We start from the raw sequence: 56,777 nt of genomic DNA on the forward strand, positions 1-56,777 counted from the left end.
AGGTGAGCATCCGGCGCGCGATCAACACCGAGGACTGGACGAAGACGAAGACCACCAAGACCGGCAACGCCCGCGTCATCGACATCGACGCCGCGACCCTCAAAGTGCTCACCGCCTACAAGGTGACCCGCGCGGAAGTGTCCTTCGAGCTGGCGAGGGCCGATGCCTACATCTTCGGCGGCGACGACGGTCAGCCCCGCTCACCCGACGCGATGACCAGCCGCTGGGATCGCCGCCTCAAGTGGGCCGTCAAGGTCAAGAGGTTCGAGCACCTGCCGCGCGTCACCCTCAAAGGGCTTCGGCACACGCACGCGACGATCCTCATGGAACTCGGCGTGCCGCCCAAGGTCGTGCAGGAACGCCTCGGGCACTCCACCATCACCACGACGATGAACATCTACAGCCACGTCACCCCGACGATGCAGAAGAACGCCGTCGAACAGTTCGCCAGCCAAATCGCCGGAGCCTGAACCCCATCAATGGGGCGAACAAGGGCGCTTGCCCCATATCTCGCCCCATGACGACGAAACAGCCCCTCACCCTGGACATAAAATCCCTGGTGAGGGGCTGTTTTCGTTCTGTGCGCGAGGGGGGACTTGAACCCCCACGCCCTATACGGGCACTAGCACCTCAAGCTAGCGCGTCTACCTATTCCGCCACCCGCGCAAGATGGTTTCGGCATTGCAACCGAAGACCGACTTTATCACGCCGACGCTCCTCGCCGTGCGCGAGCGGACGGCCATCCCCGTCGCCGCGCTTGGCGCGCGTGCCGCGTGCCGGCAGCGATGCGAGCGAGACCGCCATCACCGACGCGAGCACGAGCGCGAGGGCGGGAGCCAGCACAGTCCACGGCGCCCGCTCCACATAGCCCATCCCCTCGCCGAGCACGAGTCCCCACTCCGGCGTCGGCTGGTGCGGGCCGAGGCCCAGGAAGCCGAGCGCGGCAAGCGCGAGCGCCGTGCCGGGCAGCCTCAGGACCGCGTGGCGCGACACCGGGCCCACGACCGCTGGCAGCACGTGTCGGAACAGGATGCGGGCGCGCCCCACGCCGAGCACCGGCAACAGCATGACGTGCGGCTGTGCCCTCGCCTCGACGACCAGGGCGGCGGTGTGCGCGGCCAGCGGGGCCCAGCTGACCAGCGCCACCGCGATCGCCGCGCCGCCGATCGACGGCCCGGCGATCGCAGCGACGATGAGGCCAGCGATGATGGGCGGCGCGGCGTTGGTGACCTCGAGTGGCCCCGTGACTGCCCGGGGGAAGCACCCGAGCACGAGCCCGATCGCCAGACACAGCAGCACGACGAACACGGCCGTGCCGAGTGTCGTCACCGCGCCGTGCCCCACTCGGGCCAGCAGATCGCGCCCCAGCGCGTCGGCCCCGAACGGCAGCGCGATGCTTGGCGGAGCCAGACGGCCGTGCGACGCCGCGTACGGGTCGCGACACAGGCCGGCGGCAACGATGAGCAGCAGCATGGCGCCGCTGGCGACGGGTGCGACGAGGTCGCGTCGCCGACGTCGCACCTCGGGGGCGGGCACCGGAAGCGCGCCGAGCCGCAGTGCCGGCCCGAGCAGCATCCACCGCAGGCCGGCCACGACGACGCCGGTGGCCACCGCCAGCAGCAGTAACAACAGGATGCCGGCTTGCAGAGCCGGGATGTCTTGGGATGCCGCCGCGCCCAGGGTCGCGCGCCCGAGACCGGGGATCGCGAACACTTCCTCCACGGCGACGGCTCCGCCGGTCAGGCCGATCAGTGCCAAGCCGATCTGCCCGAGGATGGATGGCAGGGCGCGCCGGGCCACGGCGAGCCCGATCCGCCGGTTGCCGAATCCGGCCAACCGCCATGTGGTGATCCACTTCTCCGCGAACGTCGCGGTGATCGCGTCCACCATCAGGCGCCCGATGAGCCCGCCTGCAGGCAGGCCCAGGGCCAGAGCGGGAAGCACCGCGTACAGCGGGCCGCTCCAGCCGTAGGGAGGAAACCAGCCGAGCCACACCGCCCCGACGACGAGCAGGACCGACGCCAGCAGGAACTCCGGAAGCGCCGTGAGGGCGACTGCCGCCGCTCCGGATCCTCGCGTCGGCGCGCCCCGCAAGCCCGCGCGAAGCGCGGGGACTGCGATGATGAGCGCGACGATGAAGGCGACCGTGATCGCGAACGCCATGAGCGTCAGCGACACGCCGAGCGCCTCGACCATGCCGCCGAGCACCGGCTTGCCGTTGATCCACGACCGCCCCGCGTCGCCGCGTGCCAGACCGCCGAGCCAATCGGCGAACATCGGCCACGGGCCCCGATCGAAGCCGAGTTCCGTGCGCACCGCGGCGAGCGCCTCCGGCGTGGCTTCGAGGTCTGCGTACCGGGCGCGCAGCACGGTGTACTCGGGACTGCGCCCCGACACCCACGGCAGCATCCCGACCAGCACGACCACTCCCGCGATCGCGACGGCGCGCGACGCGCCGACGACTGTCGGCCCGCCGAGCGCCCGCCACGCGCGTGCAGCGCTCATCGCGCGACGACGCTCGCCGCCGTGATGAGCGTGCGCTCGCGAGGATCGCGGTCGACGCCGCTGACACCTGCGGCCTCGCCCTGGATCACTCGCTCGTGGAGCATCGGGATCGCGGCGTTGCGCGACAGAATCGCCGCCTCGGCCGCCATGACCGCCGATCGCCGCTTTTCGCCGGCCTCGGTCTGCGAAGCCTTGGCGATAAGCGCGTCGACTTCGGCGTCGCAGAACTGGGAGATGTTGAACGTCCCGTCGCAGGAGAAGTCGCTCTGCAGGTAGGCGACCGGGTCCCCCGAGTCGATCACCGTCGCGCGCGACAGGATGAAGGCGTCGAACGCCCCGTCGATCGCGTCGGCTTCGATGTACTGGTACTCACGGACATCCTGCTCCACGACGAACCCGGCCGCCTCGAGCTGCTGTTCCAGCAGCACGGCCACTTCGGGCAGTTCGGCGCGGTCGGTGAAGGTGCCGAGCGTGATCTTGACCCCGTCCACGGTCGCCGGTTTGCTGGTGTGGTCGGCCAGTTCCTCCTGGTAGCCGCTGCTGTCGCGCAGGTCTGCAGCCCAGGGAAGCGCGGGGCCGAGCAGTCCGGCGGCGACGTCGGCGCGGCCTTCGTACACCGTGTCCACGATCGTGGCGCGGTTTATCGCGGCGGCCGCTGCAGCGCGCACAGCAGGATCCTTGAACGGGCCCTTCTCGGTGTTCAGGTACAGGGTGTTGGTTCGCGGCATCGGCACCTCGTGGATAAGGTCATCCTCGATCTGGGCGACTTGGCCGACCGGGACCGCCTCCACGACGTCGGCGGTTCCCGTGCGCAGCGCTGCGGCGCGCGCGCCGCCATCCGGCACGAACGTCACGTCGATGCCCGCCGCTGCAGCAGGCTCTCCCCAGTAGTCGTCGTAGCGGTCGAGGGTTGCGCCCGCGGTGCCGTCGACATCAACGAGCACGAAGGGGCCGGTGCCGTGGCCCACCGGGTCGACGACGCCGTCGTCGCCGTACGCAGCCTCGGCGAGGATCGACAGCTGCGGACTGGACAGCCGCTGCGGCACGAGCGGGTCGGGGTTCCCGGTCGTGACAACGAGGGTGTCGCCTTCGGCGGTTGCGCTCAGCTCGACGCCGTTGAGGATGCGGGGAAGCGGAGTCGCCTTCGTTGCCGCCATGAGCGAAGCGGCAGCCTGCTGTGCCGTCAGCGCGGTGCCGTCGTGGAAGGTCACGCCGTCGCGAACGGTGAATCGCCACTCGGTCGGGCTCGTCTGCGTCCACTCGGTGGCGAGGCCGGGGAGGGCGTCGCCGTTCGCGTCGAGCACGACGAGCGTTTCGGCCGTGCTCCAGCGGGAGAGCTTGAACGCGTCGTCGCTCAAGGGGGTCAGGCCGCTGCGCGGAGGTTGCAGCATGGCGAGGCTGATGCGCGCGTCGTCGTCGCCGGTGGATTGCGGGCTGGAGGAGAAGCATCCGGTGAGCGACAGCGCCAGGCTGCCCGAGAGCAGGAGGGCGGCAACGCGTCGGTGGGGTGTGGTGAAGGACATGGTTTCGCTTTCTCGGTGGTGGGTGGGGGTCATGCGGTGCGGTCCGCCTCCGGTCGCGGGGCGCTCGCCGTGCGCAGGCGCGGGCGGGCGTCGACGATCGAGCATGTCGCCTCGTGCCGCGGGTGCGACAGCAGCTCCCACGTCGGGCCGTGCTCGACGATGCGGCCGTCGGCGAGCACGCAGGAGGTGCCGCACAGCAACGACACCGCGTCGAGGTCGTGCGAGACGAAGCCCACGCCCACCCCCTGCTCGCGCACGATCTGGCCGAACACGCGCAGCACCTCGTCGCGCAATGGCCGGTCCAAACCGCTCACCGGCTCGTCCGCGAGGAGGATCCGCGCCCCCGTCGCCAACGCGCGCGCGATCGCGACGCGCTGGGCCTGCCCGCCCGACAGCTCGGCGGGTTTGCGGCTCACCAGCCGCGTCGGCAATCGCACGCTGTCGAGCGCGCTCCCAACGATGGCGCGATGGTTTCCCGGCACGCCGAGGCGGCGCAACGGGTCGGTGACGAGCTGCTCCACGGTCATTCGAGGGTCGAGGCTCGTGGCCGGCTCCTGCGGGATGTACTGCACATGGCGGCGGAAGGCGCGCAGCGCGCGGGATGTGCGGGCGTCGAGGAGCGCGCCGCCGACCCGCACCTCGCCCGCGTCCGGACGCTCCAGGCCGAGCAGGATGCGCAGCATCGTCGACTTCCCCGACCCGGAGCGGCCGACGATGCCGATGGCCGCTCCGGGGGAGATCGTGATGTCAAGTCCAGAGAGCACGTGCACGTGCTCGGCGCGTCGGAGGGGGGAGCCGCCGGCACGCCGGTACCGGTGCTGGAGGCCGACCGCCTCGAGCGCGGCGTCCGGGGCGTATGCGTCGATGGTCACGCCACCGCCTCCGTCGCTCGCCGCGAGAGGAGGTCGAACGTCGGCTGTCGCCGTGCCGTGTCGACGAGCTCGCGGGTGTAGGGATGCTGCGGCTGCTCCACGAGGTCGGCGAACGCGCCCTGCTCCACGACACGCCCGTCCTGCAACACGACCGCGCGATCGCAGATCTGCGAGGCCGCGGCGAGGTCGTGCGTGATGAACAGCAACGCGAGCCCGGCGCGCTCTCGCGCCGCCGCGAGGGTGTCGAGCACCTGTGCCTGACTGACGACATCCAGCGCGGTGGTCGGCTCGTCGGCGACGACGATGCGTGCGCGGCAGGCGAGCGCGAGCGCGATGCACACGCGCTGGCGTTGTCCTCCGGACAGCTCGGCGGGGTACGAGCGCAACACGCGCACGGGGTCGTCGATGCCGCACGCGTCCAGCAGCTCGGCGGCGCGCGCGTGTGCCTCCGCGCCGGAGAGCCCGTGGTTGCGCGCGGGGGTCGCCATCTGCCCGATCACGCGCACGAGCGGATTCAACGCGCTCGAGCTGTCCTGCTGCACGCTCGCGACGCAGCCCGCGGGTCGAAGCGACGACGCGACATCGACGCGCTTGCCGTCCAGTGACAGCTCCCCGGTCGCGTCCAGCAGCCGGGACAGCCCTCCGGTGACGGCGGCCGCGGTAAGCGACTTGCCTGATCCCGAGTGGCCGAGCAGCGCGACGCTCTCACCGGCCGCGACCGACACGGACACGCCGTGAACCAGCGAGGTGGCCCCGACCCGCACGTGGAGGTCTTCAAGGACGATCGCATCCGGCACGGGGTTCCTCATCTCCAGGGGGTCGCGCTCGCAGACGATCGCGAGGCAACTTAATGATAATCATTCTCAATACGAGGTCAAAATCAAGGGCGGTGACGCGTCCGACCCGCGGCCCCCACGCAGCAGGCAGGTAGGTTGGACCGCATGCCTGCGACCGATTCCGACCTCCCCGAGGTCGCCCGAATCGCCCGAGACCTCATCCGCTTCGACACCTCGAACTGGGGCGGCGGGCGATGCAACGGCGAGCGGGAGGCGGCGGAGTACGTCGCGGCGTTTCTGGAGGGGATGGGGCTCAAGCCCGAGTTCCACGAGCCGAGCCCGCGCCGCACGAGCGTTGCCGCGCGGGTGGCCGGGCGCGACCCGGCCAAGCCCGCGCTCGTGCTGCACGGCCACCTCGACGTCGTGCCCGCGATAGCGGAGGACTGGTCGGTCGACCCGTTCGCTGGAGAGGTGCGCGACGGGATGCTGTGGGGCCGCGGCGCTGTCGACATGAAGGACATGGACGCCATGATCCTGACGTCGGTCGCCGACATCCTGCGCTCCGGCGAACAGCCCGAGCGCGACCTCGTGCTCGCCTTCTTCGCCGACGAGGAGGCCGGCGGCATCGAGGGATCGATGAGCGCGGTGCGCGAGCGCCCCGACTGGTTCGCCGGCGCGACCGAGGCGATCAGCGAAGTCGGCGGCTACTCGATCGCCGTCGACGGCCGCCGCGCCTACCTGCTGCAGGTGGGGGAGAAGGCGCTCGTGTGGATCCGGCTCGTCGCGCGCGGCATCGCCGCCCACGGCTCGTCCCGCCACGACGAGAACGCCGTCACCAGGCTGGCGGAGGCCGTGGCCGCCCTCGGGCGCGCGGAGTGGCCGATCGCGCTCACGCCGGCGACCCGGCAGATGCTCGACGACCTGGCCGGGCTGAGCGGCGCCGACGACGCCGATCCGGACGCGATCGTGGCGCGCGCGGGCGCGGCATCCCGATTCCTCGGCGCCACCCTGCGCACGACGGCCAACCCGACGGGGCTCGCCGCGGGCTACAAGCACAACGTGATCCCCGATCGAGCCGAGGCGCTCATCGACGTGCGCACGCTCCCCGGCGGAGAGGATGCCGCGCTCGCCGACATCCAGCGCATTGTCGGCGACGACGTCGAGATCGAGGTCGTGCACCGCGACATCGGGCTCGAAGCGCCCTTTTCCGGCTCCCTCGTCGAGGCGATGGTCAGCGCGCTCGGGCGCCACGACCCCGGCGTTGCTGTCATCCCGTACTTGATGGGCGGCGGCACCGACAACAAGGCGCTCGCCGCGCTCGGGATCGACGGATACGGGTTCGCGCCGCTGCGGCTGCCCCCCGATCTCGATTTCACGGGTATGTTTCACGGGGTGGACGAGCGGGTCCCCATCGCCGCCCTCGAGTTCGGGCAGTCCGTGCTCACCGACGTGATCCGCAGCTACTGACCCGCCCACCCGCCGTACCACCCGTCGTAACCAAGGCAGCTAAGAAAGGCGCCGATGCACTTCCTCGAGGCGGTCGTCCTGGGCATCGTCCAAGGCTTGACCGAGTTCCTGCCGATCTCGTCCAGCGCGCACTTGCGCATCCTCGGCGTGTTCCTGCCGGCCGCGCAAGACCCGGGCGCGGCATTCACCGCCATCACGCAGATCGGCACCGAGGCCGCGGTGGTCGTGTTCTTCTGGCGCGACATCGCGCGGATCGTCGGCCGCTGGTTCGGCTCCCTCGGCGGCCGGGTCCCGCGCAACGACCCCGATGCGCGGATGGGGTGGCTCATCATCATCGGGTCGATTCCGATCGTCGCGCTGGGGCTGCTGTTCCAAGACCAGATCGAGACCGTCTTCCGGTCGCTGTGGCTCGTGGCGGCGATGCTGATCTTGTTCGGCGTGTTGCTGGGCATCGCCGACATGGTCGGCGCCAAGCGCCGCCAGCTGGGCGAGCTCACCGTCGGCCACGGCGTGGTTTTCGGGTTCGCGCAGGCGCTCGCGCTCATCCCGGGCGTGTCCCGGTCGGGCGGCACGATCACCGCCGGACTTTTCCTGGGCTACGAGCGCGCAGCGGCCGCCCGCTACGCGTTCCTCCTCGCGATCCCGGCAGTCTTCGGCAGCGGCTTTTACCAGATGTTCAAGAGCGTCGGCGAGCAGGGCCCGTACGACCTCGTCGAGACGGGCGCGGCGACCGTCGTCGCCTTCTTCGTGGCGCTCGGCGTCATCGCGTTCTTCATGCGCTGGATCTCGACGCACAGCTTCCTGCCGTTCGTCGTGTACCGCGTGCTGCTGGGAACGACACTGCTCGTGCTGCTGTCGCTGGGCGTCATCCAGCCGTGAGATCGTGCCCGCCGGACGCTCAACCCGCCTTCGGGTCGCCGTCGCGGCGCAGGTAGCGCTCGAACGCTTGGGCGATCGCGTCGCCCGACGCCTCGGGGTCGTCCCACGTGTCGCGCGTGCGCTCGAGCTGGTGGATGTACTCGGTCATCTCGTCGTCCTCCGCCGCGGCGGCGTCGATCGACGCCTCCCACTGCTCGGCTTCGGCCGCGAGGTCGGCGCGCGGCACGACCGCGCCGGTGAGGTCTTCGAGACGGTCCAGCAGGGCGAGCGCCGCTTTCGGCGACGGCGTGTGCCCGGCAACGTAGTGCGGAACGCTCGCCCACAGCGTGGCGGTCGGGATGCCGGCGTGCTCGGCGGCGAACGACAGCGCGCTGAGGATGCCGACCGGCCCCTCGTATGTGCTGCGCTCCAGGCCGAGCTCGCGGCGCAACGCCTCGCTGTCGCTGCCCGCGAACACCGAGATCGGGCGCGTGTGCGGCACGTCGGACATCATCGAGCCCAGCGACACGAACCCCGTGATGCCTTCGCGCAACGCGACGTCGACGAGCTCGCCGGAGAACGCCTGCCACGCGCGGGCGGGCTCGACTCCGGTGAGCAGCCACAGCTGCGTGCCGCGGCGGCTGCGCGCGGGCCGCAGGATCGTGGCGGCGGGCCACGTGAGCATTCGATTCCCGTTCGCGTCGAGCGAGACGGACGGACGCGTGTACTGGTAGTCGAAGTACAGCTCGGGGTCGACGGAGAAGACCTCGTCGTAGGCCCCCTCGCGGCGCAGCACTCCGAGCGCCGACGTCGCAGCCTCGCCGGCGTCGTTCCAGCCGTCGAAGGCCGCCACGAGAACCCGTCGTCCGAGACCTTCCAACTGCCACCTCCCGGCCCGCGGCGCGGGCTCCCTCCAGGATAGGCGCACGACACGACGACGGCGCGGCGACGCCCGGCATCGGCTCGCGCTCCACCCGCTGCCGGAGACGGCCCGAGGCCTGGATAGGCTGGAACGATGACCCGACCCGCATCCCCTCCCGTGCTGCGGGCCGTGCTCTGGGACATGGATGGCACGCTCGTCGACACCGAGCCGTACTGGATGGCGGCGGAGATCCCCCTCGTGGAGAGTTTCGGGGGAGTGTGGACGCACGAGGACTCGCTGCGCCTGCTCGGACTCGGCCTCGACGACGCCGCTCGCGTGCTGCAGACCGAGGGCGTGCGCATGAGCGTGTCCGACATCGTGAACCACCTCACGAACGAGGTCATGTCGCGCCTGGCGGCCGACGGCGTGCCGTTCCGGCCCGGTGCCCGCGAGCTGCTGTCGAGCCTGCGCGACGAAGGTGTTCGCACCGCGCTGGTCACGATGTCGTTGGGGCGGATGGCGCGCGCCATCGTCGATCTCATCGACCTGGGCGACGGCGCGCGCGCCTTCGACCTTGTCGTGGCCGGAGACGAAGTGCCCCGGCCCAAGCCTTTCCCGGACCCGTACCTCCAGGCATGCGCGGCGCTCGGCGTGGACCCGGCCGACACCGTCGCGATCGAAGACTCGCCGAACGGGCTGCGCGCCGCGGTCGCCGCCGGAACGGTGTCGCTCGGCGTGCCGCACATCGCGTCGCTGGAGGGCATCGGAGCGCACGGGCTGTGGCCCACGCTGGACGGCTGCACGGCCGCGGACCTGCACGCCTTCCACGCGGAGCACGTGCCCCGCCTCCGCGCCGGAAGCGCGCTGTGACCGCGCCGCGGCCGAGCGGCCCGTTCCGGCTCGGCGACCGCGTGCAGCTGACCGACCCCAAGGGGCGGCTGCGCACCATCACCCTGAAGGACGGCGGTGAACTGCACACGCATCACGGCGTGCTGCCGCACGCGCAGCTGGTCGGCCTGGCCGACGGATCGGTGGTGCGCAACAGCGCCGGCCACGAGTACCTCGCGCTGCGGCCGCTGCTCAGCGATTTCGTGATGTCGATGCCGCGCGGCGCCGCGATCGTGTACCCGAAAGACGCCGCACAGATCGTCGCGCAGGCGGACGTGTTCCCCGGCGCGACCGTCGTCGAGGCGGGCGTGGGCTCGGGTGCGTTGTCGCTGTGGCTGCTGCGAGCGATCGGCCCGCACGGGCGGCTCGTGTCGTTCGAGCGTCGCGAGGACTTCGCCGAGGTGGCCCGCGCCAACATCGCCACTTTCCTCGCAGACAGCCCCGCGAACCACGAGATCGTGATCGGCGACCTCGCCACGGCATTGCCGGGAGCGCTGCCGCCGGGCGGAGCCGACCGGGTCGTGCTCGACATGCTCGCGCCGTGGGAGTGCGTCGAGGCCGTCGCCAGCGTGCTCACGCCGGGGGGAGTGGTGCTGTGCTACGTGGCCACCGCCACTCAGCTCAGCCGCGTCGCCGAAGCGCTCCGCGGCACGGGTCAGTTCACCGAGCCGGTGGCGAACGAGACGATGGTGCGGGGCTGGCACCTGCAGGGGCTGGCCGTGCGGCCTGACCACCGCATGGTGGCGCACACCGGCTTTCTCATCACGGCCCGCCGCCTGGCGCCTGGAGCCGTTCCACCGGAGCGCAAGCGGCGCGGGAACAAGACCGAGCACACCGACGAGGACCTCGAACTGTGGACGCCCGGGGCGCTCGGGGAGCGCGAGATCACCGACCGCAACCTGCGCAAGCGCGTTCGGGAGGCGCATCGGGCGGCCGAAGGCGCGCGTCAGGCGGCAGGCTCGGCCGACGAGAGCGCATAGACTGTCCCGGTGCGCAAGATCCCGGCCATTCTCACGGTCCTCGGCGTCGCCGCTCTCAGCCTGACAGGCTGTGGGTCGGTCGGCGCCTCCGCCTGCGCGCGCCCCGCGGCGCCGACCGACGGCCTCACGTCGCAAGTGGAGGCGACGGGGGCGATGGGCACGGAGCCTAGCGTCGCGATCAGCGCGCCGCTGCACGTCGACACCGCCTCGACGTGGGACGCGGTGGAAGGCGAAGGCACCCCGATCACCGCCGACGACCAGCTCGTCGTGCTCGACATCGCGCTGTACGACGGCACAAGCGGGGAAAAGCTCGTGGCCACCTCGTTCGACGGCGACATGTCGCGCGTGTTCGCGATGCAGCAGTGGATCGAGACGTTCCCCGACCTGGGGGAGCTGCTCGAATGCGCCACCGAAGGCTCGCGTGTCTACGTGACACTGCCCCCCGGCGGTGTCGAGGAGCAGGCGGCGGCGAGCCTTCAACTCGACGCGACGAGCTCGGCCGTGCTGGTCGTCGACGTCGGGAAGGTGTACCTCCCGCGCGCGACGGGAGCGGCGGTCTTCAACGACGCGCGCAACATGCCGACCGTGGTGCGCGCGCCCGACGGGCAGCCGGGCATCATCGTGCCGGATGCGGATCCGCCCACCGACATCGTCGTTCAGACCCTCGTCCGCGGCGACGGCGAGAAGCTGAAGGACGGCGACGGGGCCCGCATCCACTACACCGGGCTGCCGTGGGAGCGCGGCGCGTCGGTTCTGGCCACCTCGTGGGGCACGTCGCCGGTGACCGCTCCCGTGGGGGCAGCAAGCCTGCCCGGGTTCCAGGAGGCGCTGGCGGGCCAGACCGTGGGGTCGCAAGTGCTCGTTGTCGTCCCCGCCGACCAGGTGACCGCCGACAGCGTGCCGAACGCGCCGAGCGGCAAGGCCCTCGTCTACGTCATCGACATTCTGGGAATCGACGCGCCGACGACGACCGCCACGCAATAATTGGGCTCGTGCCGACCAAGATCACGCCCCAAGAGCGACTGCTGAGCCTCATCGTCGCCTTGATGGCGAGTGGCCGGGGGCTGACCAAGGAGCAGGTGCTCTCCACGGTCTCGGGCTACCGCGAGGCGCGCGAGGAGGGCCGGTCGCAGGACGCCCTGGAGCGCATGTTCGAGCGCGACAAGGAGGAACTGCGCACCCTCGGCGTGCCCCTGCACACGGTGGGCGAACAGGCCGACCCCGACGATCTTCGCGAGGCGCGCTACCGCATCCCGAAGACCGAGTACGTCTTGCCGGAGGATTTGACCTTCACACCCGCGGAGGTCGCGGTGCTGAACCTCGCCGGCGCGGTGTGGAGCGAGGAGTCGTTGTCGTCTGACGCGCAGAGTGCGCTGCGCAAGATCCGAGCGCTCGGCCTCGACGTCGAGGAGCCCATCATCGGGTTCGCGCCCCGGATCAGTCCCCGCGACCCGGCGTTCCCAGCACTGCGCCGCGCGAACGAGGATGCCAAAGTCGTGCGGTTCACCTACGTCAAGCCCGGCGACGACACGCCGCGGCTGCGCACGGTGGCGCCGCTGGCGGTCTTCGAGTTCGAGGGCCGCTGGCACGTGTACGGCATCGATCTCGACCTCGACGGCGAGCGCACGTTCCTGCTGTCGCGCATCGTGGGGCAGGTCGAGGCGACACGCCAGTCGTTCGACGCGGCACGGCGCGAGGGCGCCGGCGCGCACGCCCTCGCCGAGCTTGCCAAGGTCGCAGAGCGCAACGAGGCAATCGTCGATGTGGAGCCCGGCACCGAGGCCGCGTTGCGGCTGCGCAGGCGGGGCGCGGCGGAGGGCAGCACGCTCCGACTGCACTATGTCGACGCGCACGTCCTGGCGGACGAACTCGCGTCGTACGGCCCCGAGGTGCGCGTGGTGGCGCCGGACGACCTGCGCCGACAGGTCGTCGCCCGGCTGGAGCGTGTGCTCGCGCTGCACGGTGGCCGTCCGAGCGGCGGCGAGCCGCTCGACGTGGCGCCGGGCGGCGTGCCGAAGGCGGGTGCGGCATGACCGGGCCCGCGCGGGAGAACCCCGTCGCGGCCGACCGCGTCGCGATTGTCATGACGCTCGTCCCGTACGTCGTCGAGCACGGCCCGACCAAGGTGGAGGACGCGGCGCGCCTGTTCGGCGTCACGCCCGCGGTGATGCGCGAGATGGTCGAGAACCTCAACGTGATCGGCCTGCCCGGCGGGATGGACAATGAGCTCTTCTCGATCGACTGGGACGCGTTCGACGAGAACGACGAGATCGTGCTCGTCAACGTCGTCGCCTTCGAGCGCGCGCCGCGGCTGACATCGCGCGAGGCGGCGGCGCTGCTAGCCGGACTGCAGTACGCGCAAGCGGTGCCGGTCGTCGCGCAGCAGGGCGTGGTCGCGGAGCTCATCGCCAAGCTCGCCCGAGGAGCAGGGGCAGCTCCAGGGGAGCTGGTGCTTGCCCCCGACCCGGTCGACGACGTGCGGGCGACCGTCTCCGATGCCCTGACCCGTGGCCGCGCGGTGTCGTTCACGTACCGCCCCCTCGACGGCGGCGAGATGGTGCGCACGGTCGACCCGATCCGCATTCTGTCCAGCGACGCGCAGTGGTACTTGCGCGGCTGGTGCCATCTGCGTCGCGCGGTGCGCACGTTCCACCTCGAGCGGGTGAGCGAGCTGGTCGTCACCGACATCGTCGCCGGCGCGCACGACGACCACGAGACCGCGCTTTTCGCCGGCCCCAGCGGCGAGGTCGTCGCCCGCATCCGCTACCCCGACCACGCCGCCCCCCTGGTCGGGCAGTACCTCGACAACGCCCAGGTCGAGACGGACGGCCAGGGCTTCTCGGTCGCCACGATCCACGTGGGCGACCCCCGTGCGCTGCGCCGCCTGGCCGCGCGCCGCGGCGGAGTGGTCGAGGTGGTCGAGCCGGACGAGGCGCGCGCCGCGGCTGCGGAATGGGCGGCCGCGGCGCTCGCGCGCTACTCCGACTGACGCGCATTCCACGAAGGGGGCCGCGCTCCGGGTTACACTGGAGGCAACCGACATCCCGAGGAGGCTTCGCATGGGTGCATTCGGATGGCCGCATCTTCTGATCATCCTCGCGGTGATTCTGCTGCTCTTTGGTGCGGCGAAGCTGCCGGCGCTGGCCAAGAGCATGGGCCAGTCGGCGCGTGTCTTCAAGGGCGAGATGAAGGCGATGAAGGACGACGACACGGCGTCTGAGGCGTCGAACGCGGTCGACGGGATCGCTGCGAGCACTGCGGCGGACGCCGACTCCACGCCGAAGCGGTCCGACTCCACCTCCTAGCGTGGTCACGACCGGACCCCCACGCGTCGAGGAGCCCGACCCGCCCAAGCGCGAGAAGCGGATGTCGCTCGCCCAGCACCTGCTGGAGCTGAGGAAGCGGATCATCATCGCCGCGATCGGCCTCATCGCGGGGATGATCATCGCCGCCATCGTCACCAACCCGATCATCGAGCTGTTGACGGCGCCCATCCGCACGATCGCCGAGACCCGCGGAGACGACTTCGCGGCGCTGAACTTCACGACGGTGACGTCCGCGTTCGACATGCGCATGCGCATTGCGTTCACGATCGGCATCTTCTTGTCTGCCCCGGTCTGGCTGTGGCAGGTGTGGGCCTTCATCATGCCGGGGCTCACCCGCAAGGAGGTCCGCTACACCGTCGCGTTCGTGGCTGCGGCGATACCGCTGTTCTTCGCCGGCTGCTACGTGGGCCTGACGATCGTTCCGCACATCATCGAGATCATGTGGAGCCTCACGCCCGAAGGCGGAGTCAACTTCTATTCGGCCGCCGAGTACTACGACTTCATCTTCAAGCTCTTGCTGGTGATCGGGGTCTCCTTCGTTCTCCCGGTCTTCCTCGTCGCGCTCAACCTCGCGGGCGTGGTCTCCGGGCGGGACATCCTCAAGGGCTGGCGCATCGCCATCATCACCGCCACGATCTTCGCCGCGATCGCGACGCCCGCGTACGAAGTCACCTCGATGCTGCTACTGGCGGGCATCCTCGTGGTGCTCTACTTCGCGGCCGCCGGGGTGTCGCTCTTGTTCGACCGGCGCAAGCGCAAGCGCGACGCCGCGCTGCTGGCGGCGGACGCCGGCGCATGAGCACGCCCGCGGACAGCTACGCGGACGCGCAAGAGGCGAGACGGCACCCGGTCACGGACTCCTTCGCACAGGCGCAGCGGTTCCGGCTCGATCCGTTCCAGCTCGCCGGATGCCGCGCCCTGGAAGACGGCCGGAGCGTGCTCGTGGCCGCTCCCACGGGGGCGGGGAAGACGATCGTCGGCGAGTTCGCGGTCCACCTCGCGATGCGCGAGCCGGGCGATGCCCGCCACCCCGCGAAGGCGTTCTACACGACGCCCATGAAGGCGCTGTCGAACCAGAAGTTCCGCGAGCTGCAGGACGCGTACGGCGCGGACGAGGTGGGCCTGCTCACCGGCGACACGAACATCAACGGCAACGCCCGCGTCGTGGTGATGACCACCGAGGTGCTGCGCAACATGCTGTACGCCGGCTCGCCGGCGCTGCGGGGGCTGCGCTACGTCGTGATGGACGAGGTGCACTACCTCGCCGACCGCTTCCGCGGCGCGGTGTGGGAGGAGGTCATCATCCACCTCCCCGCCGACGTGCGGCTCGTGTCGCTGTCGGCCACGGTGTCCAACGCCGAGGAGTTCGGCGACTGGCTCGACACCGTGCGCGGCGACACCGAGGTGATCGTGTCGGAGACACGCCCCGTCCCGCTCGAGCAGCATGTGCTCGTGCGCGGCGACCTGCTGCCGCTGTTCGACGACCGGGCCGGCATCGCCACCGCGCAAGTGAACCAGGAGCTCATGCGCATCCGGTCGTTCAAGGGCTCGAACTTCGAGAACAACCGCCGCTCTCATCAGTTCCGCTCCGGGGGCTATGAGGCGTCGCGACGGCGCCCGCACCGCGGAAACACACGGCCGGTGCGCTCCGCCCACGTGCGGCGCATCGAACGGCTCGACCGGCCCGACGTCATCGACATCCTCGAGCGCGCGAACCTGCTGCCGGCGATCTTCTTCGTCTTCAGCCGAGTGGGCTGCGACGCCGCGGTGCAGCAGGTGCGGCGGTCGGGGAGGCGGCTGACCACACCGGAGGAGCGCGCCGAGATCCGCGCGATCGTCGACGAGCGCACGCGCGCGCTGCTCGACGAGGATCTCGCCGTGCTCGGCTACTGGGAGTGGATGGAGAACCTCGAGCGCGGCGTCGCCGCCCACCACGCGGGGCTGCTGCCGGCGTTCAAGGAGGTCGTCGAGGAGCTGTTCCAGCGCAAGCTCGTCAAGGCCGTCTTCGCCACCGAGACGCTCGCGCTCGGCATCAACATGCCGGCGCGCACCGTCGTGCTGGAAAAGCTCGAGAAGTTCAACGGCGAGGCGCGCGTCGCCATCACGTCGGGGGAGTACACGCAGCTGACCGGTCGGGCTGGCCGCCGCGGCATCGACGTCGAGGGCCACGCGGTCGTGCAGTGGACGGAGGGGATGGACCCGCAGCAGGTCGCCGCCCTCGCGTCTCGGCGCACGTACCCGCTCAACTCCAGCTTCCGCCCGACCTACAACATGGCTGTGAACCTCATCGACCAGTTCGGGCGGGAGAAGGCCCGCGACGTGTTGGAGTCGTCGTTCGCGCAGTTCCAGGCCGACCGCGCGGTCGTGGGGCTTGCCCGCCAGGTACGCGACTCCGAGGAGTCGCTGGCCGGATACGCGAAGGCGATGGACTGCGACCGGGGCGACTTCCGCGAGTACTCGTCGATCCGACGCGAGCTCAGCGACCTCGAAAAGCTCAACCGCAAAGACGCCAACGCGAGCCGGTCGACCCGCGACCGCCGGCAGAAGCATATCGCCGACCTGCGCAAGCGCATGCAGCGGCACTCGTGCCACCAGTGCGCCGAGCGCGAGCAGCACGCGCGCTGGGCTGAGCGCTATTTCAGGCTCAAGCGCACCGTCGACGGCCTCCGTCGCCAGATCGAGACGCGCACCGGCACCGTGGCGCGCGTCTTCGACCGGGTCGTGGACGTGCTGGACGAGCTCGACTACGTGCGGGTCGCCGCTGACGGCCGCACCACGCTGACGGCGGCGGGTCGCACGATGCGGCGCATCTACGGCGAGCGCGACCTGCTGGTGGCGGAGTCGTTGCGGCTGGGGCTGTGGAGCAGACTGGATGCCGCGTCCCTCGCCGCGCTTGCGTGCTGCCTGGTCTACGAGCCCCGGCGCGACGAGGCGGGCCCGGGAGAGCGCCGGATGCCGAAAGGCCCGTTCCGCGAGGCGCTGGCCGCCACCGAAGAGCTGTGGTCGCGGCTCGACGACCTCGAGCGCGAGCACAAGCTGCCCGGGTCGGAGCCCGTCGCGTCGGGGCTTGCGCCGGCGATGCACACGTGGGCTCGGGGCATGCCGCTGGACCGTGTGCTGGTCGAGGCCGACATGGCCGCGGGCGACTTCGTGCGCTGGGCCAAGCAGACCATCGACCTGCTCGACCAGCTGACGATCGTCGCCGGCGGCGACCTCGCGCGCACGGCCCGCACGGGTCTGGACGCGGTGCGGCGCGGCATCGTCGCCTACAGCTCGGTGTGATGACCCCGGGTTCGGCTTAGGCTCGTTTCGTGCCCGAACGCCCGATCCTGCCGCTGTGGGCGGCGGTTGCGGCATCCGTCGCCGGCGGGCTCGCCCTCACCACGGCGTACCCGGCGCTGGGGTGGTGGCCGGCCGTGTTCGTCGCCGTGCCGCTCGTGCTCGTCGGCCTCATCGGCCGTCGCGCGTGGTCGGCGCTGCTGGTGGGCTTCGCGTTCGGCGCGTCGTTCTTCCTCGTGAACCTGTCGTTCACGGCGCGCTACCTCGGCCCCGTGCCGTGGCTGGCGCTGTCGATCCTCGAGGCCGCGCTCACCGCAGCGTGCGCCGTCCCGATCGCCCTCGCGTACCGCTGGCTGCCGCGCGCGTTGCCGGGGCGATGGGCGCGCCTGGTCGCGCTCCCGGCGCTCGTCGCCGCGCTGTGGACCATGCGCGAGCTGCTGCTCGGCTCGTTCCCGTACGGGGGCTTCCCGTGGGGCCGGGTCGGCGTCACGCAGGCGAACGGCCCGTTCGCCGAGGTCGCCTCGTGGGTGGGGATGTCGGGCCTGTCGTTTCTCGTCGTCTTCGCGTGCGCCGCCGGCATCGAGCGTGCGCGCGAGCGCGGGCTCGGCGACATCCGCGCCGCCCTTCCTGCCGCCCTCACGCTCGTTGTGCTCTTTGCGACCCCGCAGTTCCCCACCACCGACGCCGGGAGCATACGCGTGGGCGCGGCACAGGGGAACGGCCCCTCCGGCTACTTCGACCAGCATGCCGCCAATGCTGTCCTCAACGCGCAGCTGGAGGCCACGGCGCCGATCATCGGGAAGGCGATGGACGTATTGCTGTGGCCCGAGAGCGGGGTGGACTCCGACCCGACGCGCAACGCGACGACAGCGCGGGCGCTGGACACGCTCGCAGAGCGCGTGGACGCGCCGCTGCTGCTCGCGGCGGTCACCCAGCGCGGCGACGACTACTTCAACACGTCGATGCTGTGGGAGGCGGGCGCCGACAACCCCGTGGCGACCTACGACAAGCGGCACCCCGTCCCCTTCGGCGAGTACGTGCCCGACCGCTGGTTCTACCGCCTTTTCGCCCCCGACCTCATCGATCTCGTCCAGCGCGAGTACACCCCCGGCGCGAGCCCGCCTGTTCTCGACGTGGGCGGCGTCGAGGTCGGCCTCGCGATCTGCTTCGACGTCATCTACGACGACGTCGTGTGGGATGGCGCGCGCGCCGGTGCCGAGGTCTACATGCTCCAGACCAACAACGCGGATTTCCGCGGCACGTCCGAAAACCTGCAACAGCTCGCGTTCGCGAGGATGCGCGCGATCGAGACCGGCAGGGCTGTCGTGAACATCTCCACCGTGGGCACGAGTCAGGTGATCGCGCCCGACGGGACGGAGATCACGGGCATCGAGGCGGATGCCGCGGGCCACCTGCTCACCGACGTGCCGCTGCGCACGGGGCTGACTCCGGCGTCGGTGATCGGCCCGTGGCTCCAGGCGCTGTTCGGCTGGGGGAGTGTGCTCGCGGTGGGCCTGCTCGGCGTGCTGGCGCGCCGGCGGGGGCGCGAGAAAACGCCGACCCCTGGCGGATCGGCGTTCTCGTGATGGGTGGAGCTACGCGCTGAGCTTTTCGACGGTGACGTCCTCGCCGGCGCCGCGCCGCGCGCGAACGTAGGCGAGACGCTCCTCGAGGAGCTCTTCGAGCTCGGGGATCGTGCGGCGTTCGAGCAGCATGTCCCAGTGCGAGCGCGGGGCCTTGTCCTGGCTGTGGTCGACCTCGACGGTGGTCTCGCCCACCCGCAGAGCCGCCTCGGCGCCGCACGTGCGGCACTCCCAGGTCTCGGGCGCCTCCGCGTCGGCTGCGAACATGAGCTTGGTGTCACGCCCGCACGCCGTGCAGGCGTAGATGTACTCGGTGCGCTCCATGAACACGACGCCCTCTTCGCTCTGTAGGCTCTGGGCGCCGAGTCGGATGCCGCGCAAGCTGCGGTCTGCCATTTTGTGGGTCCTCTCGTCGGCCTATTAGGTATAACGCGTCAGCCTGTGCGGATACTCCCAGCGAGCACGTCTGTGGGGCTTTCCTCAGACAATGCACAGCGCGCTCTTAACCGCGCTCAGCCCAACGCGTCGAGGGCGAGGTCGGCGCGGTCGGTGACAATGCCGTCGACCCCCCGCGCGACCAGCTCCCGCATGCGCTCGATGTCGTTCACCGTCCACACGTGCACCTCGGCCCCGGCGTCGTGCGCGAGCCGGATCAGGCGATCGGAGAGGACGCGGATCCGGCCGCTCCGCTCGGGCACTTGGAGCGCGTCGATTCCGTCCAGCGCGCGTCGGGCGAGCCGCGCGCTGCCGACCGACGTCGCGGCGAGCATCCGTGTGATCGCGCCGCGGCCGGCGGAGGTGGCCGGACGGATCTCGGCGCCGGCGTCGGCCGAGGCGGCCAGTGCCGCGAGGCGGCGCTCATCGGAGAAGGATGCCACGAGCACACGCTCGGCGTGGGGCGCCACGAGCCGGCCGACGCCCTCCGCGGCGGCTGCGGCCTTGACGTCGAGGTTCCACCGCGCCTCGGGGAAGCCGTCGAGCGCCGTGGCGAGGGTGAGCAGCCCGCCACGGTCTTCCATGAGCGCGTCCAACTCGCGCAGCGTGAGGTCGGCGACCGGGCGGGGGTCGCCCGTGACGCGCTCGACGGTGTCGTCGTGGAAGAGCACGACGACACCGTCGCGGGTGACGCGGCAGTCGGACTCGACGTACACGGCGCCCGCCGACAGCGCGGAGGCCACCGACGCCAGCGTGTTCTCGGCGTGCGTGTCGTCGGGGAGCGTCAGCCCGCGGTGCGCGATCACGCGCGGCGTCGGCGACGTGAAGAACGGGTGGATGTCAGTGCCCCGACGGCGGCGCGCCGTCCGGCTTCGCAGCCGCGTTCTCCGCCTTCGTCAGAAAAGCGCCGGACAGGCCCTTGAGCGCGTCGGTGAACTCGCTGGGCACGATCCACAGTTTGCTCGACGCGCTGTCGGCGATCTTCGGGAGGGTCTGCAGGTATTGGTACGCCAGCAGCTTGTCGTCGGCGTTGCCCTTGTGGATCGAGTCGAAGACCGTCTGGATGGCCTCCGCCTCGCCCTGCGCCCGCAGCACCTGGGCCTGCTTGTCGCCCTCGGCTTTGAGGATCTCGGCCTGCCGGCGACCCTCCGCCTCGAGGATCTGCGACTGCTTCGAGCCTTCGGCGGTGAGGATCGCGGCGCGGCGGTCGCGCTCGGCGCGCATCTGCTTCTCCATCGAGTCCTGGATCGAGATCGGCGGGTCGATCGCCTTGAGCTCCACGCGCGAGACGCGCAGGCCCCACTTGCCGGTCGCCTCGTCGAGCACGACCCGCAATTGGCCGTTGATCTCGTCGCGGCTGGTGAGAGCCTCCTCGAGGTTCAGGCCGCCGACGACGTTTCGCAGGGTGGTGGTGGTCAGCTGCTCCACCGCGCTCAGGTAGTTCGCGATCTCGTACGTGGCGGCGCGGGCGTCGGTGACTTGGAAGTAAACGACGGTGTCGATGGAGACCACGAGGTTGTCCTCGGTGATCACCGGCTGCGGCGGGAACGAGACGACCTGCTCGCGCATGTCGATGAGCGGCCGCAGACGGTCGATGAACGGGATGAGGATGTTCAACCCCGGGTTGAGGGTTTTGTGGTACCGGCCGAGGCGCTCCACGACTCCAGCCGTCGCCTGCGGGATGATCCGGATCGATCGGGCGATCACCACGAGGGCGAAGATGAGGACGACGACGGCGAAGGTCCAGCCGATCGCCGTCGGGATCAGTGTCTCGACGTTCACGCGTTGAGCTCCTCGGAGGTCGGGGCGGCGACCAGCGCGGTCGCGCCGTCGATGCGGGTCACGGTGACGGTGGTGCCCGGCTCGAGCTCGCCGTCGGCGGAGCGGGCCGTCCAGACATCCCCGTTCGACAGCTTCACCTGGCCGCCGAGCGGGGTGACCGTGGACACCACGAGCCCGCCGAGTCCGATGAGCGCGGCGACGTTGCTCGGCGTGGTGTCTTCGCCACGGTGGAGGCGGCGCACCAGCGGTGGCCGAAGGACGAAAATGAGCAGCGCCGCGACCGCGGCGGCGATGACGACCTGCAGCCACAGCGGCGCGTCGAACAGGTCGGACGCGAGGCCGGCGACGCCGCCGATGCTCAGCATCAGGAACGTGAAGTCGAGGGTCAGTGCCTCCACCGTGAGGCAGATCAGGACGAGGGCGACCCAACCGATCCAGGCGAACTGCTCAATGTTGTCCATGAGGCGCCTCCCTGCTCACTCGAACCTAACACGCGGCCGGCAGGCGGCGGCCCGGCCTCAGATTCTCGTTCCCGGGCGCCGCGCGGGCTCGCGCGGGGCCGCGCGGCGCGCCGCGCTTGGTAGTGTCGAGTGTCCGTTCGCGACGGCCGCGGACGGCTCTCGCACGAGGAGTCCGCAGTGTCTGTTCCCGACCCATCGCCCGCTTCGTCGCCCGTTCTCGAGCCCGGTTCTCTCGCGGGGAAGACCGCGCTGGTGACGGGCTCGTCGCGCGGCATCGGCGCCGACACGGTGCGCTACTTCGCGGAGGCGGGCGCGAACGTCGTCATCAACTACCGCAACAAGGCGCCCCGCGCCGAGAAGCTCGCCGGGCAGCTGCGCGAGCTGGGTGTGTCGGCGCTCGTGGTCGGGGCGGATCTGACCGATCCTGACTCGGTCGCGGCGATGTTCGACCAGGTGCGCAGCGCCTTCGGGTCGCTCGACATCCTCGTGCTCAACGCCTCCGGCGGAATGGAGGCGGGGATGGCGGAGGACTACGCGCTGCGGCTCAACCGCGACGCGCAGGTGAACACGCTGCGGTCCGCCCTGCCGCTCATGGGCGACGGGTCGCGAGTCGTGTTCGTCACGAGCCACCAGGCCCACTTCATCCGCACGACGCCGACGATGCCGGAGTACGAGGCGGTCGCGCTGTCCAAGCGCGCCGGGGAGGACGCGCTGCGCGAGCTCGTCCCGTCCCTCGACGAGCGAGGGATCGGCTTCGTGGTCGTCTCGGGCGACATGATCGTCGGCACCGTGACCGCGACGCTTCTCGAGCGCGCCGCGCCGGGCGCCATCGAGTCGCGCCGCGAGTCGGCCGGGCGCCTCTACAACGTGTCGGAGTTCGCGGCCGAGATCGCCCACGCCGCCGTCGAGCCGGTGCCCGCCGACAACACCCGGCTGATCGGGGACACGAGCTCGTTCGCGGGGGAGTGAGCGAGGCGCGCCGGGTTAGCCGGTCGCGCCCTTCCAGGTGATGGCGCGGATGAGCTGCATTGCCCCGAGCACGACGAGCGACGCGCCGAGCATCAGCCACAGCAGCGCGACGTAGAGCGGCGAGAGCAGCAGCATGACTCCCGCGGCGATGCTCAGGATCGCGAAGAAGATCGACCAGCCCTTCGACGCGGACGAACTGACCGTCGTGAGGGCGACGACGCCCTCCACGATCCACATGATGCCCACGAGGACGCCGAGGAACACCGCGAGGAAGACCGTGGTCTGGCCGAGGTTGGCGAACGCCATGGCGCCCGAGGCGACGAAGAGGACGCCGAGCACGATGTGCCCGACGCGGGCCCAGCCGCCCATCGACTTGGAGAATATGCCCAGACCGGCATACACCAGTCCGGCGGCGACCGCGTAGATCGCGATCACGGCCGCCACGACGGCGGCGGTCCGGCCCGGCCAGACGAGAATCAGAATCCCCACGATGAGGGCGATGAGGCCGCCGATCCCGAAGGCGGTGCGGATGCCGTTGATGGCCGCTTTGCGTGTGGTCTCTGTCGACATGGGGGCGCCCTTCTGCGAGAACCGGGGGATGCGACCAGGGTAGCCCCGCCGGAGGGGCGGCCGTCGAACCGCGCCGTGCCGTGCCATGGGTGCCGTGTCCCGCGCCGCCCGTCCCGCGCCGTGCGTTGTCTTGAGCCGCGCGGCGCCGCTGGGTGCCGCGCGCCGAGTGCCGCGTCCTACGCGGCGACGTAGTCGAACCTCGCGCGCCCGCCGAGCCGGGGCACGCGTGCCGGGTCGACGTGCGGTGGGGGGATGAACCAGACTTTCGCGCGCGTGCCTGTGCCGTCGATTCGGATCTCCCACCCGTTGTCGTGGATGCGGTGATGGCACGATTCGCACAGCAGGACCCCGTTGTCGAGGTCGGTCGGCCCGGCATCCCTCACCCACCATCGGAGGTGGTGCACTTTGCACATGCCGGGCGGGAGTCCGCAGTTTGCGCAGCCGCCGTCCCGTTCCACGAGCGCGAGTTTCTGCGCCTTCGTGAAGAGGCGCTTCACCCGGCCCCAGTCCAGGATCTCGCTCGCGCCGCCGAGCACACAGGCAATGATGCCGGCGTCGGCGGCCAGCCGCCGCGCTGTGGCGACGGAGACCGGCTGCGCGATGCCGTCGATCTCGGCCGAGCCGACGCCCGCCTCGAGGTCGTCCGCCGAGACGCGGACGACAACTGTCGCGCCGCCGGCGGGAAGGCCGGAGTCGTCGGCGAGCGCGCGCGAGCAGATGAGCGCGAGAGCGTCGGCTTGCCGCTGCGGCACTGACCGACTGTCGTCGCCGGGCACGGCGCTGTCGGTGGCCGCGCGGAATTCCGCGGTGACGACGCCCTCGATGGCGATCTTCACGGGCGCGCCCATTGCGGGATCGAACTTGCCACTGAGGTGGATCAAGCCGTCGCGCTCGAAGATGTGCACCGCCGTCTCGGCACGCAGGTCGTGCTCGCGTGGCTCGACGCCGTCGGGGTCGAGATGAGCTTCCGCGCGCGCGATGACCTTCGCCAACTGGTCGAGGGCGAGCCCCGGCGCCTGTTCGCACAGTGTCCGCTCCGCCGCGTCGAGATCGGCGGGGGAGCAGCGGAAGGCGATTCGGTCGAGCATCGTGATGATCATGGACGCCGCGCGAGTGGACAGCGAGCCCGCGTCGAGGCAGGCGGCGGCGTGCGGGTGCTTGGCAGGCATCCGCTCGCCCGTCAAGGTCATGCGCGGCGTGGTCGCCTCGCCGACCTTGATGAGACGTGCCGCGTCGCCGCCCGACGAGCCGGTGGTCGCCGCGACGAGCGCGATGGGGCTGCGAAAGCCCTGCTGCTTGGCGAGGCTGTCGGCGCCGAGATCGCGCTGCGACTCACGCGCGATCTTCGCCGCCACACGCGCCTGAACGGCGTCGAGCTGGCGCTGCAGGGCGGCAAGGCCCTCGTGTGCGGCGATCGTTTGCGGGGCGCTCAACTCGTCGACTTCGACGTAGCGGTCGTGAACCGGTTGGTAGCCCCACACCGCGCGCAGGGCCTCGAGGCCCTGCTGGATGCCGGCGAGAGGATCGTTCATACATTCGATTGTAGGGAGGGTCGCCGACATCCGCCCGGCGTGGCCGCCGAGCTGTGGATAACTCGCTCAGCGCGACGCGGGGGAGAAGAGACGGCGGCGGCGGCGGGGCTCGGGCGCGTCGGCTTTCGGCGCCGACGGCTCGGCGGCGATCGTGCGGGATGCCGCGTTTCTCGCCTCGGCAAGGGCCAGGCTCGTCGCGGCGGAGGCGATCAGCAGCACCGCGGCGAGAACGCCCACCGTGACGGCGACGCCGTTTTCGGTCGCGAGCCGAGTGAGCGTGAGCGCGGTCGAAATGAGTTCCGGCATTGTCGCCTCCTTCGGCTGAGGTCGTCGTCTACTCGGAGCGTACGCCCGCCCTCCGACGTTTCCGGGGAGGCGGGCCTGGGAGATTGCTCACAGCGCCTTTTGCGGAGCCCCGGAGTCGAGGCTCGCCAGCTTGCTCGGACGAACGCCGCCGCTCGGAGAGATAACCTCCAGGCATTTGCCGATAATGCGCATTATGTCAGTTTAAGAAGGCCGAGGGCGGCCCAGGTGACGAGATGCGCTCTTCTTGTCGAAGGGGTCGAGCCGTCAGCCGGCGGGCTTCAACGCCAGCTCGATGGGCTCCTCGTTGCCTGTGCAGTCGTAGACCAGGCTCGCGAGCGCGACTTGCGGGTCGTCCATCTTGTACACCAACTGGCCTTCGATACCGTCGGCTTCGCCCAGCGGCGTTCCGTCCGCAGTGGCGAACCCGATCTGGATCTGCGGCTTCTCGCCGTTGCCGTCGATCAGCGTGAAGCACGACGGGTTGTTGACGAGGGATCGTGAGCCGTCCTCGGCCTCGACCTCCACCTCCAGCGCGACCATGCGGACGTCGTCGCTATACGCGCCCCATGCCGCTGACGCGTCGGCGGGATCGATCACCTCGGTGACCGTCATCGTGTAGGGGCCGCTCGTGGCGACAGCCGGCAGCGAGTAGGCGCTGCCGCCCGACTCGCTGCCTGTTCCACCGCTCTCGGTCGGCGCGCCCCCGTCGGCGGTCGAGGCGGGCGCTCCCCCTCCGCTGCATCCGGCGAGCATGGCCACGAGTGCGGTTGACGCGAGGGCGCCCGCCATCCATCGTCTGTCGTTCGTCATACGGGTTCTGGCTCTCCTTCTTCGACAGCTGCGTGGGAGCGCGCGAGCCGGATGCCGGCGAACCGCGCGAAGTCAGCATCGTACGACAGGACCTCGCTTCTTCGCACGAGTCAATGCGTTGGCATCGAGTATTGCGGCGATCGAGTCTGGTCGCAGCCGACGGTCAGCCTGGTCCGCCGGTTGAGGCCCACGCGCCGAGCGGCTCGCGGGCTACGTGCTGCTCGGCCTCCTCGACGCCGCAGACGACGAGCCCTCGCGCCTGATAGTTGGCGAGCGCGGCGGGACCGTCGAGGGTGCACGTGTGCACCCACACGCGCGTCGTCGGCTCCAGGCCGAACCGCTCGGGCAGGGTCCACGCCGCGCGCACTCCGTGCTCGAGCAGGCGGCCGCCGAGGCCACGGCCGATCGCTTGCGGGGCGAGGCCGAAGTAGCGGATCTCGACGCTCGTGCCGTGATCGGACGGCGACGGGCAGAGATGGACGTACCCCAGCGGCTGGCCGGCGCCGGAGAGGATCCAGAACTCCGTGCCGGGGATGCTGAGGTCGTCGATCCACTGCTGTCTCGTCCAGCCGAGCCGGTCGGTCCAGTGCCACGGTCCCCCGACCAGGCCGTAAAGGAACCGGGCGAACTCGGGCGAGACGTCGGCGGTGCGGTCGAGGCGCACGTCGTCGGGCAATGCGCGCGCGGGCGAGGCCGGGGCTTCGAGCATCTCGAGCGTCGTGGTGGTGACCTTCATGCGCCGTGTGCCTCCGCCATCCCGCCACGATACTGCCGGCCGCCGGACCGACACCGGGTTTCGCGTTTAGGCTGGAAGGGCGGCACGTGCCGCCCGACCCCCTCGAAACACTGTGACCACTCCCCTGCGCGCTCCCGACATGCGGCGCGCGTGGATCATCTGGAGCGTCGGTGTCGCGGCGTACATGCTCGCGGTCGCGAACCGCACATCGCTGGCCGGCGTCGGGGTCGAGGCGTCCGACCGGTTCCACGCCGACGCCTCCACCCTGTCGATGTTCGCGGTGCTGCAGCTGGCCGTGTACGGGTTCATGCAGATCCCCGTCGGGCTGCTGCTGGACCGCTGGGGAGCGCGTCCCATCATGGTGGTCGGCATCGCCCTGATGTCGGTCGCGCAGCTCGCGATGGCCCTCTCCCCCAACGTCGGGGTCGCGATCGCGGCGCGGATGCTGCTCGGCGCGGGCGACGCCGCGGTGTTCCCCAGCGTCATCCGCCTCATCGCCACGTGGTTCCCCGCCCAGCGGGCGCCGTTCATGAACCAGCTCACGAGCCTCGTCGGCCAGTCGGGGCAGCTCGTCGCCGTCATCCCGCTCGCCGCGCTGCTGCACGCGACGTCGTGGTCGATCGCGTTCGGCAGCGTCGCCGGGCTGGGTGTGCTGTTTGCCATCCTGGTCTTCCTCATCGTGCGCAACCGGCCGCCCGGACGGACAGAGGATGTCTCGGTCGACACCAGCACGGGTGTGATCAAAGTGGTCACGTCGGCCATCGACACCCGCGTCGGCATTCGCGCCGCGTGGGCGCACCCGGGCACGAGGCTCGCGTTCTGGTCGCACTTCACGACCCCGTTCGCCGGCACCGCGTTCATGATGCTGTGGGGCATCCCGTTCCTGACCGCCGGCGAGGGGCTGTCGTCCAACGTCGCCGCGGCGATCGCCACCCTGTACGTCGTGGTGATGATCGTGCTCAGTCCGATCATGGGCGGGCTGTCGGCGCGCCTGCCGCTGAACCGCTCGGGCGCCCTCGTGCTGCCGACGGTGGTGTTCCAGCTCGTGTCGTGGCTCGTCGTGATCGCGTGGCCCGGGCCCGCTCCCCTGTGGCTGCTCGTCGTGCTCGTGGTGGCGCTGGCGTCGGGCGGGCCGGCATCCATGGTCGCGTTCGACGTCGCGCGCGCGTTCAATCCTCGCCACCAGCTCAGCACCGCCACCGGAATCACGAACGTCGGAGGGTTCCTCGCCGGCCTCATTGCGATCTTCCTCATCGGGGCCGCCCTCGACCTGCAGGGCGCCGGCACGCCCGAGGCGTACAGCCTCGACGCCTTTCGGTTCGCGTTCCTCACGCAAGTGCCGATCTGGCTCGTGGGCTTCTTCTTCATCGCCTTCGAGCGCCGCCGCACTCGCGTGCACATCGGGATCGCCAAGCCGCGTCGCGCGCGGTGACAGCGCGATTGCATAATCTCCTTATGTAGTGCATAATGCACTTATGGAAAAAGCGGAGGCGTCTGAGGGCGACGCCGCCGAGCGCCTCACCCGGGTGATCGAGTCGATCGTGCGGCAGTTGCGGCAAGCCGCGGCGGAGGGTGGCCTGTCGCCGACTGCGGCTTCGACACTGCTGCGCCTGAGCGAGGGCGGGCCGCAGCGGGTCACCGACCTCGCCCGCCTCGAGGGCGTGTCGCAGCCGGCGATGACCCAGCTCGCCGACCGCCTCGTGAAAGAGGGCCTCGCCGTGCGCAGGGCGTCGGAGGACGACGGGAGGGTCGTGCTGTTGGATGCCACGGCAGCCGGCGCCGCGACCGTCGATGCGCGGCACACGGCACGCGTCGGTCGCGTCGGCGCGCTGCTGGACGCACTGAGCGCGAGTGAGCGCGAGCAGGTGATCGGAGCGCTCCCGGCGTTCGAGCGCCTGGCGGCCCTCCGCGCGCACCGCGACTGCTGACATCCCTCCCCCGCAAACCATCGCCAACGAATCGAGGAAGCCTCACGTGAGCCCATCCCACGGCGCGAAATCCAGCCTGCTCTCCCAGCCGAGTGCCGTCTGGGCTGTCGCCTTCGCCTGCGTCATCTCGTTCATGGGGATCGGCCTGGTCGACCCCATCCTGCCGGCACTCGCCGAGGGCTTGAAGGCCTCGCCGGCGGACGTGTCGCTGCTGTTCACCAGCTACCTGGTGGTCACGGCGGTGGCGATGCTCGGGGTGGGATGGGTGTCGAGCCGCATCGGCTCCAAACTGTCGCTGATCGTCGGCCTCGCGCTCATCGTCGTGTTCGCCGCGCTCGCCGGCGCGGCGGGCGACGTCGCCGGCGTCATCGGCTTCCGCGGCGGATGGGGCCTGGGCAACGCGCTGTTCATCGCGACCAGCCTCGCCGTGATTGTCGCGTCCGCGCAGGGCGGCTTCGGCGGGGCCATCATCCTGTACGAGGCCGCGCTCGGCATCGGCATCGCGACCGGCCCCCTGCTGGGCGGCATCCTCGGCTCGATCAGCTGGCGGGGCCCCTTCTTCGGCGTGTCGGTGCTGATGGCCATCGCCCTCGTCGCGACACTGCTGTTCGTCCCCAGCATCCCCAAACCGCGCGAGAGGATTTCTCTCGCCGCACCTATCAAGGCGTTGCGGCACCGCGGGCTGGCGACGATGGGCGCGGTCGCGCTGCTGTACAACTGGGGCTTTTTCACGATGCTCGGCTACGCGCCCTACCCGATGCACCTCGAGGCGATGCAGCTCGGACTCGTCTTCACCGCGTGGGGGCTTCTGGTCGCGGTCTTCGCGGTGTTCCTCGCGCCCTGGCTGCAGCGCCGGTTCGGCACCGTCGCGGTGCTCTACGCCAACCTCGCCGGCCTTGCCGTGGTGATGGCGGTGATCGCGTTCGGCATCGGCTCCCCCGCCACCGTGGTCGCCGCCGTCATCGTCAGCGGAGCGTTCATCGGCATCAACAACACGCTGACGACGCAAGCGGTGATGCTGGTCGCGCCGGTGGAGCGCTCGGTGGCATCCTCCGCGTACGGGTTCGTGCGCTTCATCGGCGGCGGCCTCGCGCCGTTCGCTGCCGGCAAGATCGCCGAGGCGACGAACGAGAGCATGTCGTTCCTGGTCGGCGCGATCGCGTTCGTGATCGCGATCCCAGTGCTCGCCACGGGCCACAAGCTGGTGGCCCAGGCAGAGCGCGAGGCGGGAGCCGAGGCCGAGACCGTCGCGACGTCGGCGATCGAGATCGTCCACCCCACCGGCTCGTCGTCGGTGCAGCCGGTCGTGGTCGCGGTCGGCTCGCGGTCGTCGGCGGGCGCCGTCGTCGATGAGGCCGCGACGATCGCGTTGCGGCTGGGCGCTCCGCTGGAGATCGTGCACGTGCGCATCACGACGATCATCCAGGAGCTCGCGGTGACGCCGGAGTCGGAGGAGGACGCGGAGGAGGAGGTGCGACGCCAAGTGCTGCGCCTCGACGGCAGCGACCTCGTGGTGCGCGGGATGCTGCTGCACAGCGTCGGCGATCGCGCCGCCACTGCTGCGGCGCTGGCGAAGCACGCCCAGCAGGTCGACGCGAGCACCTTCGTCATCGGCCGCGCCGGCGGCGACTACCTCGCGAAACATCTGCTCGCGGCGTTCGAGGGCGCGCCGCAGAATCTCGTGCTCGTCGAGTCGGACTGGGTGGACACCCCCGGGAAGTGACCACCGGTGGCCGCCTTGCGGGCGCGAACGTTGCGAGCGGTGATCGGAGGCACCGACCGGGAAACGCTCGCGGCCCTGGTGCGCTGGTCGAGGCTGTGGACAAAACCTGAGCGGGCGTGGCCACCGGGGCTAGCCTGGCGAGGTGATTCGTCGTCGTCCTCTCGTGCTTGTCGGGCTTGCGTGCCTCGCGCTGCTCGCGAGCGGATGCGACGGCGAGCCGGAGCCGGTCGTGTCCACGACGGCGGGCTTCGCGAGCGAGGCCGAGGCGTTCGCCGCGGCGGAGAAGACGTATCGCGCGTACGTCGATGCGGGGAACGCTCGACGGAACGATGAGAACAGTCGTCCTGCACCGGACGACTTTCTGGTGGGACAAGCGCTGGAGGATGAGATTGCGGCTGCGAGGCAGCTAAAGGCCGAAGGTCTCTCCCTGAAGGGCGACGTTCATGTTGCAGGGTTCGTCGGCGAGAGCTATATCGGCCAGGAAGTGACGGCTCATGCATGTTTGGACGTATCGAAGACGTCTGTGGTCGATCGCGACGGGAAGGACGTTACACCGTCGGATCGGGCCGATGTTCAAGCCGTGAATTTAGTTCTTCAGCAGTCGTCCGGTCAGCTTCTAATCGTCCAATCGACTACAGGTGACGCACTGGCATGTTGATAACGATCGTGCTCGGAACCGTACTGTCGCTGGGCGGCTGTTCACCTTCTATTGCTGTCGCCGGCGGTTGTGCCGATGTGTCGAACCCGGGGTCGGAGGTCGTCGTTTCGGGCACCAAGTCGACTCCGGGGTCTGACCGCGGCGGGGGCGGCGGAAGCGACAGCACGGACCCGGGCGCCGGCGAGGAGTGCGTCAAAGTCGAGGAGACCGACTGCGCGTACGGGGTCATGTTGGGCAGAGACCTCACGGCATCCGACATCGCGCACTTCGCGCCCGCCCTGCCAACGCTCGCCGGCGAGCCCCGGGGCGTCGGCGTCGTCGGGATGCCGACGAACTTCCACGCGTCAGCGTCGGTGCAGCAGATCGCGGGCGAGCTGTTCAATCGCGACGTCGTCGTGCGTTTCACGCCCGCGCAGTTCCGCTTCTCGTACGGCGACGGGTCGTCGCGGACGAGCACGACGGGCGGCACCACGTGGAGCGCGCTCGGGCAGGCCGAGTTCACGCCGACGGCGACCAGCCACGTCTACGACGCTCGCGGGCGGTATCCCGTCTCGGTCACGGTGTCGTACTCGGCGGCCGTCGACTTCGGAACGGGCTGGATTCCGGTTTCGGGGTACGTCGAGGCGACCCGGTCGGGCTACGGCGTGCGCGTCGTCGAGGTGCACACGGCGCTCGTCGACCGGACGTGCGTGGAGAACCCGGGTGGCCCGGGCTGCTGAGCGGTCGTGCCGGGAGCGGTCGCCGCGTTTCGTCTCGGGCCTGCGGCCCTCGCTCAACGACCGGGAGTCTCTCCGGGGCGTTGCCCTTCGACAGGCTCAGGGGCCGGGAGCGAGAGTGGGCACCGTCACCCAGTCGGGGAACTTCGCCGTGCGACCGTCGCCGGACGACGTGCCGGTGAGCCGCCGCCGCACCCACGGGCCGACATGCTCCCGGTAGTAGGCGAGGCCGCGGGCGGACGCGGCATCCATCGTCTCCGGCATCGACCACCAGTCCCCCGGCGCGCTCTGCCCCAGCGTCGTGAGCACGCGCGCGGCCACGCGATGGTGCCCTCGACTGTTCATGTGCAGGCGGTCCGGCGACCAGAAAGGCGGCGTGCTGAGCTCGCGGTCGTGCCAGTTCAGCGCGCACAGCACATCGCGGCGATCGGCGAAGCGCCCCACGACGGCGGATGACAGCTGATCGCCCCGGCGCTGGATCGTGCGGCCCAGCGGCAGCTGCGCAGACGGATTCGCGCCCGAAAGCAGCACGAACTGCACGCCCTCCTCGTCGCAGCGGCGCAGCACGTGCGAGAACGCGTCGGCGATGCGCGCCATCGACGCGCGCGGGCGCAGCATGTCGTTGCCGCCGCCGTTGAACGACAGGTGCGTCGGCTTCAACGCGAGCGCAGGCTCGAGCTGCTCGTCCACGATCGGCCACGCGAGCCTGCCGCGGATCGCGAGGTTCGCGTACTGGATCGGCTCGCCCGCCGAGTTCGCCCAGCCCTGCGCGACGAGATCGGCCCACCCGCGCGTGTGCCCGTCGGGCAGCTCGTCGCCGACGCCCTCCGTGAACGAGTCGCCGATAGCGACATAGCGGACGGTGGTCATCGCTCCAGCCTAGGTCGGCCCGGCCTTCACTAGGCTGGGCGCACGGGAGAGGGGGACGCGGTGGCGTCGAAGCAGGTCGGGCCGGGGCCCGCGGGCATCACCGGGCCGGGGTCCGCGCTGCGGCGGACGGCGTTGCGCCTGGCCGCGCGCACCATCACGAACCTCTACGAGCTGTACCGGATGCATCCCGTCGTCTGGCGGTGGACGGCACGGCACTTCCACCCCGGCATGGCCCGCTTCGCGAAGCTCAACGCGTGGATGATGTGCCAGCTCGGCAACCTCGACGTCCCCGCCTACCAGCGCCATCTCCGGGCACACGGATTCCGGTTCCGCTGGTTCCGGCTCGACAGCTTCCCCGAGACGGACAAGCACGGGTACGTCACCGCCTACTCCGAAGACGAGCGGTGCTGGCACGGCGAGATCAAGACCGTCGGCACCGTCGTCGACGAGTCGTCGGGCAGCTCGGGCACACCGTTCAACTGGATGCGCGGACGCGACGAGCTGCGCACCATCCACAGCAATGTCGCCGGCTATGTGACGCTGCTGTTCGGGTCGAAGCGGCTGTTCTGCATCAACGCCTTCTCGATGGGCGCGTGGGCGACCGGCACGAACACCGGCCACGCGATGTCGAAGATCGCGATGGTGAAGAACACCGGGCCCGATCTGGACAAGATCGTCGACACCATCCACCACTTCGGCCCGCGTTTCGTCTACCTCGTCAGCGCCTACCCGCCCTTCCTCAAGCACTTGCGCGACCGTCTGGACGCGGAGAGCTGGTTCTCGTGGGAGAAGTACCAGCTGAACGGGTTCGTCGGCGGCGAGGCGATGACCGAGGGCCTGCGCGACTACCTCGAGACGCGGTTCGGCCGCGTGTACTCGGGCTACGGGGCCAGCGACCTCACGATCGGAATGGGCGGGGAATCGGATGCCGCGGTGTGGCTGCGGCGCTCGATGTACGCCGACGACCGCGTGCGACAGCGCCTGCTCGGGCCCGACGAGACGCGCATCCCGATGGTGTTCCAGTACAACCCGCTGGAGACCTACCTCGAGGTGAACGACGTGGGCGAGCTCGTCGTGACGCTCAACTCGACGGCGGTGATGAGCCCGAAGCTGCGCTACAACATCGGCGACGAGGCGCGCCTGCTCTCGCTTCCCGAGGTGGTCGACGCGCTGGCGTTCGACCGCGAGCTGCAGCACGCCTTCCACCGCGCGTTCGCCGTGCAGCGGATGCGGCTGCCGTTCCTGTTCCTGTTCGGGCGCAAAGACTCCACGATCTCGTACATGGGCGCGAACCTGTACCCGATCGACATCGAGAACGGCCTCTACAGCGACAATCCGTTCGCGTCGCGCATCGAGTCGTTCAAACTCGCACTGCTCGACACCGGCGACCACGAGCAGCGCCCGCTCGTGCACGTGCAACTGCGCGAGGACGCGGCTCTCGAGCAGGGCGAGCGCGACGAGCTCGCCCGCGCCGCGCGGGCGGGCATCGTCGCGCACCTCGCGGCCGTGTCGCGCGACTTCGCCCAGTCGCTCGACGAGGACCCCACGACGGGCGACATCCGCGTCGAGGTGCACGGCTTCGGCGAGGGGCCGTTCACCGGCGGCGAGTCGAAGATCAAGAACGTGTACCTCGTGAAGGAGTGACGTGTTCACGACCGACTTCTCGCGCGCGCCGATCCAGGGGCAGGCGGCGGCGCTCGTCCTCGCCGAGGGCAGGCTGGCGGCCGGCAAGCGCGACGGCGTGACGTGGCGCCGCCGGGTGCGCGACGGCTCGATCCGCGCCGAGCTCGTGCTGTTCGACGCGGTGGACGCGGCGCGCGCGGCGGCGGAAGCGCACGGCGGCCGCGCGCGCGTGCTGATCGCCGAGGAGCGCGGCTACACGAACGGCGTGTGGCGTGCGGAAGACCACACGATGGCCTACAACGAGCGGTTCCATCCCGTGGCGACCGAGCTGCGCGACGGCCGTGAGCCGCCACGCGTGGCCGAGCCGCTGCGCAAGCCGCGTCGCGATCGGCGCAAGCCGCCGCCGCGACGGTGGACGATCTTCGACAGCGAGTCGATGTTCCTCGGCGCGACGCGCTACCGGCACCCCGTCGCGTGGGTGGTGACGAACCGGCACTGGTGGCAGATGGTGCGCAAGATGAACCGCATGCCCGGCACGGTGTGGCACGGCGTCTACTGGCAGTGGCCGTTCACCCTCGGCACGCTGGCGACCTACCGCTCCCGCGACGACATGATGCGGTTCGCGCGGATGCCCGAGCACGTCCACCTGATGAGGTGGATCGTGCGCGACACCGTCAACGCGACGGCGGGCTTCATCCGCGTCTACTCGTCGCCCGACGAGTTCCGCCGGCGGGGCGAGGCGCTTGAGGAGGAGAGGGATGCCGCGGCGGCCGCGCCGCTCGAGCTCGAGCGCGTCGAGTCCGAGGCGCAGTTCCAGGAGTTTCTCGCCGTGTCGCGTCGGGCCGACCCGCCGCACCTCGCCGTGCCCTTGGCCGAAGAGACGGCGCGCGCGTGGTTCGCGGGCAGGGCGGCCGCCGACATCCAGCCCGAACTCTATCTCGCGCGGCGCGGCGAGCAGGTGGTCGGGCGCACGACCGTGCACGCCGACGCGGCGCTCGACGCCAAGCTCGGCACGCGGGCGACGCTGTTCGGCGCGACGTGGGCGGCCTCTGAGGCCGACCTCGTCGACCTCCTACAGGCGATCGCGGAGCGCGGTCGCCGTGACGGCAGCGACGAGGTGTTCGGCCCGGCGGCGCTGTTGCCGAACCAGACCGGGGGCGTCATCACGTCGGGCTTCGACCAGCCCGGCTTCTTCGACAGCGCGTGGAACCCGGCGTGGGTGCCGGCGGCGTACGAGGCGGCCGGCTTCACGGCGTGGAACGAGTCCGACACGTGGATCGCCGACCTGAAGACCGCGCCTGAGCCCGCGCCGCCGGAGGCGGCCGACCTCGACGCCGCAGGCATCCGCATCCGCCGCGCGTCGCGCCTGCGGTTCCGCCGCGACGTCGCCGCGCTGCGCACGCTCGTGAACGCCTCCTTCGCGCAACTGCCCTACTACACGGAGATCTCCCGCGCGCAGATGCGGGAAGCCACGAGCGGGCTCGTCGGGCTCATGGACCCCGGGCTTTGGCTCTTCGCGGAAGACGCGACGACCGGCGCGCCGGTCGGCTTCGCGCTCGTCGTTCCCGACCCCCTCGACCTGCTGCGCGCGTCCGGCGGCAAGGTCGGCCCGCGCGAGATCGTGCGGCTGCTGCGCCGCGACGGGGTGCGCGACGCCGTGCTCATCATCCACGGCGTGGCGCCGGAGCGGCAGGGCCACGGCATCGCGAGCCTGCTCTGGCGCGAGCTCGGAGCGCACTTGCGTCGCGAGGGCTACCGCACGCTGCGCACCACGTACATCGGCCGAGACAACGCGGGGTCGGCGCGGCCCATCGAGCGCCTGGGCGGACGGCCACTGCACGGGCTGGCGTTCTATCGCCGCCGACTGGAGGAACAGGATGACTGACGCACTGCTGCGCGACCTGGTCGACGCCGCGCGCTCCGCGCCGTCAGCGCACAACACGCAGCCGTGGGCCCCGCGGATCGTCGACGGCGCGATCGAGCTCGGCGTCGCCGCGGGCCGGACCCTCCCGATCGGAGACCCGACAGGACGCGACACGCTGGTCGGGCTCGGGGCATGGACGGAGGCGGCGGCGATCGCCGCCGCGCACGCGGGCCGCCGACTCGAGGTCGAGGCGCTTCCCGCGATGCGCGACCCGGAGGCCGTGGTGTTGGCGCGCCGCGCCGACCCCGTCGCGCGGCTGACACTCGGCGACGAGGCAGACGACGACGAGCTGTGGTCGGCGCTCGGCGCCCGGCTGACGTATCGCGGCCCGGTGCAGCGCGTGCCGGGATTCCTCTCCGCCGTCGCCGCGACGGTTCCCGACGGGATGCGGCTCGTGCCCATCGCGGCGCGCGACCTCACGCGCTTCGCGACGCTCGGGTTCGCCGACATCCTGGCGCGTCGCGGCGTGGCGGAAGAGCTCGCGGCGTGGCTGCGGTTGTCGCCGCGGCATCCTCGCTACGAGCTGGACGGGCTGAGCGACCGCGTGCTCCTCCTCCCCCGCGCCGCTGCCGCGGCGGGCGCGCCGTTCACCCGACGCCGTCGGCTGCGCGACGCGGCCGCCTTCCTCGCCCGCCACGGTGGCGACCTCGTGCGCCGCACCCTGCTGGAGGTTCCGGTCGAGGCGGCCGGCGATGCCGCAGACGCCGACCACTTCGCGCTCGTCGTGGACTCCAACGAGCTGAGCCTGGGCAGCGGCGCCGAGCTGACGCGCGTGCTGAACTCGCCGCTCGGCTTGCCGGCCGAGACGGTGTTCGACGCGGGGCGAGCGCTCATGCGCGTGTGGTTGCAGGCAGCGCAGCAGGGCATCGCGTTCGCGCCGCACTCGGAGGTGCTCGACTCGGCGCTCGCGCAGGGCGAGCTCGAGTACCGGCTGGGCCTCGGCCGACGGGCGGTGCCGCTGTTCGTGGCATCCGTCGGCCGCCCCGTCGAGCAGAGTCCGCCGCGATCGCCGCGACTGCCCGGCTGAGCGGCGCGTTGTTCGCGGGTCTGCGCGACACCCGCCGTTCGCGGTGAAACCCGTCGTCGACGCCGAGACCTGTTGAAGCGCGCTGCTTCCGTCGACACCCGTCGTCGACGCCGAGACCCACCGTGCGTGTCGAGACCCGCGCATGGACGGTGGGTTTCGGCATGGGCGGCGGGTTTCGGGGCGGGCGGTGGGTTCGACGCGGCCAGTTCGACACCGAGGTGCGTCTTGTCGACGTTGTGTATCCCGGGCGTAGCCTGGCACTCGTGAGCGATCGCCTGTTCGAGGATCGCGCCCATGCCGGACGCGCGCTCGCCGCGGCTCTCGAGCCGTGGCGGGGAACGGATGCCGTTGTCTGCGGCGTGCCGCGAGGGGGCGTCGTGGTCGCGGCGGAGGTCGCCCGCGCGCTGGGCCTATGGCTGGAGGTCGTGGTCGTTCGAAAGCTCGGATCGACGTCGAACGAAGAGCTGGCGGTCGGCGCGATCGCCGCGGGTGTGCGGATCGTCGAGGACGACTCGCTTCGCCGCGCGGGGATGCGCGCCGAGCAGCTCGAGACGGTGGAGCAGCACGCGCGGGCCGAGTTGGAGAGGCGCGAGGCGCTGTTCGGCGGCTGGAGCCGCTCGTTGCGCGGCCTCACGGCGATCGTGGCGGACGACGGCGTCGCGACCGGCTCGACGGCGCTCGCGGCGTGCCGCTCGGTGAGGGCTCGCGAGGCGGCGAGCGTCGTCCTGGCGACGCCCGTGGCACCCGTGCGGTGGAGCCCCGGCGCCGATGCCGACGAGTATGTCTGCCTGCATGCGCCGCCCGAGTTCTGGGCAGTCGGGCAGTTCTACAGCGACTTCCGGCAGACGACGGATGCCGAGGTGCTGGCCGCCCTGCGGCGGTCCTGAAGCGTCGTGTGCGGCTCCGGAAACGAAGCGAAATCCAATGTTTACAGATTTGTGATCACAGATCTTGTATCGCGAGGGTCGCTTGTGCCAGTCTCGGGTCATGACTTCGCCGCAGCACCAGATCACCGTGCCGAGCGTCGAGAACGTCGTCTACGAGACGCTTCGAGACTTCATCGTCGGTGGTGAGTACCTGCCTGGCCACCGCCTCCATCTCGCGGAGCTCGCCACCCAGTTCGGGGTCAGCACGATGCCGGTGCGCGGCGCGCTTGCCCGGCTGACCAATGAGGGCCTGGTGCGGCAACTCCCCCGGCGCGGCGCGACGGTGGCGCCGCTGGACCTGGCCGAATACCTCGAACTGCAAGACCTGCGCATCGGCATCGAGACGATGGCCGCCCGCTACGGCGTCGAGCATCTCGATGACGCGCGCCTTGCTGAGATGAAGCGGATCCTCGGCGAGCTGTGGGAGGAGACCGAGGTCGAGTCGATCATCGCGCTCGAGTGGGACGCGTACATCGCGCTGTATGGTGCGCCGGGCCGTCGACGCACCGTCGACCTCGTTCAGGAGTACGGGCGGCTCGCCGAGCGCTACACCCGGTTCATGTACGGCTTCGACTTCAAGCAGACGCGGGCGGCGAAGCGCCTCGCGCAGGTCGTCGAGGCCTGCGAGCGGGGCGACGGCGACGCGGTGGCCGAGCTGATCGCCAGCCACATGAGCGAGGACGCGCGCAGAGTCGCCGGCGCGCTCGAAGTGCGGATCGAAGAGGAGCAGCGATGACCGAGACGCGTTCCGTCGCCGTCGTGACCGGATCGGGAAGTGGCCTCGGCCGTGCGCTCGCCGCACGCTTCATCGCGGGCGGAAACCGCGTGGTCGGGCTCGACATCCGGGTTGGCGAGCCCCTCGACGGGCTGACCGAGATCGCGACCGACATCACCGATCCCGCAGCGGTCAGCGCCGCATTCCAGCACGCCGCCGCGCTCGGGCCGCTGGAGGTCCTGGTCAATGCCGCCGGCGTGTACCCCCGGTCGACACTCGCCGATGCGACCGCCGACCTGTATCGGCGGATTTTCGACGTCAACGTGCTCGGGACTGTGCTGCCCACGCAGGCATTCGTCGCCGCGCGCGACGATGCGAAGCGAGGATGCGTCGTGAACGTCGCATCGGTGGACGGAATCGCCGCGACGGGCATCTCCGTGCTGTACAGCGCTTCGAAGGCCGCCGTGGTCAACCTCACCCAGGGCATCGCCGGCGAGCTGGCCGAGAAGAACGTCCGCGTGTTCGCGATCGCGCCCGACTACATCGCCACCGAGACCGTCATCGAGCTCGTCGGCGGGGCGATTCCCGACAACGCTGCGACTCCCCAGCAGGTGGCAGACACCTGTTGGGACCTCAGCCGGACGGATGCGTTCGCGCTCGTCACCGGTCAGACCTTGGTGCTCCGAAAAGGTGCCCTCGACGTGTAACCCGGGGTAGTCGGCCCCAGTCGTAAATAGTCCAAGTCATTCGTAGGAGAGGAAGAGCAAATGGGTACCAGGAGGAGAATCACGCGCGGCATCGCCGTGATCGGGACGTTGGGGATGGCTGTCAGCCTCGCTGCGTGTTCCGGTGGCGAGGGCGGCGCCGAAGGCGGCGGGCAGGTCGTGGTGGCGAACTACGGCGGAATCACGCTGGAAGGCTTCGAGGCGGCCTATTTCGACGACTTCACCGCAGACACCGGCATCGAGGTGGTGTCGGCCGACGCCGATGTCGCGCGCTACGTGCAGATGTCGGAGTCGGGTGAGAGCGAGTGGGACTCGATCGACGCGGATGGCTTCGCCAACGTGGACTGGATCAACCGCGGCCTCGTGCAGAAGCTGTCGTCCGACGTGCCGCGCGCGGAGCTGGTGCCGGACGAGTACAAGGACTACATCGCGGGCGCCTACACGCAGTCGTTCGTGCTCGCGTACCGCGCGAGCGCCCTCGACCGCGAGCCGACCTCGTGGAAAGACTTCTGGGATGTCGACGGGCTCAAGGCCGAGCGCGGCTGGCCGGGGTACTACATCGGCACCGCCGAAGCCGCTCTGCTTGCCGATGGCGTTGCGCCCGAGGACCTCTTCCCGTTGGACTTCGATCGCGCGTTCAGCAAGCTGGACGAGATCAAGGACGAACTCACGTTCTTCGAGTCGTACGCCGCGGGCGCCCAAGCGCTGCAGGCCGGCACGGTGGACATGATCCTGCTGCCGAACGGCCGGGTGACGCCGCTGATGGCCGAGGACGACGACATCAAGATCATGTGGGACGAGAACCTGTTCTACCCCTTCACCGGGTTCACCATCTCAGCCGGCGCTCCCAACCCCGACGCGATGAACCAGCTGATGGTCTACATGCAGGACCCCGCCCGGCAGGCCAAGTTCGCCGAGGTCACCGGATACGGCCCGACCGTCGACGGCGCTCTCGAACTGCTCAGCCCCGAGACGGCGGCCAGCCTGCCTGGCACCGACGAGCACATGGAGAACGCCGTGACCATCGACCAGGTCACGCTCTCGTCGCAGACCGACGAGTACGTGCGCCTGTACTCGGAGTGGCTGGCGGGCTGACGTGAGCAGCCGAATCCCCGTGGCGGCGGACGCCCCCGCCGCCACGGGGCCCACCACCACGCGCAGGCTGGGACTGGGGCCGGGCACGAAGGAGCTGCTGGCTCTGCCGCTTGCGTTCCTCGCCCTGGGCATGCTGGTGCCGATCGGCTTCGTGCTCTGGACTGCGGCGTTCGGCAGCGGCAGTGGCGACGTCGTCTCCGTCGTCACCGATCCCCTGTTCCAGACGGCGCTGACACGCACGCTTCTGATGGCGGCGCTGGTCACGGTCTTCTGCGTCGTGCTCGGCCTCGTCTACGCGCTGGCCATCCTGCTCGCCCCGCCCGGCCTCCGCGTGCTGCTGGTCATCGGCATCGGCTCCGCGTTCGTGATCTCCCTCATGGTGCGCACGTACGGGTGGATCATCTTGCTGCAGCCGAAAGGCCTGCTCGCCGACATCCTCAACAGCATGGGGTTCCTGGACGGACCGCTTCAGCTGCTGCAGACGCCCACCGCCATGTACCTCGGCATGGTCCACGTGATGATCCCGTACTCGATCATGCTCATCTACACCGCGCTCATGTCGTTGGACGGCAACCAGTTGAAGGCGGCCCGCAGCATGGGCGCCACGGGCCTGACCACCTTCTGGCGCGTGGTCTTCCCGCAGATCTCCGGCGGCGTCGTCGCCGGCGCCCTCCTGGTCTTCATGATCTCGTTGAGCTTCTACATCACGCCAGCGTTCCTCGGAGGCCCCGCCCAGCTGACGATGGGCACGCTGATCGGCCGTGAGCTCAGCGGGACCCAGAACTTCAAGTCGGCGGCGATCATGGGCACGATGCTCCTCGTCGTCGTCATCGCGCTGTACTTCCTGGCCGAGCGGATCTTCAAGATCACCGAGCGTTGGGAGCGACGATGAACGCGATGTCCATGGAGCACCAGTTCCAGGAGTCGATGAAGCGGCCCCGGCCGATCACGGTGCTGCTCGGCATCCTGCTCGCGGCCTACCTGCTCGTTCCGATGCTGATCGTGATCCCGGCGTCGTTCACGTCGGGCAGCTTCCTGCAGGTGCCGCCGGACGGATTCTCGTGGCGCTGGTACATCGAGGTGCTCGAGGACCGTCGCTGGTTCCAGGCGCTGTTCACCTCGTTCCAGGTGTCGGGCACAGCCGCGGTCATCGCCACCGTCATCGGCACCTTGGCGGCGATCGCGCTCGCCAGAAGCTCGGTCGCCGCCAAGGTCTTCCGGCCCTTCTTCTTCCTGCCCATGGTGCTCCCGATCATCGTGTTCGCGCTCGGGTTGCGCCAGGCGGGGCAGTTCGCCGGCTTCCAGGGCTCGCTCGTCCCGCTGATCGTCGGGCAGGCCGTGCTGTGCCTGCCGATCGCGTTCCTCACCCTCTCCAGCGGCATGGTGGCTATCGATCCGGCCCTCACCCGCGCGGCCCAGAGCATGGGCGCGAGCTGGTGGCGCACGGTGTGGTCGGTCGAGCTCCCGCTCCTGCGACGGAGCCTCGTGATGGGGTTCATCCTCTCGTTCGCGTTCGGATTCGACGAGGTGGTGCTCGCGCTGTTCCTCGCTCCCCCGGGCCGCAGCACTCTGCCGGCGAAGCTGTACAACGAGGCGACGCAGAACGTGTCGCCCCTGCTCGCCTCGGTGTCGGGATACGTGATCCTCGTGACCGTGATCGCCGTCGTGCTCGTGCTCGCGATCATGAAAGCAACCAGCAGACGCGCAGCCCGCCGGCTCGCGACGGACAAGGAGAAGCCGTGAGTGTGGATGTCCAGCTGAAGGGCGTGTCCCTGACGCTCTCGCATTCGAAGATCCTGGACAGGGTGGGGATCGAGATCCCCGCCGGCTCGTTCGTCACGCTGCTCGGGCCGTCGGGGTCGGGCAAGACCACGACCCTGAACGTGCTCGCCGGCTTCCTCAAGCCCGACGAGGGCAGTGTGCTCTTCGACGGCCAGGAAGTGGGCAACCTGCCTCCCGGAGCGCGCCGGCTCGGCATCGTGTTCCAGAACTACGCGATCTTCCCGCACATGACGGTGGGCGAGAACGTGGCGTTCCCGCTGGTCGCGCAGAAGTGGAAAGGCGACCGCAAGGCGCGCGTCGCCGAGATGCTCGAGCTCGTCAAGCTCGGCGGCTTCCAGAACCGGCGTGCGTCTACGCTGAGCGGCGGGCAGCTGCAGCGCGTCGCACTGGCTCGCGCTCTCGCTCCGAGCCCGCAGGTGCTCCTGCTGGACGAGCCCCTGTCGGCATTGGACAAGCAGCTGCGCGAGGCCATGCAGTCCGAGCTCAAGAGCATCCAGCGCGAGGTGGGGGTCACCACGATCAGCGTGACCCACGATCAGTCCGAGGCGCTGTCGATGTCGGACCACGTCGTCGTCATGAACGGCGGCCGGATCGAGCAGCAGGGCAGCGCCGAGGAGATGTACTGCAAACCGAGCACCGAGTTCCTCGCCCGATTCCTCGGGGAGGTCAACCTCTTCGAGGTGGACGCGCAGGGCAACATCCCCCCGCTCGCCGAGAAGCTTCCGGAAAAGGCCGGCGAGCTCGTGGTGGTTCGGCCGGAGGACCTCGCGATCGCGGAGGTGGGTGGGAAGGGCACACACTCGTTCGCGGCACGAGTGACGCAGGTCCAGTTTCAGGGTGGATCCTGCCGCGTCGAGGTGTCGCTTCCGCAGCGCGAAGACCCGGTGATCATCCGAACGAGCTACGGCGGGCTGGGCACGCTGCTGGAGCCCGGTCGAGACGTCACGGTCGTCTACGACTTCGGCTACCTCCACACCGTTGCGAAGGAGAGTGTCACGGCGTGAGCAGCGATTCCGCTTTGATGCCGAGCAGCACGAGGTCGCTGCCGCTCGCGACCCGTGGCCGCGGGGTCTGGATCTGGGACGAGAACGGCAAGGACTATCTCGACGGCTCGTCCGGGCCCGTCGCGGTCAACCTCGGCGAGTGCCACCCCGACGTGGTCGCGGCGATCGCCCGCCAGGCTGAGACGCTCTCGTTCGCGCACCGCATCCAGTTCCGCAATGAGCCGGTGGAACGCTTGGCGAGCGAGGTCGTCGAATTGCTCGGGCCCGACTTCGACCGGGCGATGTTCGTCAACTCGGGATCGGAGGCCAACGAGCTGGCGCTCAAACTCGCGTTCCTGCACTGGGACGTGAAGGGGATGCCGGAGAAGACCAAGTTCGTCACGACGACGAACAGCTATCACGGCAGCACCCTCGCAAACATCCAGATCAGCGGCCAGCCGCGCTACTCCGCGGCCTTCCGCCCCCTGGTCACGGCGAACGAGCGCGTGCGCGCGCCGTACCTGCACCGGATCCGGGTGGACGAGTGCATCGCCGATCCCGAGCCGGTCGTGTTGGAGCGCCTGCGCGACGACTTCGCGGCGCTCGATCACGAGCACACCGCGGCCATCCTCATCGAGACGGTGGGCGGCGCCTCCGCGGCCGCGCTGGTCCCGCCTCCCGGGTACTTCGAGCTCTTGCGGGAGCTGTGCGACACGTATCGGATGCTGTGGATCGCCGACGAAGTGATGGCCGGGTTCGCGCGCACGGGACGCTGGTTCGGCTTCCAGCACTGGAGGGCCACGCCCGACCTCGTGGTCTTCGCGAAGGGGGTGTCCGGCGGCTACGCGCCGCTCGGCGGCGTGGGCATCTCGCGCCGGGTGAGCGGGCCGCTCCTTCACGCCCGCGGCGCGGTGACGGCCGGCCACACGTACTCGAACAACCCGATCGGAGCGGCCGCCGGCGTCGCCTCGATCGAGGTCATGCGGAGGGATCGACTCGTGGAAGCGGCCGCGGAGCACGGCGCCACGCTCGGCGAGGGCTTGCGCCGCATTCAGCGGGACAGCGCGTCGATCGTCGACGTGCGCGGCATCGGGCTGATGTGGGGAGTCGAGTTCGGCGATCCGGCGACCGGGAAGCCCTTCCCGACGGACGAGGGCTTCACCCCCTGCTTCGTCGACGCGTGCGCGGCGGAGGGCCTTCTCGTCTATCCGTCGCGTGGCGGCGTCGACGGGGTGTCGGGCGACGCTGTGCTGGTCTCGCCGCCCGTCGTCATCTCCAGCGATGAGATCGCCGAGCTGCTCGCGCGGTTCGAGCGCGGGCTGCGACGACTCGAGGCCGCGGGATGACGCGGCCACGACCACACCGACACCACACGGAGAATCGAGGAGCCACATGGAGCTAGCAGGCAAGGTCGCCGTCGTCACGGGCGGGGCCCGCGGGCAGGGAGCCGCGCACTCGCGCCGGTTGGCGGCGTCCGGCGCCATCGTCTACTCGCTGGACCTGTTGGACGACGAAGGCGAAGCGCTCGCTGCCGCGGCGGCTGCGGAAGGACGCGACATCCGGTACCGCCACCATGACGTGACCAGTGAGGACGGCTGGCGGACGCTCGCCGACGAGCTCGCGCGCGAGCATGGGTCGGCGCAGATCTTGGTGAACAACGCCGGCATCGTGCACTCGGCCTCCATCGCCGACGAGAGCGTCGCGGGGTTCGAGGCGATTCTCCGCGTGAACGCCACCGGGGTGTTCCTCGGGATGAAGCACCTTTGGGCGCTGCTGGGCGCGCGCGGCGGCGCGATCGTCAACACCGCGTCCGTCTACGGCCAGGTGAGCGCTCCCGGGTACGTCGCGTACACGGCGAGCAAGGCGGCCGTGATCGGGATGACGAAGACGGCCGCGGCCGAGGGCGCGCCGCTGGGCATCCGTGTCAACGCGCTGGTCCCCGGCACCGTCCAAACGCCGCAGCTCGCCGACGAGGACTCCTCGTTCGTGCGGCAGTCGACACCGCTGGACCGAGGCGCCGAGCCGGAAGAACTCGCCGAAGCCGTGCTCTTCCTCGTGAGCGCGCGGTCGTCGTTCATCACCGGCGAAGAGCTCAGGGTGGACGGCGGCTTCAGCGCCGCCGGGTTCACGGTCGGGCGCAACTAGGCCCATCCGGGTCGGACATCGAAGGAGAAAAACGAAGGAAATGCCGAAGTACTGCATCATCGGGGCGGGCGCCGCCGGGCTCGCGGCGTTGAAGATCATGAGCGATCAAGGGTTCGACGTCGACTGTTTCGAGCGCACCGGACGCGTGGGGGGGCACTGGAACACGGACTACGACGCGCTCCACCTCATCACGTCGCGGAATCTGAGCGGATACGACGACTACCCGATGCCCGCGCACTGGCCGAACTTCCCTTCGCGCGACCAGCTGGTCGAGTACTACAACGCGTACGCCGACCGCTTCGGCCTTCGCGACCGCATCACCTTCAACGTGGAGGTCGCCGACGCGCGTCCGACGCACGCGGACAACGGAGCCGGCGGGTGGACCGTCACGCTGGCCGACGGCAGCGTCCATGCGTACGACGGCGTGCTCGTCGCGAACGGGCACTTGTGGGCTCCGAAGGTGCCCGGCTACCCGGGCGAGTACACCGGGAAGCAGTTGCACTCGGCCCAGTACACGAACACCGACGACATCGAAGGCGACCGCGTGCTCGTGGTCGGCACGGGCAACTCGGGCTGCGACCTCGCGGTGGACGCCGCGCAGCACCGGATCCGCACCTCTGTGTCGGTGCGCCAGGGGCACTACTACCAGCCCAAGACGTTCTTCGGGAAACCGCGCTCGGAGATCGCGTTCCTCGGCGAGCTGTCGCCGAGCGAGTTCGACCTCGCGACGCGTCTGCTGATGCGGGTCACGGTGGGCACCCCGGCCGAGTACGGACTGCCGATGCCTGAACGAGAGACCCTGGCCGAGAACGCCCCGATCGTCAACGACCTGATGCTGTACTGGATACAGCACGGGCGCATCGAGGTGCGGCCGGCCATCGAGCGCTTCGACGGCCTCGACGTCCACTTCAGTGACGGCACGGTCGAGGAGTACAGCACGGTGCTGTGGGCGACCGGGTTCAGCCCCCGCATCCCATTCCTCCCGCAGGGCCTCATCCGCGAGGCGGGCGACGTCCCGCTGCGCCAAGGCGGGGCCATTGTGCCGGCCGGCCTGGAGAAGCTCTACCTCGTCGGTCTCATCGCGCCGAGGGGCGCTCAAGCGCCGGTCTACCAGATCCAGACTCGCCTCATCACGCGCATGCTGCGCTTGCATGAGGAGGGCAAGCTCCCCCACGGCATCGGCCCGCTGCTCGCCCACCAAGAGCCGGACGACCGGATAGACATCGTGCGCACAGCCTGGCTCGACCAGATTGACGACACGGAACGGGCCGTGCGGGCAGTCGAGGAGGCGGCATGAGCGATTCAGCAGGACGGCAGGGCCACGGCGTCGCGGTCATCACGGGTTCCTCGCGCGGGCTCGCGCTCTCGTGTGCGTGGCGGTTCCTGGCCGAGGGCTGGACAGTCGTCGGCCTCGATGTGTCACCCGCTCCCGCGGAGCTGGCCGACCACGCTCGGTTCCAGGGGCACGAGGTGGATGTCACCGATCCCGAGGCCGTGGCGGCGGTATTCCGGAGCATCGCGGAGTCGGCGCCCGCGCCGGCGGCTCTGGTGAACGCGGCCGGCATGTATCCGGCAACGCGCTTCGGGTCGGCCACTCTCGCGGACTTCCGACGGATCTTCGATCTGAACGTGTGGGGCACGGTCAACGTGTCGCAGGCGTTCTGCGAGATCGCGGCGGCCTCCGCGAGCATCGTGAACATCGCGTCGCGCGACGCCTACTCGCCCCCGCTGCACCAACACCTGTACTCCGCCTCCAAGGCGGCCGTCGTCAATCTCACGACAAGCGCCGCGAAGACGCTCCTCGATCGCGGCATCCGGGTGAACGCCGTGTCGCCGCCGAACATCGCGACGGAAGCGCTCCTCGCGGTCTACGGCGAGATGCCCCCCGATGCGGTCGAGCCGGAAGTGATCAGCGCGGTGGTCTGGGAGCTGGCCGCCGGCGAGAACCTGCTCGGGTTGAACGGCCACGTGCTCCGGATCCCCGGTCGCGGCGAGATCGACCACTAGGCCGCCGGATGAGGGAACGACTGCCGCGATTCCAGCCCGTGCAGCTCGCTCCGGCGCAGCGCGAGCTGTACGAGCAGATCACCGCCGGGCCGCGCGCGCAGGGGCCGCAGCACTTCGCGCTGACGGACGAGAACGGCGCCTTGCGCGGCCCGTTCAACGCGTTCCTGCTCGCTCCGCCGTTGGGGCAGGCGCTGCAAGAGCTCGGCGCGGGCATCCGGTACCGCACGGGCCTTACGGCGCGCGCTCGCGAAGCGGCGATACTGCTTGTCGCGGCACGTTGGGACAGCGCCTTCGAGCGCGAGGCGCACGAGGCCGTCGGCCGCGCGGCAGGGCTGACCGAGTCGGAGCTGGCCGCGCTCACGGGGGGCGACGTGCCGGACTTCGCGAACCGCGAAGAGGCTGCCTGCGCCCGCTTGACCATCGCGTTGTTGGACGGCGAGGTCGACGACGTGTTGTGGCGCGAAGAGGTGGAAGTGATCGGGCGGGAGCGGGTCTTCGAGCTCACGGTGCTGGTCGGCTACTACTCGATGGTCGCCCTGCAGCTTCGCGTCTTCCGGGTCTGACGGCTCGGCGCGTTTCGTCTCGCCTTCGGCTCGCGGGGCGACCGGCGGAGCTTCGGCTCGCGGGGCGGCCGGCGGGGCTTCGGCTCGCGGGGCGACCGGTAGGCCCTTCGACAAGCTCAGGGGCCGGACGGGGTCAGAGGCGAGCGACGGCCATGCGGAGCGTGTCGAGGCCGACACTGCCGAGGTCGAGCGCGCGCTTGTGGAACTCTTTGATGTCGAACGCGTCGCCCTTGCGCTCGCGGTACTCGTCGCGCACCTGCTCCCAAATGCGCTGGCCGATCTTGTACGAGGGCGCCTGGCCCGGCCAGCCGAGGTAGCGGTTGACCTCGAACCGCACGAACTCCTCGGGCATGTTCACGTTCCTGCGCATGAAATCGAGAGCGCAAGCGGCATCCCATACTCCCTCGCCGTCGAGGCGGGGCTTTTCCAGATGCACGCCGATGTCGAGCACGACGCGGGCGGCGCGCATGCGCTGTCCGTCGAGCATGCCGAGCCGGTCGGCGGGCGTGGGCAGATAGCCGAGCTCGTCCATAAGCCGCTCGGCGTACAGCGCCCAGCCCTCCAGGTGACCCGACACCCCCGACAGCAGGCGGCGCCACGTGTTCAGCTCGGCGCGGTTGTAGACGGCCTGCGCGATCTGCAGGTGATGCCCGGGCACGCCTTCGTGGTACACGGTGGTCAGCTCGCGCCATGTGTCGAACGAGTCGACGCCCTCCGGAACCGACCACCACATCCGGCCGGGACGAGAGAAGTCGTCGGTCGGGCCGGTGTAGTAGATGCCGCCCTCCTTCGTGGGGGCGATCATGCACTCGAGCGTGCGGATCGGGTCGGGGATGTCGAAGTGCGTCGCGCCGAGCTCTTCGATGGCGCGGTCGCTCGTGCGCTGCATCCACTCCTGCAGAGCCTGGGTGCCGTGCAGCTTGGTCGACGGGTCGGCCTCCAGGAACGCGACCGCCTCCTCGACCGACGCGCCGGGCGTGATCTCGCGGGCCACGGCCTCCTGCTCGGCGACCATGCGGGCCAGCTCGTCGATGCCCCACTCGTACGTCTCGTCGAGGTCGACGCGCGCGCCGAGGAAGCGCTGCGAGTGCAGCGCGTACAGCTCGCGCCCGACCGCGTCGTTCTCGGCGGCCACGGGCGCCAGCTCGTCGTGCAGGAACACCGCGAGCCGGTCGTAGGCGACCCGGGCGGCGCCCGACGCCGCCGAGAGATCTCGGGCGAGGGATGCCGGAAGCTGGCCCTCGCTCGGCGCCGCCTCGGCCGCCAGCTCGGCGAAGAACCCGGAGTCCTCGGTGTAGCGCGCGATCTGCGTCACGACTTCGGTCACCTGACGGCGCGCGGGAACCACACCCTGGGCAATGCCCTCGCGCAGGGTGGCGATGTAGCCGCGCACGGCATCGGGCAACGCGGCAAGCCGCTGGGCGATGACTGCCCAGTCGTCGGTCGTCTCGGTCGGCATGAGGTCGTACACCGCGCGCAGATCCTGCGCCGGCGACGCGATGACGTTGAGGTCGCGCAGATGCCACTTCGCGTCGTGCAACTGCAGACTGAGCTCGAGGTCGCGAGACAGCGCGTCCTTCGTGACGACATCGATGTCGTCCACGGGGTCGAGCGCCCGCAGCGCGGCGAGCGTCTCGCGAGTCTTCTGGGCGGCGTGGTCGTGGCCTTCCGGCGAGAAGTCGCCGTAGCGGTTGTTGCACTCGTTGCGGCCGATATAGGTGCCGGCGATCGGCGCGAGGTCGACGATCGTGTCGACCCACCCCTCGGCGAGCTGGTCGATCGCGGAGGGGGTGCGGGCGGGAACAGTCATGCGTTCGAGCCTAAACCGCGCCCCGTCTCATCAGTGGCCCGCCTCGTTCCAGTCGGCGCCGCGGCCGATCTGCACGTCGAGCGGCACCGACAGGTCGGCCGCGCCGGCCATCTCCACGCGAACGATGCGCTCCGCGGCATCCCACTCCCCCGGCGCAACCTCCACCACGAGCTCGTCGTGGATCTGCAGCAGGATGCGAGATGCCAGGCCGGCGGCCGCCAGCGCGCCGTGGATGCGGAAGAGCGCGATCTTCATGATGTCGGCCGCGCTCCCCTGGATCGGCGCGTTGAGCGCGGCGCGCTCGGCGTTCTCGCGCAGCACGCGGTTGGGGCTTGTGAGGTCGGGGAACGGCCGGCGCCGGCCGAAGATCGTCTCGGTGTAGCCGTCGATGCGCGCCTGCTCGACCGACGAGCGCAGATAGTCGCGCACGGCGCCGAATCGGGCGAAGTACTCCAGCATGAGCTGCTTCGCCTCGGCCTGTTCGATGCGCAGCTGCTTGGACAGCCCGAACGCGCTGAGCCCGTAGACGAGACCGTACGACATCGCCTTCACCTTGGTGCGCATGTTCGCGTCAACGTCCTCCGGGGCGACCCCGAAGACCCGTGACCCGACGAAGCGGTGCGTGTCCTCTCCGGAGTTGAACGCTTCGATCAGCCCGGGGTCTTCGGACAGGTGCGCCATGATGCGCATCTCGATCTGCGAGTAGTCGGCCGTCAGCAGCGACTCGTAGCCGGCCCCGACCTCGAAGGCGGAGCGGATGCGGCGGCTCTCTTCCGTGCGCACGGGGATGTTCTGCAGGTTCGGGTCGGTGCTGGACAGGCGGCCGGTCTGGCTGCCGGTCTGCAGGTAGGTGGTGTGGATGCGGCCGTCCGGCACGAGCGCGCCGCCGCCCCCGATCGCGCTGTCCAGCGACTCGATGATCTGACGCAGTTTCGTCGCCTCCCGGTGCTGGAGCAGCAGGTCGAGGAAGGGGTGCGGGTTGGTCTCTTGCAGATCGGCGAGCACCGCGGCATCCGTCGAGTAACCGGTCTTGGTCTTGCGGGTCTTCGGCAGCTGCAGGTCTTCGAACAGCACCTCCTGCAGCTGCTTCGGCGAGCCGAGGTTCACCTCGCGGCCGATCGCGGCGAAGGCCTCGTGCGCGATGGCGTCGGCGCGGGCGCCGAGCTCGGACGAAAACGCCGACAGCTTCTCGTGCGAGACCGCGACGCCGGCGATCTCCATGTCAGCCAGCGCTGACAGCGTCGGCAGCTCGATGTCGGTGAGCACCTTCTCGACGGCGGGCGGGAGCTCGGCACGCAGCGCCTCGGCCACGCGCAGCACGTACCACGACACCTGCCCCGCCGTGGCCCCCTCCGTCTCGGGCACGAGCTGGCTCGGGTCGGCCTCCGGCAGCTTCTCATCGAGGTAGCGGTCGACGAGGTCGGCGAGAGTCTTGTCGGGCAGGCTCGGGCGCAGCAGCCATCCGGCCAGCAGCGTGTCGAACGCCACTCCGGCGATCGCGATGCCCGCGCGGCGCAGCGCCTTCACTTGGGGCTTGGCGTCGTGCAGCACCTTGGGGGCTTCGGATGCCAGCCACTGGCCGAACGCCGAGGCAGCGGCATCCTGCCCCCACGAGAACTCGACCGCCTCGGCCTCGCTTGCAACGCCGACCCGCGTCGGCAGGCCGCCGGCGGTCTCGACCGTGAGCGCGAGCGGACCGTCGCCTGCCGTTCCCAGCCACGCGGTCAGCCCCTCCGCGTCCACCTCGCGGGCGGTCGGCGCAGTGGCCGCGGCGGGACGCGACGCCGCGTCGGCCTCGGCCGCGGTGGCGCCGGCCATCTCGAACACCCGAGGCAGGAGCGTGCGGAACTCGAGGCGCGCGAAGATGTCGCGCACGGCCTGCGCGTCGATCGGGCGCACCGCGAGGTCGGCCGGGCCCACCGGCAGCTCGACGTCGCGCAGCAGCCTGTTCAGCATGCGATTGCGGCGCACATCGTCAAGATGCTCGCGCAGGTTTCCGCCGACGACGCCGGTCACCTTGTCGGCGTTGTCGAGCAGGTTCTCCAGCGAGCCGAACTGCCCGAGCCACTTGACGGCGGTCTTCTCGCCCACCTTCGGAACGCCGGGCAGGTTGTCGCTGGTCTCGCCCACGAGGGCTGCGATGTCGGGGTACTGCTCGGGAGGAACGCCGTACTTGTCGATGACGGCTTGCCGGTCGTAGCGCTTGAGCTGCGACACGCCCTGCACACTCGGGTAGAGCAGCGTGACCTCGTCGGTCACCAGCTGGATGGTGTCGCGGTCGCCCGAGCACACCAGCACATCGAAGCCCTCGGCGGCGCCTCGGGTGGCGAGGGTGGCGAGGATGTCGTCGGCCTCGATGTTCTCCTGCTCGAGCACGGTGATGCTCATCGCGGCGAGGCAGTCTTTCAAGAGCGGAATCTGGCCCTGGAACGGGGCGGGGGTCTCGGAGCGGTTGGCTTTGTACTCGGCGTACACGTCGGTGCGAAACGAGTGCCGCGACGTGTCGAACGCGACCGCCAGGTGCGTCGGTCGCTCGGCCTTGACGAGGTTGACGAGCATCGCCAGGAAGCCGTAGACCCCGTTGGTGTGCTGGCCGTCTTTCGTCGAGAAGTTCTCGACCGGCAGCGCGTAGAAGGCGCGATACGCGAGCGAGTGCCCGTCGACGACCAGGAGGGTAGGCTTTCCGGAGTCCGTCACCCTGCAAGCCTAGCCAGGGGGTCGGACTCCCCCGCCCGTGGAAGGAGCCTGATGCCCGACTCCCCCGCCGATGGCACTTCGCCCGCGGACGGCGCTGTGGCCGCGGGCTTGGATGCCCTGCCGTGGGCGCACCGCCGCGGCGTCGGCGCATTGGCGGAGAAGATGGGCTTCGAGTGGATCGAGCTCTCCGACAAGCGCGCGGTCGGCCGGATGCCGGTGGAGGGGAACACGCAGCCGGTGGGGTTGTTCCACGGGGGCGCCTACGTCGTGCTGGGCGAGTCGCTCGGCTCGATGCACGCGAACTGGCTCGCCGGCCCGGGGCGACTGGCCGTCGGCGTCGACGTCAACGCGACGCACACCCGCTCCGCGGCATCCGGCTTCGTCACCGGCGTGTGCACGCCGCTGCATGTCGGCCGGTCGATGACGGTGCACGAGGTCGTGCTGACCGACGACGACGGCCGTCGCTGCTCCACGGTGCGGATCACCAACCGGCTGATCGCCGCGCCGAGCGCCGAGCGCTAGCCCGGTCAGGACTTCTTGGGGGCCAGCTGTTCGATGATGGCCTTGGCGACGTCCTGCATCGTGAGGCGGCGGTCCATCGACGCCTTCTGAATCCAGCGGAATGCCTCGGGCTCGGTCAGGCCCATCTTCTCGTTGAGCAGGCCCTTGGCGCGATCGACGAGCTTGCGCGTCTCGAAGCGCTCGACCATGTCGGCGACCTCGGCCTCGAGCGTGATGATCTGCTCGTACCGCGAGAGGGCGATCTCGATCGCGGGCAGCAGATCGTTCGGCGTGAACGGCTTCACGACGTAGGCGAGGGCGCCCGCCTCGCTCGCGCGCTCGACGAGCTCCTTCTGGCTGAACGCCGTCAGCAGCACCACAGGGGCGACGTGGTTCTTGCTGAGCCGCTCGGCCGCCGAGATGCCGTCGAGTTGGGGCATCTTGACATCCATGATCACGAGATCGGGCCGCAGCTCGGTGGCCAGCTGGACGGCCGTCTCGCCGTCGCCGGCCTCGCCCACGACGTCGAAGCCGTTGTCGCGCAGGATCTCGACGATGTCGAGGCGGATGAGCGACTCGTCCTCGGCGACGACGACGCGTCGTGGCACGGATGCCGCGGGCTGGGCGTTCTGATCCTGCTCGGTCACCGTCCTATCCTAGCCACTCGGCGCCGCGCCCCACGAGGAGCCCGCTGTGCGCACGCGTTACAGAAACCCGCAGTCGCGCGTGCGAGTCACGGGCGCATGTGCGGGTTTCTGTAGCGGGAGCCCCGAGACGAGGCGAAGGGATGCTGCGATAGGGTCGGATGGCGACACTGGCCGGTGTGGCGGAATGGCAGACGCGACCGACTCAAAATCGGTTGCCCGGAAGGGCGTGTGGGTTCGACTCCCACCACCGGCACGACCCGCAGAGCGACCGCGCTCAGCGCACGGCGGCTTCGGCCTGCGGCGCCTGGTCGTCGACGTGCAGCAAGCTCGATCGCGATGTCTCTGGAAGCCGCAGCGCGATGATCAAGACCAGTGAGACGACCGCGACGGTGAGCACGTAGATGCCCGGCGCGATGAGCAGCCCGGTCGTTGCGATCAGCCACGTCGACAGCAGCGGAGCGGTGCCTCCAAAGAGCGCGTAGGCGAGCGCCCAGCTGATCATCGTTCCGCTGAGCCGGTTGCGCGTGGGGAACAGCTCGACCACCGTGATGCCGAACGCGCCCCAGAACACGCCGAACACGATCGCGATGACGAGCTGTCCGGCCATGGCGGCGGCGGCCGTGCCGAGGCCCGCGAGCCAGAAGGCGGGCAGGTAGAGCACGATCGTCGCAATGATCGTGCTGTACAGGATGGGGCGCCGGCCGAACCGGTCAGAGAGCGCCCCGCCCACCCAGAAGAACACGAACGCGACCAGCAACGCGATGCCATTGGTGAGGAGCGCGGAATCGCTGTCGAGCCCCGCGCCGGTGGTGAGGTAGCTCACCATGTACCCGCTCAAGGTGTAGAACGCCAAGGCCGACAGCGCGGCGAGGGAGAGCACCAACGCCACCGGTCGCGCCGTGGAGGTCTTCGTCTGCTCCACGTTCTCCGCGGCGGCTTGGGCATGCGCGGCCTGCGCCGCCTCGAACACGGGGGACTCGTCCACGCGGTTGCGGATGTAGAAGCCGACGAGCGCCATCGGTCCGCCGATCAGGAAGGCGATGCGCCAGCCCCATCCCTCGTACGCCTCGGTGCCGAGCCCGTTCATCAACGCCAGCACGACAAGGGCGGCCACGACGGACGGCGACGTCGAGAAGCTGTACGTGAACGACACGTAAAGCCCGCGCCGGTTCGGGGGCGCGTGCTCCGCGACGAAGGCGTTGGACGCGGCGGTCTCGCCGGCGGCGGAGAAGCCCTGCACCATGCGGCACAGCACGAGCAGGATAGGCGCGAGGATGCCGACGTCCTGGTAGGTGGGCAGGATTCCAATGCCCATCGTTCCCGCCCCCATCAGGATGATCACGATCATCAGCAGGCGCCGACGGCCGATCTTGTCGCCGAGGAGGCCGAACACGATGCCGCCCAGCGGCCGCATCGCGAATCCCACGGCGTAGACGGCGAAGGTGGACAGCACGCCGGCCACCGGATCCTCGGAGGGGAAGAAGAGCTTCGCGATGATCGACGCGGAGTACGCGTAGATGACGAAGTCGTACCACTCGACGAACTGGCCGATGGCGGATGACGCGATGACGCGGCGCAAGGGGGAACTACTGGAAGCCATGACAGCACTATGGCCGTTACGCGCTCGTCATGCTTCTCGCGCGTAACATGCCGTCACACCTACTCGCGGTAGATGGGCGCCGCGCCGTTGAGCGCGTCGCCGACCTTGTGCACACGGATGTCGTTGGTCGAGCCGACGATCCCGGGAGGCGACCCGGAGATCACGACGACCCTGTCGCCGACCTCGGCGAGGTCGTTCGAGAGCAGGAAGTCGTCGACCTGGATGAACATGCGGTCGGTGTGCGGCACGCGGTCGACGAGGGTCGACTGCACGCCCCACGTGAGAGCCATCCGCCGGCGGATCTGCGGGGTCGTCGTGAACGAGAGCATCGGGATCTTCGGCCGCAGCCGCGACATCCTCCGCGCCGAGTCGCCCGACTCGGAGAAGATGCAGATGTACTTCGCCTCGACGAAGTCGGCCACCTCGTTGGCGGCGAGCGTGATGATCCCGCCCTGCGTGCGCGGGCGGGTGTTGACGGCGTGGATGCGGTCGAGCCCGTGGTCCTCGGTGGACTCGATGATGCGCGCCATGGTCTCCACCGTCACGACGGGGTAGTCGCCGACGCTCGTCTCTCCCGACAGCATGACCGCGTCGGCGCCGTCGAGCACGGCGTTGGCGACATCCGACGCCTCGGCGCGCGTGGGCACCGGAGCGTGCGTCATCGACTCCAGCATCTGGGTGGCGACGATGACGGGCTTGGCCATGCGGCGGCACAGCTCGACAGCCTGCTTCTGCACGATCGGCACGGCCTCCAGCGGAAGCTCGACCGCGAGGTCGCCGCGGGCCACCATGATGCCGTCGAAGGCGTCGATGATCTCCTCCAGCGCGTCGACGGCCTGCGGCTTCTCGATCTTGGCGATGACGGGGAGCTTGAGGCCCTCCTCGGCCATGATCACGTGCACGCGCTGCACGTCTTTCGCGTTGCGCACGAACGAGAGCGCGATGAGGTCGACTCCCGCGTGCAGCGCCCAGCGCAGGTCGTCCTCGTCCTTCTCGGACAGGGCGGGAACGTTCACGGCGACGCCGGGCAGGTTGATGCCCTTGTTGTTGGAGACCTGGCCTGCGACGATCACCTCGGTCGTCACGACCGGCCCGTCCACGGCGGTGACCCGCACGCGCACTTTGCCGTCGTCGATGAGGAGGTAGTCGCCGGGGTTCACATCCCCCGGCAGGCCCTTGAACGTCGTGGAGACGATCTCCTTGGTGCCCGGGATGTCGTCGGTCGTGATCTTGAAAATGTCACCGACGGCGAGGTCGTGGGGCCCGTCGGCGAACTTGCCGAGGCGGATCTTCGGGCCTTGCAGGTCGACGAGCGCGGCGACGGCGCGGCCGGAGTCCTCCGCCGCGCGGCGCACGTTGGCCAGGTTGGTCTCGTGCACCGAGTAGTCGCCGTGGCTCAGGTTCAGGCGTGCGACGTCGACGCCGGCGTCGACGATCGCGCGCACCGCCTCGTACGTCGAGGTGGCCGGTCCGAGCGTTGCGACGATCTTCGCGCGTCTCACGTGTGTGCTCCCAGGGGTGTGATGTCGGCGTCGCCAGCCTACGCGTGCTGGAGGCCGATCGCGATATCGGTCGGTCTTACTGGCGAGGGC

The 56,777-nt window shown here is 70.1% G+C and carries 55 protein-coding genes and 2 tRNA genes (1 of these 57 running past the window's edge); 35 read left to right on the plus strand and 22 right to left on the minus strand.

Annotated elements, in window-relative coordinates:
• Positions 1–470: tyrosine-type recombinase/integrase (locus QM611_RS04320; protein WP_415078673.1), on the plus strand; the 470-nt coding region annotated here is incomplete at its 5' end.
• A gap of 111 nt (positions 471–581) precedes the next feature.
• Here QM611_RS04320 and QM611_RS04325 read toward each other — a convergent pair.
• From QM611_RS04325 to QM611_RS04345, 5 genes are all read right to left on the minus strand, one after another.
• A tRNA-Leu gene (locus QM611_RS04325) sits at positions 582–666 on the minus strand.
• Positions 649–2,505 carry an ABC transporter permease subunit gene (locus QM611_RS04330; RefSeq protein ID WP_415078674.1) on the minus strand — a complete coding sequence of 619 codons (1,857 nt, stop codon included), beginning with the start codon at positions 2,503–2,505 and terminating at the stop codon, positions 649–651. The genes QM611_RS04325 and QM611_RS04330 overlap by 18 nt, the downstream gene beginning before the upstream one ends.
• Positions 2,502–4,028 (minus strand): ABC transporter substrate-binding protein, encoded by a 1,527-nt coding sequence (locus QM611_RS04335; RefSeq protein ID WP_415078675.1) that lies wholly within the window; start codon positions 4,026–4,028, stop codon positions 2,502–2,504. Before QM611_RS04335 ends, QM611_RS04330 begins: the two co-directional genes overlap by 4 nt.
• Positions 4,029–4,057: 29 nt before the next feature.
• The gene (locus QM611_RS04340; protein WP_415078676.1) at positions 4,058–4,900 is read right to left on the minus strand and encodes an ABC transporter ATP-binding protein; all 843 of its coding nucleotides are present in this window, start codon (positions 4,898–4,900) and stop codon (positions 4,058–4,060) included.
• Complete coding sequence (locus QM611_RS04345) at positions 4,897–5,697, minus strand: ATP-binding cassette domain-containing protein (RefSeq protein WP_415078677.1); 801 nt, start codon at positions 5,695–5,697, stop codon at positions 4,897–4,899. Before QM611_RS04345 ends, QM611_RS04340 begins: the two co-directional genes overlap by 4 nt.
• Before the next feature lie 144 nt (positions 5,698–5,841).
• On the opposite strand from QM611_RS04345, the gene QM611_RS04350 reads away from it, so the two are divergent.
• Positions 5,842–7,143, plus strand: a complete 1,302-nt coding sequence (locus tag QM611_RS04350; protein ID WP_415078678.1) for a M20/M25/M40 family metallo-hydrolase — start codon at positions 5,842–5,844, stop codon at positions 7,141–7,143.
• Between the two features lie 54 nt (positions 7,144–7,197).
• Positions 7,198–8,022 (plus strand): undecaprenyl-diphosphate phosphatase, encoded by an 825-nt coding sequence (locus tag QM611_RS04355; protein ID WP_415078679.1) that lies wholly within the window; start codon positions 7,198–7,200, stop codon positions 8,020–8,022.
• A 19-nt stretch (positions 8,023–8,041) separates the two neighbouring features.
• Here QM611_RS04355 and QM611_RS04360 read toward each other — a convergent pair whose 3' ends face one another.
• Complete coding sequence (locus QM611_RS04360) at positions 8,042–8,881, minus strand: PAC2 family protein (RefSeq protein WP_415078680.1); 840 nt, start codon at positions 8,879–8,881, stop codon at positions 8,042–8,044.
• Between the two features lie 135 nt (positions 8,882–9,016).
• On the opposite strand from QM611_RS04360, the gene QM611_RS04365 reads away from it, so the two are divergent.
• The 9 genes from QM611_RS04365 (at position 9,017) to lnt (ending at position 18,922) form a co-directional block, all read left to right on the plus strand.
• On the plus strand, positions 9,017–9,733 hold the full coding sequence (locus QM611_RS04365; protein ID WP_415078681.1) for an HAD family hydrolase: 717 nt from the start codon (positions 9,017–9,019) through the stop codon (positions 9,731–9,733).
• Positions 9,730–10,731, plus strand: a complete 1,002-nt coding sequence (locus tag QM611_RS04370; protein WP_415078682.1) for a tRNA (adenine-N1)-methyltransferase — start codon at positions 9,730–9,732, stop codon at positions 10,729–10,731. Before QM611_RS04365 ends, QM611_RS04370 begins: the two co-directional genes overlap by 4 nt.
• Positions 10,732–10,740: 9 nt before the next feature.
• Positions 10,741–11,715, plus strand: coding sequence for an FKBP-type peptidyl-prolyl cis-trans isomerase (locus QM611_RS04375; RefSeq protein WP_415078683.1), 975 nt, complete (start codon positions 10,741–10,743; stop codon positions 11,713–11,715).
• A gap of 8 nt (positions 11,716–11,723) precedes the next feature.
• Positions 11,724–12,764, plus strand: a complete 1,041-nt coding sequence (locus tag QM611_RS04380; protein ID WP_415078684.1) for a helix-turn-helix transcriptional regulator — start codon at positions 11,724–11,726, stop codon at positions 12,762–12,764.
• The gene (locus QM611_RS04385) at positions 12,761–13,720 is read left to right on the plus strand and encodes a helix-turn-helix transcriptional regulator (RefSeq protein WP_415078685.1); all 960 of its coding nucleotides are present in this window, start codon (positions 12,761–12,763) and stop codon (positions 13,718–13,720) included. The genes QM611_RS04380 and QM611_RS04385 overlap by 4 nt, the downstream gene beginning before the upstream one ends.
• 70 nt (positions 13,721–13,790) lie before the next feature.
• On the plus strand, positions 13,791–14,036 hold the full coding sequence (gene tatA / locus QM611_RS04390) for a twin-arginine translocase TatA/TatE family subunit (RefSeq protein ID WP_415078686.1): 246 nt from the start codon (positions 13,791–13,793) through the stop codon (positions 14,034–14,036).
• Positions 14,037–14,097: 61 nt separating this feature from the next.
• On the plus strand, positions 14,098–14,856 hold the full coding sequence (tatC, locus tag QM611_RS04395) for a twin-arginine translocase subunit TatC (protein WP_415078728.1): 759 nt from the start codon (positions 14,098–14,100) through the stop codon (positions 14,854–14,856).
• Positions 14,853–17,339 carry a DEAD/DEAH box helicase gene (locus tag QM611_RS04400; RefSeq protein ID WP_415078687.1) on the plus strand — a complete coding sequence of 829 codons (2,487 nt, stop codon included), beginning with the start codon at positions 14,853–14,855 and terminating at the stop codon, positions 17,337–17,339. The genes tatC and QM611_RS04400 overlap by 4 nt, the downstream gene beginning before the upstream one ends.
• A 29-nt stretch (positions 17,340–17,368) precedes the next feature.
• A complete protein-coding gene (gene lnt / locus QM611_RS04405; protein WP_415078688.1) occupies positions 17,369–18,922 on the plus strand; it encodes an apolipoprotein N-acyltransferase in 1,554 nt (517 codons plus the stop codon).
• 9 nt (positions 18,923–18,931) lie between these two features.
• Here the strand turns inward: lnt and QM611_RS04410 are convergent, their stop codons facing one another.
• The 4 genes from QM611_RS04410 to QM611_RS04425 form a co-directional block, all read right to left on the minus strand.
• The gene (locus QM611_RS04410; protein ID WP_415078689.1) at positions 18,932–19,315 is read right to left on the minus strand and encodes an RNA polymerase-binding protein RbpA; all 384 of its coding nucleotides are present in this window, start codon (positions 19,313–19,315) and stop codon (positions 18,932–18,934) included.
• Between the two features lie 116 nt (positions 19,316–19,431).
• Positions 19,432–20,160 carry a glycerophosphodiester phosphodiesterase family protein gene (locus tag QM611_RS04415; protein WP_415078690.1) on the minus strand — a complete coding sequence of 243 codons (729 nt, stop codon included), beginning with the start codon at positions 20,158–20,160 and terminating at the stop codon, positions 19,432–19,434.
• A gap of 34 nt (positions 20,161–20,194) precedes the next feature.
• A complete protein-coding gene (locus tag QM611_RS04420) occupies positions 20,195–21,136 on the minus strand; it encodes an SPFH domain-containing protein (RefSeq protein ID WP_415078691.1) in 942 nt (313 codons plus the stop codon).
• Complete coding sequence (locus QM611_RS04425; RefSeq protein WP_415078692.1) at positions 21,133–21,597, minus strand: NfeD family protein; 465 nt, start codon at positions 21,595–21,597, stop codon at positions 21,133–21,135. The genes QM611_RS04420 and QM611_RS04425 overlap by 4 nt, the downstream gene beginning before the upstream one ends.
• 177 nt (positions 21,598–21,774) lie before the next feature.
• On the opposite strand from QM611_RS04425, the gene QM611_RS04430 reads away from it, so the two are divergent.
• Positions 21,775–22,566: an SDR family oxidoreductase gene (locus QM611_RS04430; protein ID WP_415078693.1), complete on the plus strand. Its 792-nt coding sequence runs from the start codon at positions 21,775–21,777 to the stop codon at positions 22,564–22,566.
• 15 nt (positions 22,567–22,581) lie between these two features.
• On the opposite strand, the gene QM611_RS04435 is transcribed toward QM611_RS04430, so the two are convergent.
• The 5 genes from QM611_RS04435 to QM611_RS04455 form a co-directional block, all read right to left on the minus strand.
• A complete protein-coding gene (locus QM611_RS04435; protein ID WP_415078694.1) occupies positions 22,582–23,136 on the minus strand; it encodes an HdeD family acid-resistance protein in 555 nt (184 codons plus the stop codon).
• 176 nt (positions 23,137–23,312) lie between these two features.
• On the minus strand, positions 23,313–24,668 hold the full coding sequence (locus QM611_RS04440) for a DUF222 domain-containing protein (RefSeq protein ID WP_415078695.1): 1,356 nt from the start codon (positions 24,666–24,668) through the stop codon (positions 23,313–23,315).
• Between the two features lie 66 nt (positions 24,669–24,734).
• Positions 24,735–24,974: a hypothetical protein gene (locus tag QM611_RS04445; protein WP_415078696.1), complete on the minus strand. Its 240-nt coding sequence runs from the start codon at positions 24,972–24,974 to the stop codon at positions 24,735–24,737.
• A 264-nt stretch (positions 24,975–25,238) separates the two neighbouring features.
• On the minus strand, positions 25,239–25,784 hold the full coding sequence (locus QM611_RS04450; RefSeq protein ID WP_415078697.1) for a hypothetical protein: 546 nt from the start codon (positions 25,782–25,784) through the stop codon (positions 25,239–25,241).
• Positions 25,785–25,947: 163 nt separating this feature from the next.
• A complete protein-coding gene (locus QM611_RS04455) occupies positions 25,948–26,520 on the minus strand; it encodes a GNAT family N-acetyltransferase (protein ID WP_415078698.1) in 573 nt (190 codons plus the stop codon).
• Between the two features lie 139 nt (positions 26,521–26,659).
• On the opposite strand from QM611_RS04455, the gene QM611_RS04460 reads away from it, so the two are divergent.
• From QM611_RS04460 to QM611_RS04480, 5 genes are all read left to right on the plus strand, one after another.
• Positions 26,660–27,952, plus strand: coding sequence for an MFS transporter (locus QM611_RS04460; RefSeq protein ID WP_415078729.1), 1,293 nt, complete (start codon positions 26,660–26,662; stop codon positions 27,950–27,952).
• A gap of 43 nt (positions 27,953–27,995) precedes the next feature.
• Complete coding sequence (locus QM611_RS04465; RefSeq protein WP_415078699.1) at positions 27,996–28,448, plus strand: MarR family winged helix-turn-helix transcriptional regulator; 453 nt, start codon at positions 27,996–27,998, stop codon at positions 28,446–28,448.
• 46 nt (positions 28,449–28,494) lie between these two features.
• Positions 28,495–30,171 (plus strand): MFS transporter, encoded by a 1,677-nt coding sequence (locus tag QM611_RS04470; RefSeq protein ID WP_415078700.1) that lies wholly within the window; start codon positions 28,495–28,497, stop codon positions 30,169–30,171.
• A 142-nt stretch (positions 30,172–30,313) separates the two neighbouring features.
• On the plus strand, positions 30,314–30,829 hold the full coding sequence (locus QM611_RS04475) for a hypothetical protein (RefSeq protein WP_415078701.1): 516 nt from the start codon (positions 30,314–30,316) through the stop codon (positions 30,827–30,829).
• A gap of 8 nt (positions 30,830–30,837) precedes the next feature.
• A complete protein-coding gene (locus QM611_RS04480; protein ID WP_415078702.1) occupies positions 30,838–31,548 on the plus strand; it encodes a hypothetical protein in 711 nt (236 codons plus the stop codon).
• A 96-nt stretch (positions 31,549–31,644) separates the two neighbouring features.
• On the opposite strand, the gene QM611_RS04485 is transcribed toward QM611_RS04480, so the two are convergent.
• Positions 31,645–32,415 (minus strand): GDSL-type esterase/lipase family protein, encoded by a 771-nt coding sequence (locus tag QM611_RS04485; RefSeq protein ID WP_415078703.1) that lies wholly within the window; start codon positions 32,413–32,415, stop codon positions 31,645–31,647.
• A gap of 60 nt (positions 32,416–32,475) precedes the next feature.
• Here QM611_RS04485 and QM611_RS04490 point away from each other — a divergent pair, with 60 nt between their 5' ends.
• From QM611_RS04490 to QM611_RS04560, 15 genes are all read left to right on the plus strand, one after another.
• A complete protein-coding gene (locus QM611_RS04490; protein ID WP_415078704.1) occupies positions 32,476–34,059 on the plus strand; it encodes a phenylacetate--CoA ligase family protein in 1,584 nt (527 codons plus the stop codon).
• Position 34,060: 1 nt separating this feature from the next.
• Positions 34,061–35,923, plus strand: coding sequence for a GNAT family N-acetyltransferase (locus QM611_RS04495; RefSeq protein WP_415078705.1), 1,863 nt, complete (start codon positions 34,061–34,063; stop codon positions 35,921–35,923).
• Positions 35,916–36,989: a hypothetical protein gene (locus QM611_RS04500; protein WP_415078706.1), complete on the plus strand. Its 1,074-nt coding sequence runs from the start codon at positions 35,916–35,918 to the stop codon at positions 36,987–36,989. Before QM611_RS04495 ends, QM611_RS04500 begins: the two co-directional genes overlap by 8 nt.
• Positions 36,990–37,252: 263 nt before the next feature.
• Positions 37,253–37,876: a phosphoribosyltransferase gene (locus tag QM611_RS04505; RefSeq protein WP_415078707.1), complete on the plus strand. Its 624-nt coding sequence runs from the start codon at positions 37,253–37,255 to the stop codon at positions 37,874–37,876.
• A 100-nt stretch (positions 37,877–37,976) separates the two neighbouring features.
• Positions 37,977–38,651: a GntR family transcriptional regulator gene (locus QM611_RS04510; protein ID WP_415078708.1), complete on the plus strand. Its 675-nt coding sequence runs from the start codon at positions 37,977–37,979 to the stop codon at positions 38,649–38,651.
• On the plus strand, positions 38,648–39,337 hold the full coding sequence (locus QM611_RS04515; RefSeq protein ID WP_415078709.1) for an SDR family NAD(P)-dependent oxidoreductase: 690 nt from the start codon (positions 38,648–38,650) through the stop codon (positions 39,335–39,337). The genes QM611_RS04510 and QM611_RS04515 overlap by 4 nt, the downstream gene beginning before the upstream one ends.
• Before the next feature lie 114 nt (positions 39,338–39,451).
• A complete protein-coding gene (locus QM611_RS04520; protein ID WP_415078710.1) occupies positions 39,452–40,450 on the plus strand; it encodes an extracellular solute-binding protein in 999 nt (332 codons plus the stop codon).
• Between the two features lies 1 nt (position 40,451).
• Positions 40,452–41,342 carry an ABC transporter permease gene (locus QM611_RS04525; protein WP_415078711.1) on the plus strand — a complete coding sequence of 297 codons (891 nt, stop codon included), beginning with the start codon at positions 40,452–40,454 and terminating at the stop codon, positions 41,340–41,342.
• Positions 41,339–42,193 carry an ABC transporter permease gene (locus tag QM611_RS04530; RefSeq protein ID WP_415078712.1) on the plus strand — a complete coding sequence of 285 codons (855 nt, stop codon included), beginning with the start codon at positions 41,339–41,341 and terminating at the stop codon, positions 42,191–42,193. Before QM611_RS04525 ends, QM611_RS04530 begins: the two co-directional genes overlap by 4 nt.
• The gene (locus QM611_RS04535; RefSeq protein ID WP_415078713.1) at positions 42,190–43,236 is read left to right on the plus strand and encodes an ABC transporter ATP-binding protein; all 1,047 of its coding nucleotides are present in this window, start codon (positions 42,190–42,192) and stop codon (positions 43,234–43,236) included. Before QM611_RS04530 ends, QM611_RS04535 begins: the two co-directional genes overlap by 4 nt.
• A complete protein-coding gene (locus QM611_RS04540; RefSeq protein ID WP_415078714.1) occupies positions 43,233–44,561 on the plus strand; it encodes an aspartate aminotransferase family protein in 1,329 nt (442 codons plus the stop codon). Before QM611_RS04535 ends, QM611_RS04540 begins: the two co-directional genes overlap by 4 nt.
• A gap of 46 nt (positions 44,562–44,607) precedes the next feature.
• The gene (locus tag QM611_RS04545) at positions 44,608–45,360 is read left to right on the plus strand and encodes an SDR family NAD(P)-dependent oxidoreductase (protein ID WP_415078715.1); all 753 of its coding nucleotides are present in this window, start codon (positions 44,608–44,610) and stop codon (positions 45,358–45,360) included.
• 40 nt (positions 45,361–45,400) lie between these two features.
• A complete protein-coding gene (locus QM611_RS04550; protein ID WP_415078716.1) occupies positions 45,401–46,657 on the plus strand; it encodes a flavin-containing monooxygenase in 1,257 nt (418 codons plus the stop codon).
• Complete coding sequence (locus QM611_RS04555; RefSeq protein ID WP_415078717.1) at positions 46,654–47,367, plus strand: SDR family NAD(P)-dependent oxidoreductase; 714 nt, start codon at positions 46,654–46,656, stop codon at positions 47,365–47,367. Before QM611_RS04550 ends, QM611_RS04555 begins: the two co-directional genes overlap by 4 nt.
• Positions 47,368–47,375: 8 nt before the next feature.
• A complete protein-coding gene (locus tag QM611_RS04560) occupies positions 47,376–47,930 on the plus strand; it encodes a carboxymuconolactone decarboxylase family protein (RefSeq protein WP_415078718.1) in 555 nt (184 codons plus the stop codon).
• Between the two features lie 133 nt (positions 47,931–48,063).
• On the opposite strand, the gene QM611_RS04565 is transcribed toward QM611_RS04560, so the two are convergent.
• Together QM611_RS04565 and polA are read right to left on the minus strand one after the other, a co-directional pair.
• Complete coding sequence (locus tag QM611_RS04565; RefSeq protein WP_415078719.1) at positions 48,064–49,740, minus strand: DUF885 domain-containing protein; 1,677 nt, start codon at positions 49,738–49,740, stop codon at positions 48,064–48,066.
• Positions 49,741–49,770: 30 nt separating this feature from the next.
• A complete protein-coding gene (gene polA / locus QM611_RS04570) occupies positions 49,771–52,437 on the minus strand; it encodes a DNA polymerase I (RefSeq protein ID WP_415078720.1) in 2,667 nt (888 codons plus the stop codon).
• 51 nt (positions 52,438–52,488) lie between these two features.
• On the opposite strand from polA, the gene QM611_RS04575 reads away from it, so the two are divergent.
• Positions 52,489–52,959, plus strand: a complete 471-nt coding sequence (locus QM611_RS04575; RefSeq protein WP_415078721.1) for a hotdog fold thioesterase — start codon at positions 52,489–52,491, stop codon at positions 52,957–52,959.
• Positions 52,960–52,964: 5 nt separating this feature from the next.
• Here the strand turns inward: QM611_RS04575 and QM611_RS04580 are convergent, their stop codons facing one another.
• Entirely contained in the window at positions 52,965–53,585 is a 621-nt protein-coding gene (locus QM611_RS04580; protein WP_415078722.1) for an ANTAR domain-containing response regulator, read from the minus strand.
• A 170-nt stretch (positions 53,586–53,755) separates the two neighbouring features.
• Here QM611_RS04580 and QM611_RS04585 point away from each other — a divergent pair.
• Positions 53,756–53,838: transfer RNA gene (locus QM611_RS04585), tRNA-Leu, on the plus strand.
• A gap of 21 nt (positions 53,839–53,859) precedes the next feature.
• Here the strand turns inward: QM611_RS04585 and QM611_RS04590 are convergent.
• The 3 genes in view from QM611_RS04590 to QM611_RS04600 are tightly spaced (at most 59 nt apart) and all read right to left on the minus strand, a layout consistent with a single transcriptional unit that may run on beyond the window.
• Positions 53,860–55,185: an MFS transporter gene (locus tag QM611_RS04590; RefSeq protein ID WP_415078723.1), complete on the minus strand. Its 1,326-nt coding sequence runs from the start codon at positions 55,183–55,185 to the stop codon at positions 53,860–53,862.
• Positions 55,186–55,244: 59 nt separating this feature from the next.
• Entirely contained in the window at positions 55,245–56,687 is a 1,443-nt protein-coding gene (gene pyk, locus QM611_RS04595) for a pyruvate kinase (protein WP_415078724.1), read from the minus strand.
• A 38-nt stretch (positions 56,688–56,725) separates the two neighbouring features.
• On the minus strand, positions 56,726–56,777 hold the end of the coding sequence (locus QM611_RS04600) for a glutamate synthase subunit beta (protein WP_415078725.1). It continues 1,415 nt past the right edge of the window; only the last 52 of its 1,467 coding nucleotides appear in the window; the start codon falls outside the window, past its right edge — the gene reads right to left on this strand; it ends in the stop codon at positions 56,726–56,728.

Source organism: Microbacterium sp. (genome assembly GCF_047606685.1).
Lineage (GTDB): Bacteria > Actinomycetota > Actinomycetes > Actinomycetales > Microbacteriaceae > Microbacterium.

What these genes read in the sequence shown, in the direction of transcription:
- QM611_RS04530 (WP_415078712.1), top strand. Translation starts at nt 41,339, where the DNA reads ATGAACGCGATGTCCATGGAGCACCAGTTCCAGGAGTCGATGAAGCGG.
- QM611_RS04515 (WP_415078709.1), top strand. Translation starts at nt 38,648, where the DNA reads ATGACCGAGACGCGTTCCGTCGCCGTCGTGACCGGATCGGGAAGTGGC.
- QM611_RS04450 (WP_415078697.1), bottom strand. Translation starts at nt 25,784, where the DNA reads ATGACGAACGACAGACGATGGATGGCGGGCGCCCTCGCGTCAACCGCA.
- QM611_RS04510 (WP_415078708.1), top strand. Translation starts at nt 37,977, where the DNA reads ATGACTTCGCCGCAGCACCAGATCACCGTGCCGAGCGTCGAGAACGTC.
- tatA (WP_415078686.1), top strand. Translation starts at nt 13,791, where the DNA reads ATGGGTGCATTCGGATGGCCGCATCTTCTGATCATCCTCGCGGTGATT.
- QM611_RS04590 (WP_415078723.1), bottom strand. Translation starts at nt 55,185, where the DNA reads ATGGCTTCCAGTAGTTCCCCCTTGCGCCGCGTCATCGCGTCATCCGCC.
- tatC (WP_415078728.1), top strand. Translation starts at nt 14,098, where the DNA reads ATGTCGCTCGCCCAGCACCTGCTGGAGCTGAGGAAGCGGATCATCATC.
- QM611_RS04385 (WP_415078685.1), top strand. Translation starts at nt 12,761, where the DNA reads ATGACCGGGCCCGCGCGGGAGAACCCCGTCGCGGCCGACCGCGTCGCG.
- QM611_RS04565 (WP_415078719.1), bottom strand. Translation starts at nt 49,740, where the DNA reads ATGACTGTTCCCGCCCGCACCCCCTCCGCGATCGACCAGCTCGCCGAG.
- QM611_RS04335 (WP_415078675.1), bottom strand. Translation starts at nt 4,028, where the DNA reads ATGTCCTTCACCACACCCCACCGACGCGTTGCCGCCCTCCTGCTCTCG.
- QM611_RS04435 (WP_415078694.1), bottom strand. Translation starts at nt 23,136, where the DNA reads ATGTCGACAGAGACCACACGCAAAGCGGCCATCAACGGCATCCGCACC.
- QM611_RS04560 (WP_415078718.1), top strand. Translation starts at nt 47,376, where the DNA reads ATGAGGGAACGACTGCCGCGATTCCAGCCCGTGCAGCTCGCTCCGGCG.
- QM611_RS04460 (WP_415078729.1), top strand. Translation starts at nt 26,660, where the DNA reads ATGCGGCGCGCGTGGATCATCTGGAGCGTCGGTGTCGCGGCGTACATG.
- QM611_RS04500 (WP_415078706.1), top strand. Translation starts at nt 35,916, where the DNA reads ATGACTGACGCACTGCTGCGCGACCTGGTCGACGCCGCGCGCTCCGCG.
- QM611_RS04575 (WP_415078721.1), top strand. Translation starts at nt 52,489, where the DNA reads ATGCCCGACTCCCCCGCCGATGGCACTTCGCCCGCGGACGGCGCTGTG.
- QM611_RS04485 (WP_415078703.1), bottom strand. Translation starts at nt 32,415, where the DNA reads ATGACCACCGTCCGCTATGTCGCTATCGGCGACTCGTTCACGGAGGGC.
- QM611_RS04520 (WP_415078710.1), top strand. Translation starts at nt 39,452, where the DNA reads ATGGCTGTCAGCCTCGCTGCGTGTTCCGGTGGCGAGGGCGGCGCCGAA.
- QM611_RS04465 (WP_415078699.1), top strand. Translation starts at nt 27,996, where the DNA reads ATGGAAAAAGCGGAGGCGTCTGAGGGCGACGCCGCCGAGCGCCTCACC.
- QM611_RS04455 (WP_415078698.1), bottom strand. Translation starts at nt 26,520, where the DNA reads ATGAAGGTCACCACCACGACGCTCGAGATGCTCGAAGCCCCGGCCTCG.
- QM611_RS04555 (WP_415078717.1), top strand. Translation starts at nt 46,654, where the DNA reads ATGAGCGATTCAGCAGGACGGCAGGGCCACGGCGTCGCGGTCATCACG.
- QM611_RS04545 (WP_415078715.1), top strand. Translation starts at nt 44,608, where the DNA reads ATGGAGCTAGCAGGCAAGGTCGCCGTCGTCACGGGCGGGGCCCGCGGG.
- QM611_RS04445 (WP_415078696.1), bottom strand. Translation starts at nt 24,974, where the DNA reads ATGCCGGAACTCATTTCGACCGCGCTCACGCTCACTCGGCTCGCGACC.
- QM611_RS04440 (WP_415078695.1), bottom strand. Translation starts at nt 24,668, where the DNA reads ATGAACGATCCTCTCGCCGGCATCCAGCAGGGCCTCGAGGCCCTGCGC.
- QM611_RS04400 (WP_415078687.1), top strand. Translation starts at nt 14,853, where the DNA reads ATGAGCACGCCCGCGGACAGCTACGCGGACGCGCAAGAGGCGAGACGG.
- QM611_RS04425 (WP_415078692.1), bottom strand. Translation starts at nt 21,597, where the DNA reads ATGGACAACATTGAGCAGTTCGCCTGGATCGGTTGGGTCGCCCTCGTC.
- QM611_RS04550 (WP_415078716.1), top strand. Translation starts at nt 45,401, where the DNA reads ATGCCGAAGTACTGCATCATCGGGGCGGGCGCCGCCGGGCTCGCGGCG.
- QM611_RS04365 (WP_415078681.1), top strand. Translation starts at nt 9,017, where the DNA reads ATGACCCGACCCGCATCCCCTCCCGTGCTGCGGGCCGTGCTCTGGGAC.
- QM611_RS04410 (WP_415078689.1), bottom strand. Translation starts at nt 19,315, where the DNA reads ATGGCAGACCGCAGCTTGCGCGGCATCCGACTCGGCGCCCAGAGCCTA.
- QM611_RS04350 (WP_415078678.1), top strand. Translation starts at nt 5,842, where the DNA reads ATGCCTGCGACCGATTCCGACCTCCCCGAGGTCGCCCGAATCGCCCGA.
- QM611_RS04330 (WP_415078674.1), bottom strand. Translation starts at nt 2,505, where the DNA reads ATGAGCGCTGCACGCGCGTGGCGGGCGCTCGGCGGGCCGACAGTCGTC.
- QM611_RS04355 (WP_415078679.1), top strand. Translation starts at nt 7,198, where the DNA reads ATGCACTTCCTCGAGGCGGTCGTCCTGGGCATCGTCCAAGGCTTGACC.